Raw genomic sequence first — 55,531 nt, 5'->3', positions numbered from 1 at the left:
CTCATCAGACGAGCCTACCCATAGCCCCACCACCCTAAGCACTGTCATTCCTGCGCAGGCAGGAATCCAGTATTCTTAGCATGTTAGGCTGTCTTATGCGTGTAGCAAGTGGAAATGGGTAAAAGCAAAAAACACAATACTGGCCCTCTGCCTGCGCAGGGGCGACGGTGCCAACTATTTTCTATTGTGCTGCAATATGTAAGTGGCATCGTGCCTTTTTATACTTAATGTACATTCTCTCCCCTCCCTCACTACAAGCCGATTCCCTTAAGCGGCAAAGCCTTTGAGTTTCCTCTTCTCTCATCAGACGAGCCTACCCATAGCCCCACCATCCAACGTGCGCTTTGTTGCGCCCGCTCACTCATGCGGAGTGCGGTTGTTTGGTTGCCACTTTCTGTCTGTGAGGAAATTTCTCTTTGTGGCACAAGTGATTAGTGCGCAAGGCTAACGGCAAGTTACCTCTCTCACACCCTACACGGCGTCCTCCCGCGCGAATATATTTGTGCAGCGTACGAGTCTTCGAGTGAGCGGAACAAATCTACTGAGCGCGTGCCGCAGCCTAGCGGGGACACGGGGTGCAACCCCGTGAGCCTGGGGTTGTTAGGGGGCCGGGCGAGGGCCCCCTAACCCTAGCGGAGCGGATGAATGAAGAGAAAAGAGGAATGGTGTGGCGCTTGCGCCGCAATGTTCTCTCTCTTTTTTCACAAACAAAAAAAATGGCGACACCTGCCGCCATTCATCCCCTCACGAACCTCGTCACTCTCCTCTCCATTACTTGCCCCACCCCACTCAATACTAAGCACATCACCAAATAGCACCCAGCCACCGCCAGCCACACTTCCCCCATCAGTCCACTGGACGTCATGTATTCCGTGCCCTGGAAGGTCAACTCCTGCACGGAAATAACGCTCACAATGGCGGAATCTTTAATAAGAGACGCCCCTTGGGCTGTCAGTGGGGGCATAATAAACCGCAATGCCTGGGGAAAAATAATCAACCGCATGCGCTGGAAGCGTGAAAAACCCAAGCTTGCGGCCGCTTCCCACTGCCCTGCGGGCACGCTGTTAATGCCTGCGCGAATTATTTCCCCCACATAGGCCCCTTCATACAAGCTTAAGGTGATCACAGCGGAGAAGAACACAGGCATACGGCTGGCCGGGGGCAGCAGGTATTCTGCCAAGGGCAGGCGAGTAATGGCCTCCCAGGGAATGTGGGCTGAAAGCGTGTCGCCCAAAAAGAAGTGCACAATAAACACCAGTACCAGGGGGGGCATGTTGCGGGTTAGGTTTACCCACACCATGCCCACCATGCGGGCCAGCCGCACGCGGGAAGAACGCAGCAGCCCCAGAATATGCCCCACAATGCCCGCAGTAATAATGGTCACGCAAGCCAGGCGCAGGGTGTTTATAAGCCCAAGCCCCAACGGCCCAGGCACCAGGCCGCCGTGCTCCGGGCTGGTGTGGAAAAAAGCACGCCATAAGGCCTGCCATTCCCAGGGGGAGGTGACATTCTCTGCACTATGGGCCACAAGGTGTAAAACCAGGCCGCCCAGAACAAGCAGGATAAGTGCGTCAAAAAACAGCGAGGTGCGCCGTGAAAATACCATCATGAGGGCGTTCACAGGCTGCCGTAGGAATGGCGCAATGGGGCGGTAGCCCACTGCGCACGGCAGCCTGTGGTACTCCTTTAAGGCATTGTTACAGCCTTACTTTATATTCTTTTCCCACTCAACACCTTGAAACCAGTAGGTGTTGCGTTGCTTTAGCCAGCCATTTTTGGTGTTTTCTTCAATCCAGGCGTTGAGGCGTTTTACTGTTTCGGGGTTGCCCTTTTTTACCGCAAAGCCAATGGGTTCTTTGGTAAAGGGTTCAGCCAGGGGGCGGAACAGCTTTTCCGGGTTGCGGGCAGCCTGCAGGGCAGGCAGGGGCGCGCTGGAAACAAAGGCATGGGCCTTGCCCACAAGTACTTCGCGCAGGGCTTGCCCTTCTTCGTCGAAATACCGCACCGTGGCTTTGGGCAGGTGGGCTTCAATGGCAGCCTTGGCAGAACCGCCTGTGCGGGCGGTAAGAATAACATCCTGGCTGTTAAACTGGGCAAGGGTGGTTAGCCCGGCAGCTTTTGTTTTGCTGGCCACCAGGTCCATGCCGGAAAAGTCGTAGGGAATGGTGAAGTCGGCTTTTTCCTGACGTTCCGGGGTAATGGTCATGCCGGCAATAATAATGTCGAATTGCCCGGTGAGCAGGGCGGGAATGATGCCAGACCATTTTGTGGGAATGAATTCTACTTTCAGGCCCATGTCCGTGGCCAGTTTTCGGGCTACGTCAATTTCAAAGCCAATGAAACCGCCGTTTTTATCTTGCATGGCCCAGGGCACAAAGGTGGAAAAGCCCACCCGTAATGTACCGCGCTGTATGGCGGCATCCAGCATTTCCGGCTGGGCGGCAGCACGGGCGTAGTTGGGGGTGGCAAACAGGGCAAATAGGGTGAGTGTAGCAAAAAGCAGGCGCATGGTGCCTCCTTGGTGAACGCCCCCTAATGGGGCGGTATGTGATAGGGGAAAAAGAACGAGACAGAGAAGAATGAGAAAGGGAAGTAATTCCCACATTGTGACATGAAACACAATTGTTCCACGGAATAGGGAATAAAGCAAGTGGAGGAGGGATTTGCCAGATGGGGGGCTTGAAAAGACCAACGGAAAACTCAGCGTTTCCCTAAATAGCCCGTGCCTTGGCAGTGCGTGCCATATGCCCTTTGGAAAGGGACACTTCCAGGCGCTTGGCAAGGCCAGCCAGGCACAGGGCCAGTAACAGGTAAATACCTGCCACAGGCAGCCATATTTCAAAGGGGAGGAAGGTGTCGGAAGCAATGATGCCGCTTTGCTGGCTTAGCTCGCTCACGGCAATAATACTGGCAAGGGAGCTGTCCTTCACCAGGCTCACACTTTGGCTGACAATGGGGGGCAAAGACTGGCGCGCAGCCTGGGGCAGGGCCACCAGCCGCCATGCCTGCCAAGGAGAAAGGCCAAGGCACATGGCAGCTTCCCACTGGCCTGTGGGCACACCCAAAATACCGGCCCGGAAAATTTCCGCCATGTAGGCCCCTTCAAACAGGCCAAGGACGAGAATGGCAATGGCCTCGGCTGAAAGGTTCCAACTGGCAGGTACAAACATGTACACCCCCAGCAAAAGCACCATAAGGGGCATGTTGCGCACCGTTTGTACCGTGCCCAGGGCGAAGTTGCGCGAAACAGGCCCTCCTGCCAAACGCAGCACGGCCAGTACCAGCCCGGTGAGCAGGGCAAGGGCAAGGGAGCAGGCACTTATGCGCAAGGTGGTAACAAGGCCGTTGGCCAGCAAGGGGCCAAGGTGGAAGCCGAATACGGATTGGGGGGCAGGGGTAAAAAAGAAGGGCAGGGCCCGTTCCCATTGCCAGTGGTAGCCGCTGCCCATGGCACCACGTACCACAAGCAGGGCTACCGCTGCAAAAAACAGGCAGCAGAAAAATGCATCTTTCAGCCAGCTACGCATTGCGCGCTTCCTTGGGGCACAGGGGGCAGTTGCCCTTGCTGTGCAGGTAACGCAGGGCATTATCAGCCGCCAAGGTAGGCCTTTTTCACTTCTGGGTTATGCAGCAATTCCTGCCCGGTGCCTTCCAGCACCACGGTGCCAGTTTCCAGAATATAGGCCTTGTGGGCAATGGAAAGAGCCGCAAAGGCGTTTTGCTCAATCAGCAAAATGGTTTTACCCAGGGAGTTGATGTGCTTGATGATGGCAAAAATCTCGTTCACCAGCTTGGGGGCAAGCCCCAGGGAAGGTTCATCCAGCATTACAATATCCGGGTTGCTCATAAGGGCACGGCCTACGGCCAGCATTTGCTGTTCGCCGCCGGAAAGGGTGCCACCAGCTTGCCAGGCCCGCTCTTTCAGGCGGGGGAACAGGCTGTAAACCCATTCTTTGTCTTTGGCTATGCCTTGGGTGTCGTTACGAATATAGGCACCCAGTTGCAGGTTTTCTTCCACAGTCAGGTGGGGCAGAATGCGCCTGCCTTCCGGGCTAAGGGCAATGCCAGTACGTACAATTTCTTCCGGGGCTTTGCCCAGAATGTTGCCGTGCCCTTCATAGGTTATGCTGCCCGTGCACGACTTGACCAGGCCGGAAACGGCCCGCACCGTGCTGCTTTTGCCAGCCCCGTTGGCACCCACCAGGGTGACAATTTGGCCCTTGGCAATGTCCAGGCTAATGCCTTTTACGGCATGAATGCCGCCGTAATACACGTGCAGGTCGGCAATGCTAAGCATATTGCAAATACTCCTCGCCAAGGTAGGCTTCAATAACCTTGGGGTTATTGCGTATGGCATCGGCGTCGCCTTCCGCTATACACTGCCCATATTCCACCACCCAAATATGGGAACAAATGCCCATAACCACCTTCATGTCATGCTCAATCAGCAGAATGGTCAGGTCAAAGTCTGCCCGGATGTTTTTGATAAACTCCATGAGGTCTGAACTTTCGTGGGGGTTCATGCCCGCAGCGGGTTCGTCCAGCAGCAAAAAGCGGGGGTTGGTGGCCAGGGCGCGGGCAATTTCAAGGCGGCGCTGTGCCCCGTATGGCAGGGAACCTGCCGGGGCGTTTGCTACATCGGCAAGGCCAAGGCGTTCCAGCAGGGTGTGGGCACGGTCGTGCACCATTTTTTCTTCTTTATCTGCCAAAAAAGGTACAATGGGAAACCACCAGGGGTTTTTTTGGCGTAAATGCGCCCCCACCATGACGTTTTGCAGGGAAGAAGCCGAACTGAACAGACGAATGTTCTGGAACGTGCGGGCAATGCCCTTGCGGCACACAATGTGGGGCGGGTTGCCGGTAATGTCTTCCCCTTCAAACAGAATTTTCCCGGAAGTGGGGGTGTAGAACCCGCTAATCAGGTTGAACACTGTGGTCTTTCCGGCACCGTTGGGGCCAATAAGGCCGCATATAGTGCCCTGGGGCACCTTGAAGGAAAGGTCGTTTACCGCAACAATGCCGCCAAAACGCCGGGTGGCGTTGACAAGCTCAAGGGAAGTGGTTGGCTGGTTCATGGCTATTTTCCTGATGCGCCGGAAGTTGAGCGCGAAGCGCGGCTGAAAAAGCGCACCGGGTTTTTTACAAAACGGGCCAGTGCGTCCCACGAAAATTCGCGCATGCCCAAAAGGCCTTCACGCCGGAACAGAATAATGCACATGAGCATGACGGAGAAAATAACCATGCGCATGCCGGGAATACCGGGAATTTCAAAGTCCCCAAGGGAAATGGGGTTTTCCACAATGCGCAGCCATTCCAGCATAAAAGTAATGATAATGCTGCCCACAATGCTGCCGGTAATGCTGCCAAGGCCCCCTGCCACAACAATCATGAGAATGTTGAAGGTGAGCATGAAGGTGAACATTTTCGGGTCAATGGTGGAAATGAGCGCTGCTGTAAGGGCCCCGCCCACGCCAGCAAAAAATGCCCCGACGCAAAAGGAAAGCACCCGGTAATAAAACGTGTTTACACCCATGGTGCGTGCGGCTATTTCGTCGTCGCGTATGGCCTTGAACACGTTGCCCACGTTGCTGCGCAGCAAGCGAACAATGACATACACGGTAACCACCAGCCAGCCATAGTTGCACCACAGGTTGGCATACTGCGGAATGCCCTTGATGCCAAGGGAGCCGTTGGTAAAGGGGGCTGCGTTGGTAATGACCACGCGAATAATTTCGGCAAAGCCAAGGGTGGCAATGCCCAGGTAGTCGCCGCCAAGGCGCAGCACAGGTATGGCAATAATCAGCCCCACCAGGGAAGCAGCAATGCCCCCTACCACAACAGCCAGCAGGAAGGGCAGGGAAAGGTTGGCAAGCCAGGGGTGGATGGCTTCCAGAATCCACATGCTTTCCTTTTGTTCCGGGGTAAGAATGAGCACGGTGCATACATAGGCACCAATGGCCATAAACCCGGCATGTCCCAAAGAAAACATGCCCGTGAACCCGTAAATAAGGTTCAAAGAAACGGCAAGAATGGCGTTAATGGCCACAAGGTTCAAAATTTGGATGCTGTAGGTGTCCAGGTTATTTTCCGCATAAAATAATATGGCAAATAGCAGGACAACAGCACACAGGGTGTAGGCGCGGTGCATGGCGGAGTTGTTCATATTTTTTCCTCCGTTCTGGCACCCATAATGCCTGTGGGCTTCCATAGCAGAATCACAATAAGCAGTACGAAGGCGAAGGCGTCGCGGTAGCCGGAAAGGGCAGGGAATGTGGCGGTAATGAATACTTCAATGAAGCCCAGAATAAGGCCCCCCAGCATGGCCCCGTGAATGGAGCCAATGCCGCCGAACACAGCCGCAATGAACGCCTTGAAACCGGGGAGCACGCCCATGTAAGGGTGAATTTGCGGGTAACGCAAGGCCCACATAATGCCGGAAGCGGCCGCCAGGGCCGAACCCAGGGCAAAGGTAAGGGCAATTACCTTGTTCACAGAAACACCCATGAGGCGGGTTGTTTCAATGTCTTTGGAAATGGAGCGCATGGCAAGGCCGGGCTTGGTGCGGTAGATAATCCAGAGCAGGCCGGAAACCAGCAGCAGGGAAACGCTGGGCACAATAAGGGCCATGGGGGAAATGCGTACCACACTGTCTGCGTTGCCTGTTATGGCTGAAATATTGGCAATGATGGGCTTAACCAGCATGTCTGGCTGGCGCACGGCCCGTGGCAGCCCGCTGAACACTACCACGCCCAGGTTTTCAATAAGAAAGGAAATACCAATGGCGCTGATAAGGGCGGAAATGCGCGGGGCGTCGCGCAGGGGCTGGTAGGCAACCCTGTCTACCACAATGCCACAGGCGCTGGTTACCGCAATGGCAAAAAATACAGCCAGCACCCAGGGGGGCTGGAATTCCACCGGGGAAATAAACCCGTAATAGCCAGCAAGGCCAAGCAGCAGTGCTTGCGCCCCCCAGTACCATGCGGGGGTAGCCTTGCTTTTATCCCTGAATGTAGTGAACATAATCAGCAGGGCAATGGCCACCAACAGGGCTGCCAGCCAGGCAGGCATGAAGGCAATGGTGGAGAAAAACACAAAATACGCACCCAGCATGAAAATATCGCCATGGGCGAAGTTGATGAGGCGTAAAATGCCATACACCATCGTGTAGCCAATGGCGATAAGGCCATACAGCGAGCCAAGCGCCAGGGCATTAAAAAAATGCTGTATGAACAGCTCTGGGGTTAACATCATAATTGTGTAGCCTTCATAAACGGGGTTGTGCCTTACAAAAGCCCATGCGGTTACCCCGTGGGGTGGCTTTGGGCTTGCAATGGGGTGGCATGCGTTGCACCAGCAAGCGGCGGCAGCCATGCCCCAAGAAGAATTGGTTTAAATCAAGCCAGAAAGCCCGCCAAGTTTGGGAAAACCTGGCGGGCTGGAAGGCTGTTACATCTTGGGCGTAATTTCGCCTTTGTACACGCGCTTACCGTCTTTAATTTCGATAATGCCGATGGGCATTTCAGCGTCGTGGGTGGCGTTAATGGTGAGTGTGCCAGTAACGGCGGGGAAGTCTTTCAGTTCCGCAAGGGCCTTGGTTACGGCTTCACGGTCGGTGCTGTTGGCTTTTTTAATGGCTTCCATGAACATCATGTAGCTGGTGTAGCCAAGGGCGGCGTTTACGTTGGGGTCTTTGCCAGGGAAGGCAACTTTCCAGTTCTCAGTAAACTTCTTGGCAGCTGGGTTCATGTTGGGCATGGACATGTCGTAAGGGAAGGTGGTGTGCAGGAAGCCTTCAACAGCCTGTCCACCAATCTTTACGGTTTCCGGGTTATCCATGGCGTCGCCACCAATAATACGGAAGGTTGCGCCCAGTTCACGTGCCTGCTTCATGATAATAGCGCCTTCAGCAAAGTAGGCGGGAATGAACAGGACGTCGGGTTTTTGGGAAATAATCTGGGTAAGCTGGGGGGTAAAGTCCTGGTCGCCGGAGTTGTAGTTCAGGTTCACTACAATTTCGCCGCCCTGCTTTTTGAAGGAAGAGGCAAAGAAGTTGGCAAGGCCTACGGCGTAGTCGTTGGCAACGTCTTTCAGCACGGCAGCGCGCTTGAAGCCAAGGTTCTGCATTACATAAGTAGCAGCGCCAGCGCCCTGGTAGGGGTCAATGAAGCAGGCACGGAAGTAGTATTTTTTGTCTTTGGTTACCAGGGGGTTGGTGGCGGAAGTCGCAATAACAGGGGTTTTGGCTTTTTCAGCCACTTCACCACCAGACATGGCAAGGGAAGAGCCGTATGTACCAATAATGCCTGTTACCTTGTCTTTTGCGGTAAGGCGGGTAACGGCGTTGGCTGCTTCCACCTTGTCAGACTTGTTGTCTACAATGACCAGCTCCACAGGGCGGCCCAGCACTTGGGACATTTCCTTGTGGGCAAGCTGTACGCCTTCCAGTTCAAGCTGGCCGCCAAATGCGTTCTGGCCGGTCAGGGGAAGGTACACACCAATTTTAATGGGCTCTGCAGCTTGGGCAGCAATGCCCATGCACAGCAGCATGCCAGTGGCTGCCAACAGTTTCTTGAAAGACATCAGATTCGCCTCCTCAGTAATAGTGGATTGACCTGTGCGTTACGCAGTAAAACATTTTACTGGCGCAGAACATGAAAACAAAAATGGGTAATGCTTCATAGTAATGCTGGGGGGAGCAAGCTAAGGCTGTAGTGTTGTTGCTTTGCAAAGGTATTACATGAAAAACCTTGCTAAGAAACACGTGTAAGCCTGCTTGTTGCCGTGGAGCAAATGCTTCAATCTCTATCTTGTTTATTAGTAAACTGAAACGGGCCTACGCGCAAGAGGGTGGTATGTACCTCTATTCTGGCTGCTTGGGCTGGGCTGAGAAGTGCGTAAGGGTAAGCCTGCCTGAGAACATTTCTCAAGGGTGGCCTTGCTGCATTAGGTGCAGCACCGGGGCAATGTCTTCCTCTGTGTCTACCCCGCGGCTTGGCTGGGGGGTTATGGCAACGCGCAGGGCAATGCCATTTTCCAGCAGCCGAAGCTGTTCCAGCTTTTCCGTGCGTTCCAGGGGGGAAGGGGGCAGGCTGACAAACTGTTGCAACGTTGCCATGGTGAAGGCGTAAAGCCCGATGTGCCCAAGGCAGGGGGCAGGGCTTTCCTGCGGGTCACGGGCAAAAGGGATGCCCGCGCGGGAAAAGTACAGGGCGTTACCGTTTGCCGCCACCACCACCTTTACTTTGTCTGGCCCGGTGGCCTGGCCCTGGGGCATGGGGTGGGCAAGGGTGGCGGCGCACACCGTGGGGTCTGCAAAGGTATGCAATAAAGTGGTGAGCATACTGGGGTCAAGGGCGGGTTCATCGCCCTGAATATTAACCACAATGGCCTGGGGGGGCAGGCCAAGGGTGGTGGCCGCTTCAAACACACGGTCTGTGCCACTTGGGTGGCGGTCGTGGGTCATCACGCAGGGCACGCCCAGTGCTTTGGCCGCTTCTGCAATGCGGGTGTCGTCTGTGGCAAGGGTAACGGACGTAAGCTGTGGGCAGCGGCTTGCCCGTTGCCACACATGCCAGAACATGGGTTTGCCGTGCAGGGAAAGCAGGGGCTTGCCCGGCAGGCGTGAAGACGCAAACCGGGCAGGAATGATGCCATGGGCAACCCGTGGCTGTGTGTGGGGGGGGCCGCTACGTTCTGTTGTGCCGGGGTTACCCATTGGCGCCTTCCGCTGTTTCTGCCAGATAGTTTTTAAAGCATTCTTCCACAGCCGTAATGTGGCGTAACGCAAAAGAGCGCATGTCGTCCATGAGTGTGGTCACAGCTTCACTATCATTGGCTGCTGCGGCACGCTGTACGCAAGAAGCCATTTTCTCCAGTTTCTCCAGTTGGAACACCGCTGCCTTCTGGCGGATGGTTTCCATGGCTTCCTGCATGGCGGGCATGGCATTGTCCTGGGCAGCTTTTTCGCACATGCTCAGGGCGTCGCGCAGGGAAAGGATAAGCCCTGGCACCAGGGGCAGCATCTGGGCGTTCATGGTGGCCCCTTCAATGCCCGGCAGGGGAATTGCCGCGCTTTTCGGCTGGACTGGTGTGGTGTTGCGTTGCACGCGCACAGCCCCTGGGCGCGGTGTGCTGTGTTCCGGGGAATTGGTTTTTTGTACTACCGTAATTTTACGCACTGCCGGGCTGTTGCTTTTGGTGCGGCCCTTGTGCAACGCTTCCAGCTTTTTTTCCCTTTGCTGGGCTATTTTACTGGCTGTCATTGCCGCTGCCGCTGCCGCTGTTTCCGCATGGCCAGAACCGGGTGAAATAGCACCTGTCCGTTCCAGCACACCGGCAATGGCAGCACGGGTGCTTAAGCCTTTTGCTGTTTCCTTGGCTGGTTCATGGGTGCTGTTGGGGTGGGCTTCGGCCATGCCGCCAGCAAGCAGGCGCTGTATGTACGGTTCAGTAGAGTGGGTGGGCATGTCTGGCCCAGGGGTGGCCGTGGATTGTGGCGCTGTGGATGTATTTTTGTTCACGGTACCATTATGCAAGGTTGGAACAGCCTTGTGTACCATGTTTACAAATTCATCCTTGCCAAACGGCTTTTGCAAAATGTGGTTGCAGCCTATGGCGCGCATGCGTTCTTCTTGCCCCTGGTGGCTGATAAGGGCAAGCACGGCGGCGGGGGGCCAGTTGTTGTCGGCTTCCACGCTGTGCACCTTGTGCAGCATTTTTTGCAGGTCGTCTTCCGGCATGTCTGCATCGACAATTATGAGGTTTGCCGGTTCATTGGTGCAGGCGTTCACAAGGGCCTGCACGCCTTTGCATTCCGTGTGCGGCAAACTGTGCTGGTTCAGGTAATGGGAAATAAGGCGCAGGTTACTTGTGGTCATATCCGAAACAAGAATCTGTACCTGTACGGTAGCTGTTGCCTCCACATTACCAGTCGCTGTTCCGTCTGGGGGTGCGCTGTGCTGTGCCCCATTGCTGGCAGCCGCTTGTGCTTCTTGCCCGGCCTTAACGCTGGCAAGTTGCACCACCCGTGCCGTTGCGGGATGTTGTAGTGGCTCCTGCGCCAGTGCAACAGGGGAAGCTGGCTGCACTACAACCTGCGCAGAGGCCTGTGGTGCAGGCTGTGCGTCGTCTACCGTCTCTGTCTCGCTTGTTGGCTTCTGCTGTGCCGTTGTCCGGGGCGTTACCGCTTTTTGTGGCATGGCCTTTTGTTCGGGCTTGGGCGCTGCCCCTTTCTTGGGTTTGGGTTCAGTTTCCGGCTCAACTGTTGCCTTTGTTATTGCTTCAGGCTGTGCAACAGGGGGTGCCTTGTGTGGCGTGGCTTCCGGGGCTGCCTTGGCCTCTGCCTGTGGCTCTGCCTTGGTATTTTCTGGCGCAGGGGTGTTTGCTTCCGCCTGTGCTGTTGCGGAAGGTGTGGTTTCCGAGGCAGCCTGCCTGGCCTGGGCAGCATTGGCCAGCCGCTTTGAAAGAGGCACTTTGCCCACACTTGGTGCAGGCCCTTGTGCTGCGGTTTTTTCCCGAGCTTGCGCTGCGGCAGGTACTGGTGTTTCTTTGGTGTCTGCTTTCATTGATACCGCGTTATTCCCCGGCGTTTCCACCAGGGCTGTGGGCAGTTCAAACTGGGCTGTCATGGTAATAAGGGGGCCGTGGGTGGGGCTGTATTCCACGGTAAAGCTGCCGCCATTGGCTGTGGCAAAGTGTTGCCCCTGGCCTTGGTGGGCAAGCTGCCGCTTTTCCGTGCCTGTGTCGGTAATGCTGAAGGAAAGAATGAGCGGGCCGTTGCTTTCGGTATGTATGTGGCGCACCGCAAGCTGCACAAAGCCTGCGTCTGTGGCGTCAATGGAGTCGGAAAGCAGGCCGGAAAGGGTGGAGTAGAGCCCAAAGGCGTCACCTTTGAGCAATGTTGGCAGGCGCGGGTCCAGCACCCAGGAAAAGATGACGCCTTTTTGCTTGATGCGTGGCTCAAGGGAATGGTCTACCCGCCTGATAATGTTGGTAAGGTTAAAAATACTCAAGGCAGGGGTATGCTGGGGGGCAGCTTCTTTGCTTGGCTGCTGGGCCACAGGGGCGTTGGCAGGGGCTGGCACTGGTGCTGCCCCTTGCGCCTTTGCAGCACCAGTGGCGGCAGGCTTGTGGGCCTGCGCGGGTGGGGGTGCCTTGGGGGTTAGCAGGGCACCAACGCTGCCAAAGCCAGGGGAAAGGGTGTCTTCCTGCAGGCCGCTGGGAGTGTACTCCTTGGGGGTCAAGCCTTTGGCCTGCATCAAACGTTCCGTTGTGGTGGAACCTGCCGCACTGCGGGAAGCTCCTGCGGGTGGCAGGTCCAGGGCTGGAAGTTCCAGGGGAGGCTTTTTCTGTCCAGATTTTTCTGCATCTGGGGTATTTGTAGCAGGCTTATGCGGGGCAGCCATTTCCAAGGGGGGCAATGCGTGTGTTGGCAGTGCCTCTTTCCTGGCGTGGTCGGCATTTTGGGAAAGTGGTGTGCTGGTGGCCACAACTGCGGGTGGGGTTTTGCGCAGCGGCTGGTTACTGGGGGCAAGGTGCAGCCCTTGCTGCCCCGCAGCGGGTTGGGCAGGCGATTTTTTGGCTGTGCGGGTATTGGTGGAGGCTGGCATGGAAAGGGACGAGCCCAGTAACCCCAAGGCTGGGGAAGCTTCAGGCGATGCTTCATGTGTGGCCGCGCCCATGCTTAAGGGTTCGTCCCCCAAAAGGCTGCCAAGGCTGGCATGGCTTGCCGCCTGGGCCAGGGTAAGGGTGTTGTCTTCATGCCTGTTGGCCTGGGCGGGCTGTTTGGGGGTTGCCGCAACAGGCCGGGGCTGCACGGCGCTGGTGTCCCCCAGGGGTGTGGAAGCAGGCAGGGCGCTTGCCTGTGTTGTTGCGCTGGGCGCAGCAGAAGCCATGGCAGCGGTAGGTGTTGAGGCAACCTTGGGGGCAAAAGTACCCGTTTCTTCGGGTGCTGCGGGCACGTCTTCCGGCAGGGGAAAAAGAATGGTTTCCTGGGTAGCGCCTGCGCTGGCAGAAGCCTCTGCACTGGGTGCAGGGGCATTGCCTGTGTTGTGGCCAGGGGTGGTTTGTTCTTGTGGTGTGTTTGCGCGGGCAAGGGCAGCCTGCTGTTCCGCAAGGGTTGCGGAAAATGCCGCTTCAAGGGAGGCACCGGGCATGTGGTCGGCATCTTCCTGGTCTTCCTGGCTAGTGTTGTCAGCAGGGCTTTGGCCTGGCTGGGCAGGGGCATTTTGGTTGTTTGCCGTGGGCAGCAAGGGGAATGGGTTGTTTTGCGGCAACAGGGAAGGGGCACCACTTGCGCCTTCTTCCACTTCCTGCAACAGGGGGAAGGACGAGCCAAGGGTGTGCTGGGCCGCGGAACGTGCTGTATGCGGACCGCGCACAAGGGCTAGGCTCAGGCCACCAATGGCAAGCCCCCACATGCTGCCTTGCACTGCCATGGGGCTTGGCAGGGTTGCTTCCATTGCCCAAAAAGAAAGGACTGCGCCAATAAAGGGCATTATGCAAATACCGGTAAAGGCAAGGGCACCACGGCGTTTGTCTTGCAGTGCCCAAAAACACACGGGCAACAAGGGGAAAAGCAGCAGGGGCCACAGGGGAAACAGCCGGGTAAGCCACTGGTAGCCAGGCACCAGGGGCATAAGGGCTGCTGCAATGCCCACTAGGGAAAATCCTGAAAGGAGTATGTCTTGCACCGGGGCTGATTTATTGGTGCCCAGCATGGCACGCCCCAGGTGTGGGAGCAGTAGCAGGGAAAGGCCGGGGGCCAGCATGGCGGGCAGTTGGGCGTATGATAATGTTTCATGCAGCAGGGGCAGGGGCAGCATGATGTCTGCCAGGACAAACCCAAGAAAAACCGCTGCCCAGAAGCGCCATGCGGAGCGCTCCTTCAAGGCACGCAGCAGGCACACAAGGCAGGCCAGCACCACCAGCCCTGGCAAAAGCTGGTCTGGCGGCAACAGGGGGGCGGTTACGTTTTCTTGCGGTTGTACCGTGGGTTGAAACCACAGGCCGGGCACTTCGGGCAGGCGCATAAAAATGGTTTGGGGCGTTGCGCCAAAGGCAGGAATAACAAGGTTTTCACTGGGGCCAACGTCTGTACGTGTCCAGCGGGTGTGGGCCACCACGCCTTCACCTGTTTCACGCAGGAAAACCTGGGCATTGCCCCCGTTAAACCTGCCAAGGTTAATGCTAACAAGCGGGGTGCCCCCCTGGGGGGCGGGGGTTAAGGCGGAACGCTGGGCCTTAAGCAAGGAAAGCTTGAGCCACACCGGGCCTGTGGCGCGCAATGGAAAGCCGTTACGCAAAGAGGCAAAGCCTGCTTGCGCTTCCGGGGTGCTTATGCTTTCAATGGTTTGCTGCCCATCCGGGTCTGCCTGCCACAGCAGTTCAGGCAGCAGGGGCTGCATGCTGGTTACATTATCTACTACCAGCGGAATGGCAAAAGCACTGGTGCTTGCACACACCCAGAAAAAGCATAATACCAGGGCACGCTTTAACATAAGGCTACCTCGTTTACAGCGTCTTCAAAATGTCGGAAACAAGCGCACCACTGGGTGCTTTTGCCCCTGGATTTATGGAAAGAAGTTTTTGCCAAACGGCTTTGCCTTCTTCTTTTTTGTCCAAGTCATTGTAAAGCACCACGCCTGTATTGAACATGGCCACTTCGTGCTTTGGGTCAATGCTCAAAGCTTTGGTGAACAGTTCCAGGGCCTTGTCGTAATTCTTCACTTCACGGTACATAACGCCGCAATCCACCAGCACACTGAGGTTATTGGGGTTCAGCGCCAGGTGTTTTTCGTAGGCTTTAATGGCTTTGGCCGGTTCATTATTGTCATAATACAGGTTGCCAAGGTGTTCCCAGTTGGAAGCATCCATGGGGTCTTTTTGGGCTTGCTGTTCATGTTCCAGAATGGCGGCTATCCGGTCTGCATTCATTGTGTTGGCGGAAATGCTTGGGGCGTTTTGCCCCAGGGGCTGCTGCTGTTCCCCGCTGGCAAAGCCGCCGGAAGAACCTGACCCCCCTGCAAAGTAGCCCACCATAACTCCCAGGGCCACGGCCAGGGCAATGCTCAGAAAAAATGTGGTGCGGGCAACAAACTTGCCCTCTGCCACTTGTTTTCCCAAAAATTCATAATCTTTTGTTGTGTATGACATGTTGTCCTCGTTTCAGTGCTGTCCGGCTCATAAGCCGGGAAGTATTGGTGTAATTTTGCTGGCAAAATTGCACCGCGTAGCGTGTCGTTTGCCTTTACAATACCTCTTCTTCTCTCTTTGCTTCATTGCAATGCGTGGCAGAGGACAAAAAGAGAGCCGGACACTATTGTCCACGTTAGTTTGGGCCCAGACGCTGGGGAAGGTATTCGCCGTGGTTCCCTTAGGCCGGGAAAGCGCTGTTGTAGCGTTTTTTAAATGTGCCCTGGGTGAATACGTGGGCCTGGGGGCCGGAAACTTCAATACAAAACGCGGCACATACCGCACCAAGGCGGGCGGCTTCAAGCAAGGTGCTGCCCTGGGTAAGGCCCTTGAGCAGGCCTGCGCGGTAGGCGTCGCCTGCGCCTGTTGGGTCGCGCACTTCAGCCACAGGCACAGCCTCCACATGGGTTTGGCTGCCGTCTTTGTGGTACAGCACAGAACCCTTTTCCCCCATGGTGGCAATAATGCCCTGGGTTGTCAGTTGCAGCAGTTCTGCCAGGGTGCGCCCAGTTTTTTCCATAACCAGCTTAATTTCATAGTCGTTGCCCATAAGCAGCAGGGCACCCTCTACACTGGCAAGCACATCTTCCCTGCTCAGAATAGGCAATTGCTGGGCGGGGTCGTAAATATAGGCAACCCCCTGCTCTTTGTATTCCCTTGGGTGGGTGGTCATGTCGTTGGGGTTGGAAGGGCAAATAATGCCAATGTCTGTGGCCGCGTTCATGGCCGGGAACACAAACGTGCTTGGTTCCATCAGGGCTGCCGCATGGAAGGCGGCTATTTGGTTGTTCACAAGGTCGGTAGTAATGTAACAGCCCGCTGTGAGCTGGTTTTCATGCACGGTAATGCCGTGTGTGGGCAGGCCCCATTCTTCCAGCATACTTTTGTAGGGGCCAAAATCTTTCCCTGCGGAAGCCACAATAATGGGTTTTTCCCCCAGCAGGTACAAAGAATATGCGATATTTCCTGCATTACCCCCAAGCTTTTCTTCAAAGTGGTCGATAAAGAAGGAGACGCTGAGTGACTCTATTTGTTCAGGCAAAATGGAATCCGCAAATTTACCGGAAAAACGCATGAGCCTGTCGTATGCCAGTGAGCCTGTAAGGTAAATGGACAAGAGGCACTCCTTATTCCTGATGTGGTTGTGTTTCGTGGGCCACCCACTGCAAAAACGGGGCAAACCCGGCAGTTATGGGCAGGGCAGTAATGCAGGGTGTTTCATAAGGATGAAGCTGGCGTACCCGTGCTTCAAGTGCCGGGTAGCGGTGCTGTGTTGTTTTGCCCACAAGTACAGCTTCATTGCTTTCTTCCATTTTTCCCTGCCACCAGTAAATGGAATGGATGGCGGGAATTATGTTGGCACAAGCAAGGAGACGTTCCTGCACTAACGTGCGGGCCAGGGTTCCTGCTTCCGGGGCTGAGCCGATGGTAACATACACAAAAAGCGTTTGCTGGGGGTGCACGGTAGCCTCCCACGCGCAGTAGCGCGGTATATTGGCAAAGAAAACGGCTAAAGGCAATGGCAAGGCCTGCCTTCTTGCCTTGGTTTGCGTACTTTTTAATTTTTTGCGAATACAGAATTCTTGGCCCCGTGGGGGGGCGCCTTTGGTGGCGCAGTGTGGTGACAGTTGCTATTACCCACTATAAGGCATAATAGCCTGCTCTGACAAATAAAAAAAGTCGGGCAGGCTTATTCTTGTGTAAGGGGCTTGTGTAATAGACCCATGCCGACTTTTCCCAGGTAAAACGCCCTCTGTTCCCGCAACACAACGTGTTCTCCTTGCCCTTGGGAAGAAAGCCGCACAAATATAAAATCCGTTGAATATAGGGCACTTTTGAGAATGACTCAGCGTGCTTGAAAGGTACCCCATGCCAACCAATACGAAAGTGAAAAACATCCCCTCATGCCCAGCCACTCATAAAGCCGCTGTGCAGGAATTGGCCCGCCAGGTGGTGGCTTTGCTCGCCCGGCGTTATCCTACCCCGGAAACGCACTTGTATGCCAACTCCCCCTGGGAACTACTGGTTGCGGTTATTCTTTCCGCCCAATGTACGGATGAACGTGTGAACAAGGTTACGCCAGAATTGTTCCGGCGCTGGCCCACCCCGGCCCATTTGGCTGGGGCCCCCCTGGAAGAAGTGGAAGCGTGCATTCGTTCCACGGGCTTTTTCCGCAACAAGGCCAAGAACATTGTGGCATCGGCCCAGCGGGTAAGCGGCGTGTTCGGTGGGGAGGTGCCCGCCACCATGCAAGACTTGCTTTCATTGCCCGGTGTGGCCCGCAAAACAGCCAATGTGGTGCTGTGGACAGCCTATGGCAAGAATGAGGGCATTGCGGTGGACACCCATGTTTCGCGCATAACCCAGCGCCTTGGGCTTTGCGTGGGGCCAGAGCCGGAAAAAGTGGAAAAGGAACTGATGGCCCTGTTCCCCCAGGAAGAGTGGGGTAATGTGAACCATAGGCTGGTGTGGTTTGGCCGCCATGTGTGCGAAGCCCGCAAGCCCCTGTGCACGGCCTGCGAATTTTCCCCCTGGTGCCCGCGGGTTGGGGTGGGGGTGGCAAAGTCAGCGAAGAAATAGAGGAAAGGTTTGCGGCGTGCCGCCGCGCCAGCTTTGTAAGAGTGGTGTAGCATTGTCTTTTGCGGCGCTCTGCGCCACACCAGTTTGTGGTTTTTTTTTATTTCATCCGCTCCGCTTGGGTCAGGGGGCCTTCGCCCGGCCCCCTAACAACCCCAGGCGCTTGGGGCTCCGCCCCAAGACCCCGTTTAGGTTACGGCCCGCGCTTGGGCTATTTGTTTCCTACCTCGCTGCGCTCGGGGCGCAAACAAATAGAATCGCGCGGGGAAATCACCGTGGCAAGTGCGGGTGAAGGGGCTTATCGTTGGCTTATCGGAATAATATGCTGTTCCACAGAAGTGAATTGCCTCCCCTCAAACAAGCGTCAACATAATTACCGCACTCCGCATGAGTGGCCGGGCGCAGCAAAGCGCGCGTTGGCTGGGGGAAACGCTGAGAATTACCTGTACGGTGCGGCGAAGACGCCGAAGAGTTCTTTTCACACACGTTCCCGGATATGGGGTTTTCTCTTTCACTTCCACTTCTCGCCAGTGAAGCATTCATCTTCTGTGGCACATATTGATAATTACAGACTCCCCGAATCATACGAGTTTACCCATAGCCCCACCAGCATACATGCGCTTTGCTGCGCCCGCTTACTCAACCAAAGTGCGGTGGTTTCGCCGCCGCTTCCCTACAGTAAGTCACTTACTTTATGAGGCACAGCTTCCATTTACTGCTCCCCGCCTCAGACGAAATTACCCACAGTCTCACCAGCGTGTGTGCGCTTTGTTGCGCCCGCTTACTCAATCGAAGTGCGTTTTTTGGTTGCCGCTTCCCTACTGTAAGTGAATTACTTTATGAGGCACAGCTTATTAATGCAGCAAGCAACCGGTAAGTGCCCCTTGCTCATGTTTTGCACGGTGTATCTCCCGCGCGAATATATTTGTGTAGCGCCACGAGCGCAGCGAGTTAGCGGAACAAATCTACTGAGCGCGGACCACAGGCTTAGCGGGGTCACGGGGTGCAACCCCGTGGGTGTGGGGTTGTTAGGGGGCCGCACAAGGGCCCCCTAACCCAAGCGGAGCGGATGAATAAAAAGAACCCACAAGCTGGGGCGGCGGCACGCCGCACAGCTCTTCTCATTTCCTCAAAACTCAGCGGTTTCCTACTACGGCATTCCTTTCCCCATGGCACGCAACGCCCCACCGGGGGTGAAGCACCTGCCGCGCACCAGGCGCAGGGAAATGAAGGAACTGAGGGCTGCGGCGGCGGTGACCATAAGCAGTACCACCACCTGGTAGCGCACGGCCTGAATAGGAGAGACCCCCGCCAGAATCTGGCCTGTCATCATGCCGGGCAGGGAAACAATGCCCACGCCCATCATGGCATTAATGGGGTTAATCATGCCTGCGCGCATGGCAACGCGGAACATGTCTGCCGTTGCTTCCGCAGGGGAGGCCCCCAGGCACAGCAGGGCTTCTGTTTCGCCTTTACGCAGGTGCAGCTCATTAAAAAACCGTTCCAGGGCAATGGCTACGGCGTTCATGGCATTGCCTGCCACCATGCCGCCAATGGGAATAAAGTATTGGGGCTTCCACCAGGGGGTGGCCTGCAAAATGACAATGGCCACCACAAGGGTAACGCCAAAACAGGTACAGAACAACGCGGCAAAGGTGGGCAACAGCACGGGAATGCCGCGCCCGCGCACCCGGCGTGCCGCAAGGGAAGCCGCTACCCAGGCTGTTATGGTGTACATGCCAAGCACCAGCCACAAGGACTGCATGGCAAACACAATGTGCAAGACGTAGCCCACGGCAAGGAGCTGGGTAAAAAGGCGGATAGTGCCGAAAAACAGGTCGCGCTCAAGGCGCAGGTGGTACATGCGGGAAAATGCGCCAGCCAGTAGCACAAAACCCAGGGCCAGGGCCAGTTGCCACAGGTCTATGGCAATGTAGTCTGCCCCTTGCGGCGTAGCGGTGGTTTGCACTTCTGCCATTAGTTGCTGGAAAAATGCCTGTACATTATGCCACATGGGTTTGCTCCATGTGCCCGCCACGTAAGGCCAGCACGGCGTGAGGGAAGGTGGGGCTATACCCGGAGTGGTCAATTTGCACCACCGTCAGCCCTTCACTGCGCCACAACTCTTCCACCAGGGCAAGCAGGGTGCCCCGGCTTTCAGCGTCCAGGGCGCTTGTGGGTTCATCAAGCAGCAGCACCTTGGGGCGCAGAAGCAAAAGGCGAATAAGGCACAGGCGTTGGCGTTGGCCCACGCTAAGGGCGCTTGCTTCCTGGGTAAGGGGCACGGTGCCAAGGCCAAGGCGCAATAGCCATGTGTGCAGTTCCTGCTCGGAAGGAAGTGGGCGCGCGCGGTGCGCCGCAAAGGAAAATGGCAAGAGCAGGTTCTCTTTCACTGTGCCGGGCACAAGGGCCGGGGTTTGCCCCAAAAGCCCCACTTGGCGGCGCAGTTCCGCCGGGGCAAGGGCGGCAATGGGTTGCCCCTGAAACAAAATGTCGCCACTGGTAGGTTCTTCAAGGCGCACCAGCAGCCGGAACAGGCTGGATTTCCCTTCGCCGGAAGGCCCCACAAGCAGTGAATAGCTCCCTTCTTCCAGCCCAAGGCTAAGGGAGCGCACCACGGGCTTTTCGGGCTCATAGCCAAATGTGACAGCATTACAAAACAGAATTGGTGTGGTCATAGTGCTAAAAAGTCGCAAAAAGTGAATGAAAAAACGCCTCTTGTGAGGCGTAGCAAAAAAAGCAGGCAAGGCCGTGGCAAACAAAAGAGATGTCAGGCCGCAAGGAAAAGAAACAATAAACCGCCGCATACCTTACAATAAAAGCATGCGGCGGATATGGAAAACGAAGGTTACTTTTTCTTGGCTTTGGGGGCTGCTTCCGGGGCAGACTTGCTCAGTGCATCCAGAGCTTCCTTGGCGGCAGGTACGCCGGCTGCGGCAGCTTTGGTGAACCATTCTTTAGCCTGTTTCAGGTCTTTGCCCACGCCTTTGCCTTCAGCATACAGGCGGCCCATGGTAAACTGGGCACCAGGGTGCTTCATGTTGGCGGCTTCGCGGAAGCGTTTAACGGCTCCTGCTTCATCTTTGGGGCCGCCTTCGCCTTCAAACATCAGAATGCCAAGGTTGTAAATGGCATCTGCATGCTTCATGCCCGCAGCTTTTGTCCACCACTGGCGGGTTTTGGTCAGGTCGCGGGGGCCAAGGTCGTCGCCGGCATACAGCACGCCAAGGTAGAACTGGGCCTGGGGGTTGCCTGCATTGGCAGACTTAATCCACCAGCTTTCCGCTTCCTTCATGTTTTTTTCGCCGCCTTCACCGCGGGCAGCCATAAGGCCCATGGCATAGGTAGCCATGATGTCGCCTTTTTCTGCAAGGGGTTTCAGCAACTTCTTGGCCCCTTCAAAATCTTTTGCTTCAAAAGCATCTGCTGCTTTTTTCAGCGTTTCCTGGGTGGCCGGGTCAATTTGTTGTGGGGCCTGGGCGGGTGTGCTTTTTGCTGCTGCTGCATGCGCTGTAGCAAGGGGGGCAACGGCTAAGGCACCGCACAGAACCAGGGAATAAACGAACATGCCGAATTTCATGCAAAGCTCCTTCGTGGAAACATCAAAAGTAAAGTGTGTATCCTTCATTATATACCGTATTATTAACGCATAGCAACCTTTTTTATCTCTGTTGTGCGGCAAAAATGCCGGGTAGCAGTTGGGCGATATTGCTTGCAAAATTGCCCCTTGCCACCTTGGGCCTGAGTTGCTAAGAAAATGGCATGCCAAGCGATTTGCACAGGGAGCAAATTGAGACTATTGTGCAATAGTCTTACAGTAGCACCCCACAAGGATAACGTTCCCATACGCAGTTTTGCAGTGGTCTTCATTTTTGGCACTCCTGTTCTCCATAATTTTTCTTCACCTTTTAGCCCAACCGAGAACGCCATGGATTGCTTTGCGCCGGAAGAAGCCTGGAGCCAGGATGCCATTGCCGCAGCCCAAACAACGCGCTTGCGCATGACCATTGAGCAGGCCTTGCGTTCCCCATTTTATAAGGAACGCCTGGGCCGCCTGGGCATTACCCCAGGGACTATTGCCGGGCCGGAAGATGTACAGAAACTTCCGTTTACCACTAAAGACGACCTGCGCGGGGCGTACCCCACAGGGTTTGTGGCCGTGCCCCAGTCAGAACTGGTGCGCCTGCACGCTTCCAGTGGTACCACAGGTTCCCCTGTTATTGTGTGCCACACCCAGGACGACATTAACGCCTGGGCAGACCTTATGGCCCGGTGCATGCACATGGTGGGCATACGCAAAAGCGATGTGTTTCAAAATATGTCCGGGTACGGCCTGTTCACTGGGGGGCTTGGCATTCACTACGGGGCAGAACGCCTTGGCTGCCTCACCATTCCTGCCGGGGCAGGCAATACCCGCCGCCAGCTCAAGCTTATACGCGACCTGAGTGTGACTGCCGTGCACATTCTGCCTTCCTATGCCCTGTACCTTGGCAATATGCTTATTGATGAAGGGGTTGACCCGCGTTCCTTGCCCCCGCGCATTGCCCTTATTGGGGCAGAACCGCATTCCGAAGAAATACGCCAACGCATTGAATATCTTTTGGGTGTGAAGGCCTATAACTCGTACGGCCTTTCCGAAATGAACGGGCCGGGCGTGGCTTTTGAATGCCTTGCTCAAAATGGCCTGCACGTGTGGGAAGATGCCTTTATTGCTGAAATTGTGGACCCGGAAACAGGGGCACCCGTGCCGGAAGGGGAGTTTGGCGAACTGGTAATGACCACTCTTACCCGCCGGGGTATGCCCATTATTCGCTACCGCACGCGGGACATTACACGCTTCTTGCCGGGGGAATGCCTGTGCGGCAGAAAGCACCGCCGCATTGACCGCATTAGTGGGCGTTCCGACGACCTGTTCATTGTGAAGGGGTGCAACATTTACCCCATGCAAATTGAGCAGGCCCTTATGGCCTTCCCGGAAGTGGGGGATAACTACCTGATTATTCTTGAGCATGTAGACAACATGGAGCAGCTTCGGGTGCAAGTGGAAATTAGGCCCGATTATTTTGTGGAAGACATGCGCGCGCTGGTGGGTCTGCAAAAAGCCATTGCCCACCGCCTGCGTGATGAAATTCTGGTAACCCCCAAAATAGACCTGGTACAAATGAACTCCCTTCCTGTGACCGAAGGCAAGGCCAAGCGCGTGGAAGACAGGCGCCAAAACTCATGATAAATTTGCTTGACCTGACTTATGCCGAGCTTGCCGAATTTGTTAGCGGCCTTGGCGAAAATGCCTACCGTACCAGCCAGATATGGCAGTGGCTGTGGCGCAAGCGCGCCCGCAGCATTGAAGAAATGACCAATATTTCCAAAACCACCCGTACCCGCCTTGCGGAAGCGGCCCACATTGTGTGGCCTGAAGTGGTGGAACGCCAGGAAAGCAAAGACGGCACCCGCAAGCTATTATTGCAATTGCACGATGGTGCCCTTGTGGAAACCGTGCTTATTCCTTCCCACTCGCGTGAGGGCAGGCTGCGCCTGACCCAGTGCCTTTCATGCCAGGTGGGGTGTGCCATGGGCTGTACTTTTTGCAGCACAGGGGCTTTGGGCTTTCAGCGTAACATGACCATGTCGGAAATTCTGGGGCAGGTGCTTATTGCCAGGGAAGAAGTGAAGGACGACCTGCACGACCCGCTGCTGCGCAACCTTGTGTTTATGGGCATGGGGGAACCGTTGCTCAATTTGAAGCACATGCTGCGCAGCCTGGAAACATTGAACAATGACCAGGGGCTCGGGTTTTCCCCCCGGCGCATTACCGTTTCCACCTGCGGCATTGCCGAAGGGCTGCAAACCCTGGGGGATTCCGGGCTGGCCTTTTTGGCGGTTTCCCTGCATGCGCCCAACCAGGAACTGCGTGCCCGCATAATGCCCAAAGCCGCCCGCTGGCCCCTGGAAGACATGATGCGGGTGCTGAAAACCTACCCCCTGAAAACGCGGGAACGGGTGACGTTTGAATACCTGCTCCTTGGCGGGGTGAACGATACGTTGCAACATGCCAAAGAACTGGCCCGTCTGCTTTCCAATGTGAAAAGCAAGCTCAATATTATTGTGTATAACCCGGCTGACGGGGCAGAATACCAGGCCCCGGCCCCGCACACTGTGCAGGCCTTTGTGGATTTTCTGGTGGAGCGGCACATCACGGTGATTATTCGCAAAAGTAAGGGGCAGGATATTGATGCGGCGTGTGGGCAGTTGGCGGCCAAGTCTCGGGGGTAATGCTGGGTGGAATGCTGATTTATTCCGTTTGGCGTCCTTTCTCCGCTCGGGCGTCGTTACTATGTGCGGGTCAGCAAAGCTGCCCGCACCCTCCGCCCTCGCTCCACGGCTCGCTACGCTCGCGACTGCCGTCGGCTTTAGGGAAGGTTTTTGGGTAGGGGTAAAGACCCCCCTTTAAAAAAACTTCGCGCCTAGCCAAACGAAATTCTCAGCATTCCCCCAACGGCTCGCTACGCTCGCGACTGCCGCCAACATAGCATGCGCGAAAAAGGCTAGTTTTACCAACGTGCCGCGCCCAAAACAAAACACAAAGCATGCCGCATCTCCACGTTAAGAACTCAAGCAAGAGTTACCGCTTATACAACGGGCCAAAAGCGAGTTACCCACCAGAACCCGGAGACCAGTACCATTATGATGCGCACATCAAAGAAAAAAGTATCAGGGTGTTGGCATATTTTTTGTGCGGCGGTGCTTCTGTGTTGTCTGTTGTTGCCCTTGGGGCACAAAGGGCTAGCGGCGCCCTTGCAGCTTGCAGACCAATCCACCAGCGTGCCGGAAATGTTGGGCGTTCTGCTGGAGGACCTTTCCCGGCAGCAAGGCCAGGTTATTGGCTTGCAGCGGGAACTGGTGGCCTTTGCTGCCCTTAACCCCGAGCACGGGGGCCAGGGGGAAGCTAAAAAATCCCGTTGGATAGCAAACTGGTTGCGTGAACGGGGTATCTTATCTCTGGAAGAGATGGATTATCTGGATAAACGGGTGGAAAGCAATGTACGCCCTACTCTTGTAGTGCAATACCCCCACAAGCGAACCCATGAAAAAAAGCCTATGCTGTGGCTTTTTGCCCGACTGGATGTGCCCCCGGCCGGGCCAGATTTATTTTGGGCAAGCCCACCATTTACCCTGCGCGTGTGCAACGACACGCTGTATGGCCGGGGGGTGGAAGATAACAACCAGGCAATTGTTACGGGCCTGTTGCTGTTGGATGCCATGCACCGCCATACCATAGAGCCGCCCATGGGCTTTGGCTTGGTGCTGGTTCCTGGTGCATTGGTTGATTTTTCCGTAGGAATTGAACGAATTTTAGAAGATAGGGCTGATTTATTTCATGAAAAAGATATGTTTTTATTGTTGCACTACGGTAAGCCAGATGGCAGCGTTATTGAGGTGGCAGAAAAAGTAAACCAGTGGCTGAAAATTACCGTAATAGGCAAGCAGGGGTATGCAGGTTACCCGGAAATGGCAACCAATGCCCTTGCCGCTGGCATGGAACTGGCCCAGGGGCTGCCCGGCTTGCAGGAACGTTTTCCCGATACCAGCCCCATGTTTCATGGCACGGCGTTATTTGCCCCCACAAGAGTGGAAGACAATACGGTAGATGGCAACCATATTCCAGGCATATTCAGCTTTTATGTGGATGTGCGCATTGACCCGGCCTACCCCAAGGATGCCCCCAAAAATGCGGTGCTGGCCCTTGCCACTACCATAGAAGCAAAGCACGGTGTGCATGTTGCGGTGGAACAGATGGTTGCCACAGCTCCTGCCCCGCCCACCTCGGAAAAGACCCCGGTAGTGGTTGCCCTGCAACGGGCGGTGATGCAGCAATGTGGCTTGTGGCCTACCGTAACAGGTATTGATGGCGCTAGCCTGGCCACCGCCATTCGGGCCAAGGGCTACCCCGTAGCCGTGTGGGGCATGTTGCACAACCTGCGTAACCAGAGTGATGAATATATGACTGTGAGCGCACACCTGGAACAGGCCAAGGTGCTTGCCCGTATGCTGTTTGGGCCGCAGTTGCCCCCCAGGGTGCCGGGGCCAAAGCCCTGAGGTAGACAGTGATGAATTTATTATTTTTGGGCAGGGCCTTCCCCAAAAGTTTCTTATGTATTATGTGCTATTTTCTACTTGGGTATTCTGGTAGATTCCGTCGTGAGCAATTCCAGGCTGGTGCGTGCCTCCGCCGGGTTCAGTCCCAGTTTTTGGGCAATGCCTTCCAGGTTTTCTTCTGCGTCGCTCGGGCGCACATACACAGGGTCAATATCTTGTCGGCCATAGCTGGCCTCTTGGGCCGCGTGTAGCAAGTCGGCTTCTTCCGGGTGGTCAAACCAGGGGGGCAGCAGGCACACCCCGGGGGTGGCGGCGCATACTTCTTCCCAAAATAATTTGTTGCGCGTCAGGCCACTGCCAAGCACCGCCATATACTGTGGAAGGGTGTGCCCGGTGGGGCTAGTGGTTGAGGCTTGCGTCGTTGTGGCGGCCATTGCACTTGCAGTGGCTGCTTTTGCTGCGTTGGCGGCAGCTTCTAAAGAAAGGGCCTGCACCGGGCCGCAGGGCGTGGTTGTGTTGCCTGCCACCTGAAATAACCGGGCATGCACAAGGCCCCGCCGGGCATGGGTGGCCACCAGCAGGGAAGTGGGCACGGTGCTGCCCACACTCAGGCGGCGCAGGGCTGCCTGCGCCAGAAGAACGGTGTAATCAAGGCCAGCCAGGGTTGCCCCGGTTGCCCGGGCAAGGCCAGCCGCTGTGCCAAGGGCAAGGCGAATGCCCGTGAAACTGCCGGGCCCCTGCACGCAGGCAATGCGCTGTACTGAAGGCACAGGAACACGCAGCAGGGCCAGTGCGTTTTCCAGGGCAGGGCACAGCAGTTCGGCCCCCTGGCCCTGGGCGTGCCACCCCTGAAAACACCGGGGGGTAAGGTGCTGGGCGCTGCCTTGTTCTGGCGCTTCCTGCCGGGCCAGCAAAAACTGGATAATGCCTTCGGCCGCGTTAAGCACCAGGGTGTGGGTGGGTTCTTGTGCAGTATGCATGGGCTAGCTGAATATGCGCAAGAGATCGTTGAAGGTGGCAAACAGCATAAGGCCCAGCAGCAGGGCAAGGCCGACCATGGTGGCCTTGTGTTGTACCAGCAGGGGCACGGCTTTGCCCGTAATCATTTCAAAGGAAAGAAACATCAGGTGCCCGCCGTCCAGCACAGGAATGGGCAGCAGGTTAAGCATGCCAAGGTTGACGCTGATGAGGGCTGCCAGCAAAATAACATCTGTTGCGCCGTGTTCCGCCTGTTTGTAAATGATTTGGGCAATGCCAATGGGGCCACCCATGGAACTTGCCGGAATGGAGCGGGTAATAAGCCCTTTCAGGCCGTCCCAGGTAAGGCGCAGCATGTGCCCGGCCTTTTCAATGCCGGCAGCGCCCGCTTCCATAAACCCAAGGGGGGTGTGTATGGGTTTGCCGGAGGTAATGCCCAGCACCCAGGAGGTAATTTTCTCGCCGGAAGGAAGGGTTTGTTCCATTTGGGCCGGGGCAACCTGCACAGTGCTGGTGCCAAGGTCCGCGCGTTCAAAGGTTACGGCAATGGGGGCGCTCTGGTTCAGTTGCATGAACTGGGGAATTTGCTCCCACCGGGTAATGGTGGTTTCGTTTATTTTCACAATGCGGTCGCCAGGGGCAAGGCCTGCCAAGGCCGCCGGGGCTTCCGCCCGTACAGAACCCACCACCGGGGGCAGTTCAACTTTGCCTGTGGCAAACAGCAGCCCCCAGCATAAAAACCAGGCCAGGGCCAGGTTGAACACAGGGCCTGCCACAATAACCACAAAACGCTGCCAGGCAGGGCGCAAGGCAAAGCTTTCTTCTTGGGTAAAGGGCTCGGGAATGTCGGCATCCGGGGTTTCACCCACCAGGGCAACATAGCCGCCCAAAGGGATGGCTGCAATTTGGCAGCGGGTTTTGCCAAAGGTGCGGGCCACAAGCACAGGCCCAAAGCCAAGGGAAAAGGTTTTTACCCCAATGGAAAACAGCCGGGCCCCCAGAAAGTGACCCAGCTCATGAAAAAAAATCAGGCCGCCAAACACGGCAACAACGAGAATCGATTGGAAAAAAGAATCAAACATGCGTTGCTCGTTTGTGTGGAGAATACCACGAAGTTATAAATGAATATTGTTGTTTTTTATTTGGGGAGGTTCTGCCTCCCCAAACCCTTCCGCCAAGGGCATGATTGACTCGGCCCGTCCTGGGCCTCGACCTTCGGCTCCCGCCCTGCGGGCGGTTCCCAATTGTGCTTCCTGCACAATTGTCCTCTTGGAACCCCTCATTAGCGTTCAGCCTTCCACTTTGCGAAATGCTCAACGCTAATGGGGGTCAAGGGGAATCATTCCCCTTGCAGGGGGCTAGGGGACAGCGTCCCCCAAGAAAAGTAAAGAAAAACCATATCCAGGGCAGCTCTGGCGCTATGCCGTGGCCACTGCTTTGGTGGCCGCGGTGCGGCACAGGGCGTCAAGGGCGAGCACATCGTCTATGCTGTGCACGCCGCCTTGCGGGGCAAGCCGGGGCAGGGCGTCCAGGGTTTTGGCCACTACGGCAGCAATGCCGGGGAAGGAAAGACGCTCTTGTAAAAACGCTTCCACCGCCACTTCATTGGCGGCATTCAGGGCCACGCAGGCTTCTGCTCCGTCTAAAAGAGCCTGGCGGGCAAGGCTAAGGCAGGGGAAGGCTTCTTCCCTTGGGGGGGTAAAGTGCAGGCTGCCGCACTGGGGTAAAGTAAGCCTTGGTACCCCGGTGTCAAGGCGTAAGGGATAGGCCAGGGCATAGGCTATGGCTGTGCGCATATCAGGCGTGCCGAGTTGGGCAAGTTGGGAGCCGTCGTGAAATTCCACCAGGGAATGCACAATGGATTCAGCATGTACAACTACGTCGATATGTTCCAGGGCAACGCCAAAAAGATGATGCGCCTCAATCAGCTCCAGCCCCTTGTTCATGAGTGTGGCGGAATCAATGCTGATTTTGGCCCCCATGCTCCAGTTTGGGTGTTTCAAGGCCTGGGCAGGGGTGACTTTTGCCAGAGCCGCCGGGGTAAATTCCCGGAATGGCCCGCCGGAAGCGGTAAGAATAAGGCCGCGCACACTTTCCGGGGCTTGCCCGCACAGACACTGGAACAGGGCGTTGTGTTCGGAATCCACAGGCAGCATAACGGCCTTGGTGCGGGCTGCGGCGGCCCGCATAAGCCCGCCCGCCAGCACAAGAGATTCTTTATTGGCAAGGGCCACCACCTTTCCTGCCTGTACGGCAGCCCATGTGCCCCGCAGGCCAGCGGCACCCACCTGGGCGGAAAGAACCACCTGGGCGTTTTCCAGGGCGGCAACCGTTTCATACCCTTTCTGGCCCACTAAAATCTCCGGGCTATACCCTGCGGGCAGCAAGGCCCGCAAGGCGGGTGCTGCCGCTTCTTCCAGCACTGCCAGCACCGGGGGCCGAAATTCTGCGGCCTGGGCAGCCAGTAAAGCTATGTTGCGTGCCCCGGCCAGGGCTGCCACCTGAAAACGCTGGGGGTGCAGGCGCAAAAAAGTCAGGGCAGAGCAGCCAATGGAACCTGTGCTGCCCAGCACTGCCACCTGACGGGGCCACGTATTTTGCCATGCAGCAGTTGGAAGGGACGTAATGTAGTTGCTCATAAGGCCTTGCAGTAGTGGCTAGGGAAACAGTGAGTAAAGGATATTATGGGGACGCGGGGGTAATTAGCGTTTCCCTAGGCAGTACCTACACGAGATGGATTTTTGTTCTTTGCCAAGGAAGTTGCGCCTGCTTTGAAGGAGCATACTCTTACGGTATTCGACTGAAAAAGCAGGCGATAATTGACGTAAGCAGGGGCAAAAAGACACTCGTGTAGGTGGTGCCTAAGCACCCGGTGTGGGAAGCGGGGCACTAAGCAGGGCCACCGCAGTATACAGGGCCCGGAAGACAAAATACAGGGGCAGCAAAAACAGCAGGCTGTCTATGCGGTCCAGCACCCCGCCGTGCCCCGGCAAAATGGTGCCGCTGTCTTTTACATTCAAGGAACGCTTGAGGGCAGATTCAAAAAAATCGCCCAGTTGGGCTGCGGCGTTAAGTAAAATACCCATGGTCAGCCACAGCCAGAACGACATAACAGGCAGGCCCAGGGATGCATTGCGCGAAGCAAGGTGCCCGGCCACCAGGCACACGGCAATGCTGGCGACCATGCCCCCGGCAGCGCCTTGCCACGTTTTTTTGGGGCTCACGCTGGGCCACATTTTATGGCGGCCAAACAGCATGCCTGCGTAATAGCCACCACAGTCTGTGGCGGTGCTCACCAGCACCACAAAAATCTGTTCTGCCGGGTGCATGTGCAGGGCAAGGGAAAGGGGCAACGCAATGTACAAAAGACCAAAAGGCAGTACGGTGTAGTCGGTTATGCGCGTTTCCGGGTGGTGGGAACCGAACCGGGCAAGAAACATAAGGGCACTGGCGCACAGGGCAAGGGACACGAACAAAATGGGCCATTCAGGGGTAAGGGACGTGCTGAGCACAAACCCCCCGGCCAGAATAAACCCCAAGCATTTTTGCACCAGTTGGCTATTGCCCGGCCAGAAAAGACAGTAAAATTCCCACAGGCCTAAAAGCACCGCACCAAGCACCAGCACATGCAAAAACCATCCACCAAGGAGTACAGCCACAAGCAGAATGCCCGCCAGGGCAAAACCGGTGATAAGGCGCTGGCGTGAAGGGGGAAGAGTTATCATAAAATACATCCTTATTGGTGGGTTATGGGCTTATTACTGGGTAAAAAGCCGTCGGGAAACACGTAATTAGTGTTTCCCTTGCTCCGCCAGCCCCCCAAAACGGCGCTGGCGGTGGGCAAAGGCACCCAAGGCTTCGTGCAGGTGCGCCGGGGTAAAGTCCGGCCACAGGGTTTCCGTAAAATACAGTTCACTGTAGGCACTTTGATACGGTAAAAAATTGCTCAGGCGCAGTTCGCCGCTGGTACGCAGCACCATGTCCGGGTCTGGCTGGCCTGCGGTATACAGGTAATTGGCCAGTGTTTCCGGAGTAAGGCCTTTCATGCTGCCGTGGGCCGCATGGTAGGCGGTGCAGGCATCTACAATTTCCTGCCGGCCCGAATAGTTCAGGGCCAGGTTCAGGGTCATGGCAGTACCATGGGCGGTACGTTCCATGGCGTGTTGCAGCACCTTGCGGGTGGTAAAGGGCAGCTCGGCAAAATGGCCCAGCACGGCAAGGCGAACCCCGCGTTTTTCCAGAACTGGCAGCTCACGCGTAATAAAGTCCACCAAAAGATCAAACAGAAAAGCCACTTCCGATTTCGGGCGCTTCCAGTTTTCTTGGGAAAAGGTATATAATGTGAGGAAGCCAATGCCAAGGCGCTGGCATTCTTCCACCACCAAACGGGCACTTGCCACCCCGGCCTTGTGCCCTTCCGTGCGGGGCAGCCCTTTTTGGGTGGCCCAGCGGCCATTGCCGTCCATAATAACCGCAAGGTGTTGGGGCAGCAGTTCCGGGGCAATAAGAGGCAGGGTCGTGATGTGTGGCATGGTGGTTTTCCGAACAGCAGGTTTGTGGGAAACGTGCGTTGCCTGACCGCATGGGGGCATTAACAAACGTTTCAACGTGTGGTGCCGCTTTGCGCACAGATGGAAAAAACATAAACACGGGCAACAGCGTGTTAGTTTGGGTGGCAATGCTGTGCGGCTTAAAAAATGGGGAAGCATTGGGGCAATTGTGCGAGCAAAATGGCTGCGGGGAGCGTGTTGTTTGCTTGTACAATTACCTCTGTTTGACTCTCATTGTTGACGAAATATTTGCCAGAAACTCAAGAGAGAACCGGACACTGGGTAAAAAACCGATTACATGCTGCCCTTGACTTTTTACGCAGTAAAAAAACATCATCCACCCATACAGAAAGTTCACTATTTCTGTGAAAAGAGTGGGTTAAGTGATTTTTCAAGTAGGCAATTGTGCGCGTGTCAGGGCATGGAGCTGGTTATTGCCAATTCATCTGTGGTCCCTGGAAATGCTTGGGAAGTGTATCCGTTCAGTGGGGTACGGTCAAGAATGATTGCACAAACCCGGCATTTGGTTGCAGGTGGGGGGGGCAGGCGTGCGGGTTTGTGTGGCAAACACATGGGCTGGTGCGGAAAAGCCTTGACGCGGGGGGGCAGACACGCTAAACAATGCCGTTCAGATTCTTGATAAGGAGAACAAAGATGAGTAAACGTACTTACCAGCCCAGCAATACCCGCCGCAAGCGTGTACACGGTTTCCGTGCCCGCATGGCAACCCCCTCAGGTCGCCTTATTTTGGCCCGCAGACGTGCCAAAGGACGGAAGAGATTAGCGGCCTAACATTCCCCCCTTCTCACCGGCTTCTTGTGCGGTCGGATTTTGTGCAGTGCTATGACCACGGCAAAAAACGATTCACTAATCAATTTATTGTATTCGTCAAAAGGCGCGAAGAAGCCGGCGCGCCCTGGCGGCTTGGGGTGGCGGTTACCAAAAAAATTGGTACGGCAGTGCGCCGTAACCGCGTCAAGCGGCTTGTTCGGGAATGCTTTCGCCTGCACCAGCGGGTTATTACCCCTGGGCACGACTTTGTTGTGGTGCCCAAGCGGGGCATTGCCCCGGAAACCCTGAAGCTTGTCCATCTAGAGCAGCAAATGCTGCCTTTGTTTCAGGCACTTGGCAGGCAATCAGAAAAACACGGCGAGGTGTAACATGCCTGTGTTGCGCACAATAGCCGTTGCGCCCATCCGATTTTATCAGCTCTGCATCTCACCGCTTATGCCGGCGCGGTGCCGGTTTTATCCTTCTTGCTCCGCTTATGCCATTCTGGCCATTCAGCGCCACGGTATTCTTAAAGGCGGGGCTCTTGCTTTATGGCGTATATTGCGTTGTCACCCGTTTACCCCTGGTGGCTATGATCCTGTTCCCCCTCATGCCAAGCCCCTTCACGCGAAGGATGACTGAGACTTTCTATGGAAAACAAACGACTTTTCCTGGCCATTGCCCTTTCGGTAGCCATCTTTCTCGGCTGGAACTGGCTTGCCCTGAAAATGGGCTGGATAACTCCTGCCCCGCCTGTTGCTGTTACCCAAACCGTCCCTGCGGCCAACGCCACAGCCGGTGCCCAGCCTGAAGGCAGCTTTGCTGCACCCCAGAAAGTAGCCCCGGAATTTGTGCCCACCCAAGGGCAGGAAGTGCGGGTGGATACGCCCTTGTACACTGCGGTGTTCCACAGCCAGGGCGGCGTGCTGCGCAAATTCTCCATTAAGGGTTACCAGCGCAATCTGTATGCCCCGGAAACAGTGACCCTTGTGAACGGCGGCGCAGCAGATAAAACCCCCATGGCGCTTATGCTGGCAGGGTATAACACCGCCACCCAGGGCCAGTGGTCTTTTGACGGTGGCGACGTGCAGCTTGAGCCGGGTAAAACAGGCACCCTGCGCTTTGTGGGGCTTGTGGACGGCATGCGCGTAACCCGCGAATTTACCTTTTCCGGCGACACCTATGTGATTGCGGAAAAAACAGAAGTGCAGTCTGACGCCAGCCGTGAACTGCGCCCCGCTTTCACCATGGCTGCTGCCGCCCTTACGGAAGATTCTCCACCTTCCTTTATTGCCACGGCAAAGCATGCCGTGTTTGGCGGGGAAAAGCCCAAACCCGGTGAAAGCCAGTATAACACTACCCGCGTAGCCTGGTTCCAAGACGGTTCTTTCCACGAAGAAGGTTCCCTTTCCACCCTGGATGAAGGCAAAAAGGTGCAGGGCCTGGTTGCCTGGGGCGCCGTTATGAACAACTACTTTGTAGCTGCCGTAAGCATGAAGCCTTCCAAGGAAACTTCCCTGTTCAGCCGCCACGGCAATGGCGTGTTCCAGGTAAGCCTTGGCAACCCCGAATTGACAGTGGCCCCTGGCCAGACCCAAATTCTGGAAGCCGACTATTACCTTGGTCCCAAATCTACCAGTGCTTTGGCTGCTGCCCCCAACGACCTTGGCAAAACACTGCACTACGGCATGTTCACCATTATTGCCAAGCCCCTGGTGGCCTTGTTGCAATTCCTGTATGGGTATGTGGGCAACTATGGTGTTGCCATTATCCTCATGACTGTGCTCATCAAGCTTCTCTTTTGGCCGCTTTCCCAGAAAAGCTACAAGTCTATGGAAGAAATGAAGCGTTTACAGCCTGAAATTGTAAAAATTCGGGAACGCTACGCAGACGACAAAGAAGCCATGAACAAAGAGATCATGCAGCTTTACCGCAGCCATAAGGTAAACCCTGCTGGCGGGTGTTTGCCCATTGTGATCCAAATTCCTGTGTTCTTCGGCTTGTATCAGGCGCTGCTCAACTCCATAGAACTGCGCCACGCCGTGTTCATTGAATATCTGCCGTTCACCAACCTGCCCTGGTTGAACGACCTTTCCGCACCCGATCCGTACATGATAACTCCGCTTATTATGGGTGCCACCATGTTCTTGCAGCAAAAAATGGCCCCCCCGGCAGGCGACCCCACCCAGCAGAAAATAATGCTGTTTATGCCGCTTATTTTCACAGTGCTGTTCCTTGGGTTCCCTTCCGGCCTGGTGGTGTACTGGCTGGTGAACAACGTTATCTCTATCTTCCAGCAGTGGACCCAGCGCCGTAAAACTACGGCCCAACCCAAATAGTCTGCCACAGGGGCAAGCATGCAGGGGTGCGGAACGTGTTCCGTACCCCATGTGCCTTCTTGTCCCTACAAGCGGCGCACCTGCGCCGCTTTCGTATATGAGGAACGCATGACAAACTTTAAAGAATTTCAAGGGAAAAACCTTGATGAGGCCATTTCGGAAGCCTGCTCCTATTATGGTGTTGGCCGTGACAAACTGGAAATTGACATTGTTAATGATGCAAAAACTGGAATTTTCGGGCTGGTGGGTGCCAAAAAGGCCACTGTACGTGCCTGCCGGGTAAATACCCCTGCCCTGATGGAATCGCTGGAAGAAACAGCCGCTCCTGCCACCCCCGCAAGAGATGCCGGGGGCCGCAAACCCGCTGCCCCGCAGCGCCCCATAAAAGGCCCTGCCCCATCTTCCCGCGGGGAACACCCCCGCCAGCAGCCCCATGAGCCTGCCCCTGCCCCGGCGGAGCCAGAGCGGTACACGCCCCCTGTTGCCGCTGCCCCTGATCAGCCCGCTGCCCAGCCCCAGGCACAGGGTCAGGGTAGGCCATATGCCCAAAGTAAGGAACGCCCAGGGCGTGGGCCACGTGGGCAAAATGGGCAGCCAGAGCAACGCCATGCCCCCCGCCCCCGCAGGCAAGAACCGGCCGATTTTACCCCGCGCGTGCAAGGTTCTGCACGGCCTGAAGGGTTCGAGGAAGGAGAGCGCGAAAGCAATTTTGTGGTTCTTGAAGGGGAAATGGCCCAAAAAGCATGCACGGTTGCCTGCAATGTTGTGCTGCAACTGGTGCAGCCCATAGTAGGTGAGGTGCCCTGCGAGGCAGAAGTGCAGGACGAACGCTTGCGCCTTATGCTGGATTGTGGCGAATCGGTAGGTATTCTTGTGGGCCGTGAAGGCCAGACCCTGGCTTCCATCCAGTACCTTGCCTCCCGCCTGGTGGCCAAGCAGCTTGGCGGTGCCGTGCGCCTGCAAATTGATGTGGGGAACTACCGGGAGCGCCAGGACGAACGCCTGCGTGAAATGGCACTTTTCCTTGGGGATAAAGCCAAAAAAACACGCCGAGTGCAGGTAACACGCCCCTTGAGCGCCTACCAGCGACGCATTATTCACCTTGCCCTGGAAGGCGACACCGACCTGCAAACCCACAGCAAAGGCGAAGGCCCGCACCGCCGAGTGGTGATTCAAGCCCGGCGCGGTGCCAAGCCCGATGCCACCGCCCAGGCAGATGAAGGCTTCGACGAAGCCGACGAACAGTTTGACGTGGAAGGCGAAGAATAGCCCCTGGTTGCTTACCAGCCAGAGAATTACGTTGCGGCAAGCCTTTGCACAAGAGGGCTTGCCGCGTTGTTTTTTCTATTACTATATATTTATTGGTGAGGCTCTGCCTCCCCAAACCCCTCCGCCAAGGGCATGATGCCCTTGGAACCCCTATCAGCGCTTGCTTTCCCGCTTTGCGAGAAGGCAAGCGCGAATATGGGGGTCAAGGGGCGTCACGTCCCTTGCAGGGGGCTGGGGGACAGCGTCCCCCAAGCAAAAACTCTATTACTATTACTACTATTCTACTCCAGGAGCATGCCATGCTGGCACAGAGTGATGAAACCATAGCGGCCATAGCCACCCCGGCCGGGCATGGGGGCATAGCCATAATTCGGGTAAGCGGGCCACGGGCGCGGCAGGTGTTGCTTGCGTTGTTCCGCTCGCCTGTGGCGGGTTTTGAGCCCAAGCCGCGGTATATGCATTATGGGCATTTGCTGGATGCCAGCGGGCATGTGCTGGATGAAGGTCTTGCCGTGTATATGCCTGGGCCGCATTCTGCCACTGGGGAAGATGTGGCGGAACTGCATTGCCACGGTGGGCCGGGGGTTGCCATGGCAGTGCTGGAAGCGGCTTGCGGCCAGGGCGTGCGCCTTGCCACAGCGGGTGAATTTACGAGACGGGCATTTTTGAATGGCCGCATGAACCTGACCCAGGCTGAAGCGGTGGCTGAAATGATTGGCGCCCCCACGGCAGAAGGAGCCCGCCTTGCCGCAGCGAAGCTTTCCGGCGTGTTTGGGGATAAGATTGCTGCCATTCGGGCCGGGCTGGATGCTTTGCGCATTCAGTTGACGCTTGCTGTGGACTTTCCGGATGATGAAGCAGAACTCCTGGACCCGGCCATGTTCCAGCGCACGGTGGCTGACGCTTTGGAGGCCATGCAGGGCTTGCTGCTGGCTTATGAGCGGGCAAGGCTGTGGCGGGAAGGGGCCAGCGTGGTGCTGGCCGGGTGCGTGAACGCAGGGAAATCGAGCCTGTTTAACAGCCTGCTTGGCAGGCACAGGGCCATTGTTTCCGCCATGCCCGGTACTACCCGCGACTATATTGAGGAGTCCATTAATTTGGGTGGTCTGCCTGTGCGTTTGCTGGACACCGCAGGCTTGCGCGCCGGGGAAGATGTAGTAGAAATGGAGGGCATTGCCCTTTCCCGCTCTTTGGCGGAACAGGCAGATGTTATTGTGCTGGTGGCAGATGCCAGCAAGCATGACTTTACGGAAGAAAAGGGGTTTGTGCAGCAATATGCCCAGCAAGCGAAAGCAGGGAGCCTATTGGTGGTGCTGAATAAACAGGAATTGGCCCACACCTTGCCAGACCCCATTCTGTGGCAGGGGTGCCCGGTGTTTGGTGTTTCCGCCAAAACAGGCCAAGGCCTGGACGCTTTGGCCCAGGGCATTGCCCTGGCAGCCCGTTGCAGGGGGGGCGCTGGGCCGGGGGAACTGGCAGAAGGGGACATTGCCCCTAACTTGCGCCAATCTGCCCTGCTACGTGAAGCCAGGGAAGGTTTGCTGGCGTTCCAGCGCGACCTGCCCACGGGGTTGCCGCCGGACATATTGAGCGTGCATCTGGACGGCGTAATTCATGCCCTGGACGATGTAACGGGCAATGCTTCGCAAGATGAGTTACTGGACAGGATATTTTCTTCGTTTTGCATAGGAAAATAAGCAAAGGGGGCCGCACTGTGTGTGGCCCCCTTTGGTATTGTGAATAATGGATTGAGATTTACAGGGTCTAGCCACAAGAATTTATTGGGATAGCCGGGTAAAGCCCATGCCTTTTTCCCGCAGTTTGGGCAGGGCTTGCATAAGCCCTTCACGGGTGCCGCTTTGCGGTCTGTTCATATGCAGCAGTAGAATGTCGCCATCTTGTGCGCCAAGTACCTTGGCTTCCACCTGGCTGGCATTGAGGGTGGCCCCTTCATCGCCTGCAATGCTGTAGCCTGCAATGCCAATGCCCAATTGCCGGATAACAGCAGCGGCAATGTCGTCATAATACGCCGTGCCGGAACGGTACCAGCGGGGGCGCTTACCGGTAACTGCCTCAATGTCGCGGGCATTGCCTTCCACTTCTTTTACCAGGGCCGCAAGGTTTGCAGTGCCTTTGATTCCGTAAACAGATCGACCATTGATGGAAGCAGGCTTGTGGGCTGTTCCGTGGGCAGCCACTTCAAACAGGGGGTCTGCTGCCAGTTGCCGGGCCACCAGCGGGTTTTTATGAATCCAGGAAGAGGTCAGGAACAGGGTGGCAGGAATGTGCTGCTCACGGAGAAAATCAATAAGTTCTTCATCGTAGCCAGACCCTTTTGGCCCACCGCATGCGTCCAGGGTAAGGGCCACGGTGCCTTTGCTTTGGGGCACTGGTCCGGCTGTTTTTTGCGGGGTAAGGGTATAGTTGCCTGCGGCCGGGTGCTGGCGGCTTTCCCACACATGGCTGAGCATGTTTGTGGTGCCGGCAATGTGTTCACCCCATGTTTCAGGGGAATTGCCAATGAATTTGTGGGTGGCAAGTTCAGCCGTTACTATGCGCAAGTCTTTACCCGCATACAGGTTGCTGGCTGTGGGCTGGGCCTGCTTTGCCGCAGGGGGCTGGCTTGCGCCTTGGTTCGTGGGCTGGTTTCCCTGGGTGGCGTTGCCAGCGCGGGCAGCGTTCAGGGCGGCGTCACGCTCTTGCACGGCTTTGGCTAAAAGAGGGTCTGCCGGGGCTGAAGGGGGGGCTTTGTCTACAAAAATATCGCCAGGCAGGGTTTTGTTGCCCCCGGGCTGTGGGTTGGCTGTTTGCACGGCAGAAGCGGCAGGAGGGCTTGCCTCCGGGGCGGCTGGTTCACGCAGGGCAATAAGCCATACACCTGCGCTGCAAAGGGAAATAAGGGAAAAAGCCATAAGTATTCTGCCCCAGCGTAAGTGCAATTTGGGGCGGCGAATTTTTTTGCTGCGGGAGCTGCGAGGCTGTTCTTTTGTTCTTTTCAGTGCCATGGAATGCCATTTGGTGGTGGGCAACGCCTTGCAGGGGCAAGGCGTTGCCCCTGGGCTATGCCAGAACCTTGTTGAGGGGGTATTCAATAATGCCTTCTGCCCCGGCTTGCACCAGTTTAGGCAGCAGGTCGCGTACAATGCTAGTGCTTACTACAATTTCAAGGGAAATCCAGCGGCTGTCTTGCAAATGGGCAATGGTGGGGGAATTCAGGGCAGGCACAAGGGCCAGCACGGCGTCCAGGTTGCTGGAGGGCACGTTCATTTTCAGGCCTACAAGTGATTCTGCCTTCAAAGCTCCTTGCAGGAGCAGGTTAATCTGTTCGATTTTGGCCCGCTTCCAGGGGTCTGCCCAGGCAGCCTTGCTGGCAATAAGCTGGGTGTTGGTAAGCAGTACTTCATCAATAATGCGCAGGCCGTGGGCCTTTATGGTGGTGCCCGTTTCGGTCACTTCCACAATGGCGTCTGCCAGGCCTTCCACCACTTTTGCTTCCGTGGCACCCCAAGAGTACTCCACTTTAACAGGAATGCCCAGCTTTTCAAAATAGCGCTGGGTAAGGCCCATAATTTCCGTGGCAACCCGCTTGCCTGCAAGGTCTTGCGGCTTATGGAAGGGGGAGTCGCCTGCGACGGCAAGCACCCACCGGGCAGGGCGGTTGCTGCTTTTGGAGTACACAAGGTCGGAAACTACATGAACATCTTTCTGGCTTTCCAGAATCCAGTCTTTGCCTGTAAGGCCCACGTCCAGCACGCCATCGCCCACGTAGTGGGGCACTTCCTGGGGGCGGCACAGGCGCACGGTGAGTTCGTCATCGTTTACTTCAGGAAAATAGTTTCTGTGGCGCATACTAATTTTCCAGCCAGACTTGGCGAACAGTGCCAGGGTGGGTTCTTCAAGCGAACCCTTGGGTATGCCAACCTTCAATATATCAGCCATTACTTATATACCTCCTGAGGGTCAAAAACGAATGGGGCGCACACGCTCACTGTGCCATTCTTCAGTTCTTTATAAAAACACGTGCGGTAGCCTGTGTGGCAGGCTGCGCCGCCCACCTGGTCGATGAGCAGAACCAGGGCGTCGTTGTCGCAGTCCAGGCGCATGGCGTGCACTTTTTGCACGTGGCCGGAAGTGCCCCCCTTGTGCCACAAGCTGTTGCGGCTGCGGCTATAGTAATGGGCTTCTCCTGTGCGCAGGGTTGCGGCAAACGCTTCTTCATTCATGTAGGCAAGCATGAGCACTTCGCCTGTGTGCGCGCATTGGGCAACTACAGGCAGCAGTCCCCCTGCTTTGGCAAAGTTTGGCTCAAAGGATAGTGTTTCCGGCATGGGCTTCTCTTTTACGGCGGTTGGGCGGTTGGCCATTCGGGGTTTTTCCGAGGTGGTCAGCCTAACGCTTCCGGCTTGTTCTGGCAAGAGAGTAGAAACGCTGATTTATTCCGTTTGGCGGCGTTATTTCACTTTTTTTGAAACAGTCGAGGACGGAAGAGTCCACTCCTGTTTCAAAAAAAGTTCGTGCCTTGCCAAACGAAATAACTGAGCGTTTCCTAAATGCGATTTAATGAGCGTTTAGCTAGAAAACGTACCAGGCATAACCAGCCGTCACCACAGCCAAACTCACGGCACGCAAGGCTTGGTTGGCAATAACCAGTTGCAGGGCCAGGCCAGGGGCAAAGAACCCGGCGTAGGAAGGAAACTGGTGGCGAAAGGCCCGCATGGGGGATGAAATGATATTACCCACCATAAGTGCCAGAATAATTTCCGGGGAGCTGAGGGCCCCGGTGTGGGCAAGGGAAGCCGCCGCAGACATGGCTGCGCCAGATTCCGCAGCAAGGTACAAGGCCACAATGCCAAATGCTTCCGGCCGGATAACAGGTAAAAAGGAGGTGTGGCTGGCCATGAATTGCTCGGCAAGGGTAAACCACCCGGCTTTTTGCATGGCATACACTGCCAGATAACAGGGTACGGTGAAAAAGATGAGCTTCATAATGCGTCTGCGGAAGCGCTTGATGCTGGTTTCAAAAGCTTTTTTCCAGGAAAAGGGCGTTTTTTCCAGCAAGGCAGCATCCACTTCCTGTGCGGGCAGGGGCAGCAGCAGGCGGGCGCACAGCATGGTGCCTGTGCTGCGCAGCAGGGCCGCAAGCAGGGTTAACCCCACATACACAAAGGCCGTTGCCCCCAAAAAGGCGAACACCAGGGAAAACAGGGTGGGCAGGTGCACAAGGTACGTGGGGGTACTGTTGAACAGATTGGCCAGCACCAGTTCACGGCGGCTGATTTTTTGGGACTCGTAGGCATCTGCCAGCAGGGCGTTGGCAGCCGCAGGGGAAACAAAGGCCATGGAAAAAGAGGCCCCGGCTTCCCCCCGCAGGTGGCCCCAGCGCACAAATGGGGCGGCAAGGCGGGCCATGGTGTGTGTCCAGTTCAACGCTTCCAGCATGTTGGCAGCAAACAGCGCCACCATCATGGAAAGAATAAGGCGGCACAGGGGCCACAGCACCTGGGGCACGGCGTGCCAAAATTCGGCTGAAAAAAAAGTGGTGGTGAAAAATTCCATCATGAACGGGAAAAGCCGGTGTCTTGCGGCAACCCTGGGCGTGTTGCCGCGAGGCGGGCAAGGGTGTCAACCTCTTCATTTTCCTGGTGGCCGGCGTGGCCTTCAACCCAATGAAAACGCACCTTGTGGCGGGCAAGCTCTTTCAGGAGCAGTTCCCACATGTCCTGGTTCAGCACGGGCTTGCCGTCGGCCTTTCTCCAGTTTTTGCGCTGCCAGTTGGCAAGCCAGCGTTTTTCCACCGCGTCGCACACATAGCGTGAATCAGTATGCAGGCTCACGGTGCAGGGGCTGGTAAGTGCCTCAAGGGCCATGACAGCGGCGTAAATTTCCATGCGGTTATTGGTGGTCAGGGCAAAGCCCCCGGAAAGGGTTTTGACGGTGCCATTGCAGGCAAGGCGGGCAGCCCAGCCGCCAGGGCCGGGGTTGCCAAGGCAAGAGCCATCTGTATGGATGACAACGGAATGTACAGACACGGGGTGCTCGTTGGGTATTAGTTAGAGGGTGCAAGACCTGATTTTTTGGGCTGGGGCGCAAGGGCAGCGTCCAAGCGCGTTGTTATTGTGCGCAGTGCCGCAGCCAAACCTTCCGGCCAGGTGCCACCGGCAAGATAAGGGGGAAAGTGGGTATATTGCAAGTCATTCACTGCATCTTTGCCCAGCAGGGAAAGTACAAGGGGCGGGGCGTGAAAATCGCTTTGCCCCTTGTACGGGAAAAGACGAATGCATACGGAATCAGGTATGCAGGGGGCAGGGGTGCCGTGCTTGTAAATATGAACCATGAGAGGAATGCCATAGGTTGTGTGAAATTCCTTGGCAAATTGTTCAAGTTTCTCGGCGTGATATTTTTCAAGCAAGCCCGTTTGGTCCAAAATGGCCTGCGTTTGTGAAGCACTGTTTTGGGTGGGTTGTTCACCGCTTTGCCAATACCACCAAAATACAAACGCCATAAGGGTAAACCCAAGGGTGCGGCGCAAGGCCTTTTGCCGGGGGCTTTCGTTTGAAGGCGGGGCAGGGGGAAGTTTTAAAAAATTCTTTAATATCATATAATTAGTTGCACCGTTCCGCAATAACGCTTGACCTGTTGCAGGCTATGCCGTAGAATTGTTTCTATGAACTGGGACTGGGAAAAATTACAAGAAAAACGGCAGAGGCAAGAGGGCACACCTCCCCCCAAAGAGGGTCCTGAAAGTGGAAAACCATTTAACTTTGATCCGGGTTCCTTTTTTGCAAAAGGAATGCGCACAGGGTTTCCTGTGTGGCCTGTGTTTGCCATTGGCGCTTTGCTATGGCTAGCCTCTGGCATTTTCATTGTCAACCCCGGTGAAGAAGCGGTTGTTTTACGTTTCGGGCAATACACCCGCACTGTGGGTGGCGGCCCGCACTACCGCATGCCTTTCCCCTTTGAAACGCACATTGTGGAAAATACCCAAATGTTGCGCCTTGTGGATGTGGGCGTTGCTGAGGCAAACCTGCGTGCTGCGCAGCCTATTAAGGTGGCGCAGTCCAGCATGTTTACTGGCGACGAAAACATAGTGCACATGCACTTTTCTGTACAGTACAGCATTAGCAATCTTTCCAAATTTTTGTTTAAGGTCAAGAACCCTGCTGCTGTGATTGAAAATGCTGCCGAAGCCGCCATGCGTGAAGTGGTGGGCAACAAGAAGGTGGAGTCCATTCTTACCCAAGGCCGGGAAGAAGTGCAAGTGAGGGCGTTGGCCATTCTTGAAGCACTTCTTGTTTCCTATGACATGGGCGTGCGCCTGCACGCTGTGCAACTGGGCGACGTGTACCCCCCGGCAGAAGTGCGCCAAGCCTTTATTGACGTAGCAAGCGCCCGTGAAGCCAAGGTAACCATTGAAAACCAGGCCGAAGCGTACCGGGCGGAAATTGTGCCCGTGGCCACAGGTACTGCTACCAGCATTGTAAACGGGGCAAAAGCCTACCAGCAAACGGTGACCAAACGGGCTGAAGGGGAAGCCGCGCGCTTTACCGTGTTGGCGGAAACCTTCCATAAGGAAGAAGACGCAACACGCAAGCAGCTTTACCTGCAAGCCATGGAAGAAATTTTTGCATCGCAAGGGCTGGAAAAAGTTATTTTCTCTAAAAAAGTGCAAGGCAGTGTGTTGCCCCTGTTCCAGGTAAACCCTGGTGGGGTGAAGGCAGTGCAAGAACCAGCTATTTCTGCTTCACCCAAAACGCCTTCCGGGAAGTGAGCCTGCCATGAATAACAAAATGGTTACATTGCTCATTGTGGCTGTTCTTGGGTTGTTTGCCCTGAGCCAGAGTGTGTTTTTTGTTCCAGAATCTAGCCGGGCCGTGGTGCTGCAACTGGGTGAACCCCAGAACATGGTGCGCAGCCCAGGCATGCATTTTCGTATTCCCTTTATTCAAAGTGTGGTCTTGCTTGATAACAGACTGATGATGTTTACCATCGACAAGCACGCATCATTTACTTCGGATATCAAAAGTTTTGATATTGACAATTATGTGTGTTGGCGTATATCGAACCCCCTTGCATTTATTCGTACCCTGAGAACTGAAAGCGAAGCGACTGAACGCTTGCGCGTTATTGTCTTTTCACAGCTCAGGGCGGCTATTGGCGGCAAAACGTTAGGAGAAATAGTTGGCAGTTCTCGTAACGTAATCATGGAAGATGTACTGCGTGAATCTAACAAGCAGGCTTCCGGCTATGGTGTGACCTTTGTGGACATACGAATTAAGCGGGCAGACCTGCCCAACAGGCAGGCCATTTTTGACCGCATGAATGCAGAACGCAAGCGTATGGCCAATGAATATCGATTTGGTGGAGAGTCTGTTGCCCGTGATATTCGGTCCAAGGCAGAGCTTGATCGTGATACAATTCTTGCTGAGGCAGAACGCGAAGCCCTGACTATTCGGGGCCAGGCAGATGCCCAGGCGCTGCAAACATTTTCTCGGGCAATTTCACAGGCCCCTGAGTTTTTTATGTTTTCAAAAAGTCTTGAAATATATCGAAAGGCTTTTGGCGCAAACAGCAAGATTATTTTATCTACGGATGATCCTTTGCTGCGTTATTTCCAATAAATATCCGCTTGGTATTATAGATTACGCAAAAACAGACGATTCATCTTGCATTTTTCTGGATAGAGCTTAAATGTTATTCAGATAAAACGAGTACGAATTACTTCATAGTAGTCGACTTGCAGAACACATTAATGAGGAGTAGTGAGAGTGATCAATTTTGACGAAGTTTTTGAGAGAATTAAGGCCGCAACGGGTACAAGAACTCAGGTAGAACTTGCTGAGGTTCTTGATATCAGGCAATCCAGTATTTCAGATGCCAAAAGAAGAAATTCTGTTCCTTCCGACTGGTATATGAAGCTTTTTGAACAGTTTGGGTTGAACCCTGACTGGCTGAAAAAAGGCTCTGGACCTATGTACCTGCGTACCGAGCAAGGCTATGCCCCTGTGGATGCCCCTGCTATGGGCGCAGTGATGGAAGAACCCGGCAAATATAATGGCGCAGACTCCAAAAGCGCTGTTGTGAATGTGCACAGCACCTATGCAGGCCAGGAACAAGCCGGCCAGCAAGGGGCCATGGTGGGGCGTTTAAGCCTGCCACAGTCTTTTGCTACCCCTGGTATTCATGTGGTTCGCATTGATACTGCCAATATGGAACCCTACATTCTGAAAGGGGCCTTTGTTGGCATTGACACCACCCAGCGCCGTGTCGCTTCTGGCGAACTGTATGGCGTGCAACTGCCCTATGAAGGTATTGTGCTGAAGCGTACCTTTGTGGATGCTCAGTCCGGTTCCCTTATCCTTAAATCTGCTAACCCCGCTCACCCGGAGTTTACTGTGCCTTTGGAACAACATGAAGAGCACATTATCGGGCGCGTGGCCTGGGTTTTACAACGGTACTAGGCATACCGTTTTTTGGGTTAGAAAAAAGCACTGGGTGAGCAGTGCTTTTTTGGTTTTAGCATTCACAACATTTTGGTAGATGAAGCGCTATGGTTTGTCGTTTCCGTGGGCTTCAGGAATAAACCGGCGCATGGGGCCGCGTGCTGCCTTGGCTTTTTGCTTAATGGAATGAATAGTGCGGAAGAAAGGCAGGTGCGTTTTCCACTTGGCAAAAAGAATGCGCAGGGTAATGTAGAGTAGTAAAAAAACAAATGGGTAGCCAAGTTCTGTGCCAAGCACGGGTACAGTAAGCAGGGGAATGCCAGTGAAGCGCAGTGAAAGCCAGGCCAGGGCAAAGGGCACGGGCAAGATAGAGGCCATGCCCACCGTGGCTTCGGAAAAAAATGTTTTGCCAAAGGCTTCCTGTGCCAGGTTGTTGGCTGCCAGGTAACTTTCTTTGTCACTTTGGTGCAGGGCGTCCACAGAAACATTGTGCATGTGAATCATTTTATCCTGTAATTCCAAATAATAGCTTTTATGGGTCATGAACAGCAAGCCCGCCACAATTTCGCCCATAAGGGTTGCATAGGCAGCCAGCAGGGCAGAGCCAAGCCAGAAGGAAGCCAGGGGAGATGCCAGCCAGGTAAACGGGGCAAGAAGGAATGCATCAAGCCATACGGGAAGGTAGTGTGCCATGGGTAGTGAGGGGTGGTAGGTTACGCTATGCGGGTGGTAATACACGCCGTTTGGGGCACAGGAGGAAGAGTATGCGTTGGTCAAGCTCTGGTGCAATGAAGGGGCATATGCAGGTAGTCCTGCCTATGCCCCTTTGCTTGTGCAAGCATCAGGAGCAAGGTGTCCTTGTCCTGACCGAATAACCCGGGGTTTCTACAACATTTTAATGTGGAAGAACCCTTGCAGTACGTAATCAATGCCCACATACAGGGCAAGAATAATGAAAATACGCTTCAGCCACTTGTCTGAAAGGTATTTGGCTGTCATGGGGCCAACCCAGGAGCCAATAACAATACCCACCAGTTCAAGGCCTACCAAAGACCAGTCAACAGGAGTGCCGCCCATCATGAAGGTAGAGATGGACGTAATCATGCCAATGAGCACAGCCAGGGCAGAGGTGCCCGCAGCCAGGTACATGGGAAGCTGGGAAATGCTGGTAAGGAAGGGCACCAACAGGAAGCCGCCGCCCACACCGAGGAAGGCCGCAACAGAGGCGATGATAAAACCGCCGATAATGGGTAGCAGGGTGGAAAATGCAAATTCCACACCGCAGAAGGTAAACACAACGCGGCTTGCGCTGATGCTGATAACCTTCACGCCGGTCTGTGCTTGGCTGCCGCCAGATTTCACGGCTGCTTCAAAGGCTTTAACAGCCTCGCCTGCTTTCTTCTTTTTGGACTGGCCTGCGGGGGTTGTTTCATAAAACAGGTAGCAACCAAGGGCCAACACGAACAAGCCGAAAAAGCCCTGGTATTCTTTAAAGGAAATTTTGCCCTGTGTCAGGGTGGGCACGAGCCATGAACCCACAATGGAACCAATGCCAAGGGCAATGGCCAGGGGGAATACAATGCGGCCGAGCTTTGCATACTTGAAGGAAGAAACCGCGCCTGAGCAACCCACCAGCCACTGGTTGGAAACGCGCAGGGAGTCGGTAACAACTTTGTTCAGGGGGGCCCCTTTGCCAAAAGAGCTGGCATAATGCCCAAGGCCGAACACAGACATGTGGCCCACGCCTGCCATAACGCCGCCAAATGCACCTACAGTGGAGAATATCCAGCCTACCCACAAGGCCCAGGCAAATGCCAGAACAGGGTTCACATGGGGGGCACCGGGAATACCAAGAAAGCCGGGTTCGGCTGTCATGTCCAGTTTGCCCTCTTTGGCAGCGGCAGCAATAGCTGCACCCAGCCTGTCGGCGGGCTGTTCTTTGGCTGCAACGGGTTGGGCCGTAGCAGGTTGTGCCGTAGCCTGGGGTGCTGCGGCTTCAGTCATGGGTGCAGTCGCCTCAGGTTGTGTGCCATTTTGCGCAAGCGCAGCCACACTTGTAAGTGAAAGCACAAGGGTAAGGGCTATGGCCGCGAGTTTCCGGTGCTTGCCTAAAAAAAAGGTCATGTGTCGTTCTCCTGTTCAAGCGGGGAGTATGGTAATGAACCAAACCCCGGCTTGGTACTCCAAACCGGGGTTAAACCAAATATTTCACTAGCGGGATGATGCAAGAAAAATCGGAATTTGTAAATCATTGTTTGGTACAGCCAGCGCATTCCTCAGGGGTATCGCCTTCTTTCTTGAAGATGATAATGGGGCAGTTTTTGCAAATGTCTGCGCCGGGGAATGGGTCGCCAGGTCGTGTAATGGAGCTGGAGCCGCTGTTGTGAATGCGCTGTAGCAAGCGCTTAACCGTGGCTTCAATATGTGGGCCAGGAATGAATACGTTCACTTCACCGCGCTCTGTTTTGCCTGCATTGTAGCTGCCAGAGCAAGCCGGGCACATGTTGAACGTTTGTTCCAGGTGGCTAAATACAGAACCGCCGCACGCCGAAGAGCTCATGGTTACCATGGGGCGCAGGGGGTGGGTGTCTGTTCCGGCCATGTAGTCTACAGCCAGGTGGTACGACTGTAAGTTGTCGCAATAAAAATGTACCACATCAGGCTGCATGGGGGCTGTACCCAGGGGGCCAATGGCCACTGCCTTCACGCTATTCAAAGGCATTTTGGGCTTGGAACGCAAAAAACGCTCGGCCTGTGCCTGGTCAACACAGTATTTGCTTTGAGATTTTACTTCCTTATCATCAATTTCACGCCAGCCAAAACTCACTTGACCGTTTGTGCAGCCCAGGTGTTCCTTGGTGCCAAGAATGGTTTTTGCCTGCATACGGGCAGCAATTTCCCACTGGCAGTATGTGAGGGGTTTTACGGGAATGGAGTAGTCTGTGTTCTTTTTAAATTGCTCGACCATTTCGTCAGAAGTCAGGAAGTACACGGCAATGGGGTGATGGTATAACCGTAATTCACGCATAAGGGTTTCTTGCATAGAAGAGTAAGTTAACTGCATATCTTCCTCCTTAGATGTTAGGTGCCGTATAATACATGATGGCATTCAATATGACAAGCTTATGTTAAAAAAATCACAATAAAGTTGAGTCGGCAATATAATCTATGATTGATGGTCATATTTAATGCTTTGAGATGAATAGGTGCGATGGCTCGTAAAATACTTTGTGAAATTTAGTGGATAACTACATGGCCGCATGGTTGCTGTACCATGCTTTACAAGAATTGAGGTGTTGTACAGTGCGAAAATTGAGTAAAACAGTCTTGTTAAATGTCATAACAGGCCCAGGTCTGGCGCTGTGCAAAAGAGCTAGCCTATGCGCTTATGGATTCATGCCAGTCAAGCGAGGCAAGCAAAACGGTTTGTTGTAAAAAAAACGGCAGGGTCGGGGTGTCGCCTGGAGCGGCCAAACCCAAGGACTGGTAAATGGGAAAGGTGTGGGCAAGGGCGGAAAGGTAATGGGCAGGAGATGCCTGGAAAATATCATCTGGGCGTGTGTGTTCTGGGTGTTCTCCGGGGGCACAGGGCTGGGAAAAAACAAGGTAGCGGCGGCACACCATAGGCCTTATCGTATAAATGCTACACCCCCCCAGGTGCAGGAAGGGGCAAGTGCCTTCGGGAACGTGGTTCAAATTGTTGCGCAATGTATGGCGTAGTTCCGCAGGTATACCATGGTTCAGGTAAAAGCGAATGCCCAGAATTTCTGCAGGGAGGGCAGGAATAAGGTGGGTGCAACAGGCGGTGCAGCCTTTATGGCAGGCGGGGGTGCGTGGTGTTTGGGCCAGTTGCTGTTCCTGGGCAGCCTCCAGCGTGGCATACGCATCAAAGAGTGGGTGCAGCCAGGCTGGGGAGTGGGCTGGTAAGCAATACGTGGCGCGCTTTTGTTGTGCCAGGGGGGAAAGAGTGAGTTGTTGCATTAGCGCCCCTTGCGCTGCTGTGTGCCCCAAGTATGGGCCATGTGCACAAAATTGGGCGCCCAGCAGGGCACTGCCGGGGCATAAATATGGGTATAGCCTGCATGCGTTTGCCAGCGGCACAGGCCATCAGCCCCGGCGGGGTGCCCACCCGTCATGCCTTTGCCTTTGTGCAGGGTAACGATATGGGCAGGTGCTTCTTGTGCTGCGGGGGTGTAACTGGAAAAGTGGAATTCATGGCCCTTGAAAGAAAGTCCTGCCGGAAAGAAGGGGGTGTAGCCAGAAACGGTTGCTTCCACATAGCCAAGGCCGTTGGGGCGCGGACTCATTGTTACGGAGCCGGGGAAAACTCCAGCCATGGGGAAGGCCCCTTCTTGGGTGTGCAAGGTGCTGCACAGGTACATGAACCCACCGCATTCTGCGTATATGGGCATTCCCTGGCTGGCCAGGGTATATACATGGGCACGAATGCTCTTGGCCTGGGCCAGTTGGGCCGCATATTGTTCCGGCACGCCACCACCAAGGTACAGCCCGTCAAGGCTGGGCCACGGGGTTTCGTCCAGAATGCTCAAGGGAACGAGCTGTGCCCCTGCTGCCTTGAGGGCATCAAAATTTTCCTGGTAGTAGAACCACAGGGCAGAATCATGCACATAGCCAATGCGTGGCTGCATGACGGAGAATGCTTTTGAAGCAACGGTAATTGTCTGCTGTGGTTCGGCCCCACTCTGGGCAGCTTCTTTTGGTTCCCAAGCAGGGCAAAGGGCAGGGGCGTTACGGGCAATTTCCAGCAGTTGCGGCATGTTCACATGGGTTGCCAGCAACTCTGCCAAGGCGTCCAGGCGCACGGCAGCGGCTTCTTCTTCCATATAGGCCAGGCCCATGTGGCGCTCTTCAATGTGAAACAGGGTATGCCGGGGCAAGGCCCCCAGTACGGGCACACCTGTAAGGGTTTCCACGGCCTGGGTGATGAGGGTGCGCTGCCTTTCCGTGCCTGTGCGGTTCAGAATTACCCCTGCCAAATGCAGTTCTGGCTCCAGCATTGTACAGCCAAGAACAATGGCGGCTGCCGTGCGGGTCATTTTTGTGCAGTCCATTACCAGCACCACCGGGGCCCCCAGGGAGCGGGCCAGGGCAGAGGTGGAAGCGGTGCCTGCTGTATCCACACCGTCGAACAGGCCACGGTTGCCTTCAATCAGGCTTATGTCGTGCCCCTGTGCCCCGGCCATGAACAGGGCCACAAGCTGCTCTGGCGGGCAAAAGTAGGGGTCCAGGTTGCCCTGGGCTGTGCCTGCGGCGCTGGCAAGCCATGCGGAATCAATATAATCCGGGCCTTTCTTAAACGTTTTAACACGGTGCCCGGTTTGGCAAAGGGCACGGGTTACCCCAAGGCTGACAAGGGTTTTGCCAGAACCGCCCGAAAGGCCAGCTATAACAAGGCGCGGAAAAGACATGGAAACCTTCAGTGTGTGCTAGAGCAATTTCACTTTGAAATTGCTCGGTGGACGCAACGCGGACACCCGCGGAGCGTGTCGTTTAATGATAGTAGAACAGTTTGGTACTTTGAAAAACTCATGTGCTGCATGGAAATTCAATGTAGATTTTTAAAGTGAAGCTGCTGTAGTGTGTGATGTGATAAAGCGAAAAAAAAAGCGCACAGATGGTAACCACTGTGCGCTGCAAGCCAAAGGCAAAGCCTGGCTTAAGCGTCCGTATCCGGCTTGCCAGCACCTTTCAAACCATACATGGTGGTGCTGCCAGAAGACCAGAATTCAAGTTTTTCTGCATTCACCAGAGATGTGAGAATTTTCTTCACATCGCGGGGGCCTTTTCCGGGGAAAAGGGGCAGAAAGTCGTTAAAGTAGAATTTGCTTTTGCCGGTTTTCCCTGTGAGAAAATCGACAACAATTTGTTGTTCTTCATTCATGATAAATCCCCTTTGCGCAGGCCCCCCGGGCGCATGGCACCCGGGGGAATTACTGTATGCGCCTAGAACTTGAACTGGGTGCTTTGACGCCAGGTGTAGTACGCGGGTTCGCGGAAGTCGTCGATGAGGTGGTGGGTAAACGTAAGGCCGGTAAGGGAGAAGAAACGCTCCCAACCAATGCGTTCTGCCCATTCGCCCAGGCGTTCATACTTGTTGGCGTTGGCAGCGTACACTTCAACAATGTGCTTCACGGTCTTGGTCAGTGTAGGCCAGCGTGGAGTTTCGTTGGGAATGTATGCCACAACAACCTTGGAGAACTTGGGCATGCTGATGCGGTTGGAAACCTTGCCGCCTACCATGATAGCAACGCCGTCGCCTTCGCCATCGGAAATGGGCAGGGCTGGGCACATGGTGTAGCAGTTACCGCAGTACATGCAGCGTTCGTTTTTAATAGCAATGGAGTTGTGCTTTTCGCCTTTGTAATCCACTTTTGTGGGGCGTACTGCTGCGGTGGGGCAAGCAGAAACAGCCAGCGGAATTTCACACAGGCGGTCAGCCCACTCGTGGTCGATCATGGGGGGCTTTCTGTGAATGCCCACCAGGCCGATGTCAGAGCAGTGCACAGCACCACACATGTTAATGCAGCAAGCCAGGGAAATGCGCAGGGGGGCAGGCATGCGGTGTGCCTGGAAGTCTGCGAACACTTCGTCCATCACAGCCTTAACCGGGCCGGAAGCGTCGGTTGCGGGGGTGTGGCAGTGTACCCAGCCCTGGGTGTGAATGATGTTGGTAATACCGGCGCCGGTACCACCCACGGGGAACTTGTTGGAACCCGCGCTGAATTTGCGTCCAGCTAGGTCGGCCTTCAGGGCCTTCAAGGTGTCTGCATTGTCAGTCATGAATTCAACGTTGCTGCGGGTAGTAAAGCGCAGGAAGCCCTGGCAATACTTGTCTGCAATGTCGCACATTTCGCGAATCAGGGAAACGCTCATGAGGCGTGCAGTACCGCAACGCACGGTGTATACTTTGTCGCCGCTTTCTGCCACGTGCATAAGCACGCCGGGCTCAAGGATTTCGTGGTACAGCCACTTGCCCTTGTTTTTGGCAATAAAGGGCGGGTAGAACTGATCATATTTGCGAGGACCGATGTCAGTAATGCGGTTCTCCATGGGCTTGTCGGGATTGTACCCGGAAGATACGAATGCCATAGTTCTCCTCCCCCCTTATCTCTGGTGTCTTGTGCGGTAAGCTTCGATGTCACGGTCAAAGCCGCCAGGAACCTCTTCTTCTTTCCAGAAGATGTAGGGGTTGTGGCGGGGTTCTTTCACGTGTACAGCCTGTGGCGCTATTTCTGTCACTTCAAGCAAACGCTGGAAGGAGAGGCGGCGAATGGTTTCACCCAGGCGCTCACGGTTTTTGCCGTCTTCCATCCACCAGTCCCAAATCTTTTCGATGACTTCTTTGATTTCATCATAGGGCTGGTTTACTTCAATGAAAGGCACAAGCAGGGAACCCATTTGTGCGCCGTCAAGTACGGGGGCTTTTGCGCCTACCAGAATGGAAGCACCGCGTTCGTCACCAATGTGCAGGGCGCGGGGCATGGTGTTAATACAGTGCATGCAACGTGTGCATTCTCTGTTGTTAATGGAAAGCTTGGAGCCGTCCCACTTCATGCACTTTGTTGGGCACAGGTCAACAACTTCTGCCTGAATGTCAAACTTGCCCCAGTCGCGGCCGGAGTGTGCACCTGCGTTAGGAGCAAACTCGCCGCCCACGTAGCCTTTTACAGCTGCCTGGTCAATTTTGATGTCGTCTTTCCAGGTGCCAATAACGGAAAAGTCGGAGCGTGCAATGGCAGCTACGCAACCGTTGGGGCAACCGTCAAACTTGAACTTGAACTTGTAGGGGAACGCAGGGCGGTGCAGTTCATCCTGGTAGTCCAGGGTAAGTTGGTAGCACACGTCCTGGGTGTCGTAGCATGCGTATTCGCAACGGGAAGTGCCAAGGCAGCTTTCCGGTGTACGCAAGTTGGAGCCGGAGCCACCAAGGTCAGTGTTATACTTGTGGGTCAGTTCAAAGAAGATTTCTTCAAGCTGGGCGGTTTGGGTACCAAGCAGCACGATGTCGCCGGTGGAGCCGTGCATGTTGGTCAGGCCGGAGCCGCGCATGTCCCAAAGGTCACAAATCTGGCGCAGAAATTCGGAGGAATAGTACTTCGCAGCAGGTTGGTTCACGCGAACCGTGTGGAAGTGAGCAACACCGGGGAAAGCTTGGGGCTGGTCACAGTAACGGCCAATAACACCGCCGCCGTAACCGAACACACCAACGATACCGCCGTGTTTCCAGTGGGTTTCCCCGTCGTTGTAGGAAAGTTCAAGTACACCAAGCAAGTCTGCTGGGCAGTCTACAGGAATCTGGTAATTTACCTTGTCTGCATTCTTAGCCCGGTTTTCAGCCTCCCACTTGATGTCAGACACAAAGCTGGGCCACGGCCCAGACTCAAGCTGGTCGAGCTTGGGAGTTGCGTGTTTCGCCATTGGGTTACCTCCACTATGGTTTTACGTTCCAACCCTGGGCGGCGCATGCATGCCCAAGGGTGCTTCAGCCGATAATGAAAAATGAAAAATCGCAGAATATTCGCGGAGTAAAGTCCGCAGTCAATAGGCTAGAAGCAAATGATGATTTTGTCAAGGTATGAGTTGCTTTGGTGGGGAAGCTACGCAACTAAACTATGGGCTGCGCAGGCGTTGACCTGTTGCCCCTTTCAAGCCTATGTTGCGGGAACAAAAAATTATTTACGCAATAACTCAAGCAAGGTATGGCCATGAAAGACGCAAATGGACTGTATTATCACCCAGACCCCACAGACCTGCAAACCCGTGTTTATGTGCGGGAAGGCACAAATGGCATAGAGTTCCGCCTGTGGCGCAGCACCCATCCGGAAGTGTGGGAAAAGCACGGCTGGCTTTCTTTTGCCATTATTGAAGCAGCCGCAGGATTGTATAAGGAAGAAAAAGGGCATAGCACCCCCCTTGATTTGTACGATGCAAACGTTGCCCGCGCTCTCCTTAAAGATGAAGCCCGGAAAAACAGCAAGCAGTAGGGTGAGCTAGGCTACCAGGCAATGTGTTCATACTCTTCGCGGGGCGTACCCGCACGCTGTGCCTGTATGCAAAGCAACAAAACCCCTTGCAGGGAGATATCCTTGCAAGGGGTTTTTCTGTGGAAGGAAGAAGAGGAGAAAACTGAAGCTGTGTTCGTTTGCTTATGGAAGTAAAGGAGGCGAACGATTCTTAAATTTTGGCTTCTGCCCCCATAAAGCGAACCCTTGCGGGCTTGCCTTCAATTCCCGTAAAGGTGAAGCGAGCCCGTGTTTTTGACTGTGGCAGAACCACCACGTCTTCTGCCAGTGAAGGTTCGCTCAGAGGGTAAGCAAAGCTGTCGCTATCAAGCAGAATGACTGCGCCCAGTTGGGAAAGGTTGGTGATGCGAATGGGTGCGTCTGTTTCATTGGCAATGGCAAGGGTTGCCGTTACTTGCCCGCGTGTGGGTTCTTCCACTTTGAGCACAGAAACTTTGGCGACCTTGGCAAACTCTTCATTGGTGGCCACCACTGTCATGTTGTCTGGGGCTGGGGGGTCTTGCTTGGTATTGCCAAGGTTCTTGTCTAATTCAGAAAGGATGCCCTTTCCGGTGTTCAAAAGGTCACCCATGACTGCTTTCATGGAACCGTCATCAAGCTTTGTGGTGGGTTCAGCGGCCAATGCGGCAGAACACATAAGGCAAAGAAAAAGGGTAAGGCTGGCTGTTGTTTTCATGAAAGCTCCTTTGTGTGCTATGTAAAAGGGCAGTGCGCAAGTGCCCAGGTGCCGTGCAGGCATGTATTACAATATCCAGGCAAGGCAGGGCAAGGGCACAGATGTATCATTATATTGTTTCACTGTAAATTTTGTGGGCCTCTTCTTTTACGGGCTCTCCAGCGAGCAGCCCAGGGCAACGCTCAATGGGAGTATACGGTATGAAGCCACTGTTGGGTATCCCTTAAGGTACAGGAGGAATGCCGGGCTGTGGTGCGGAAGCTGTTCTGCCAGTGTACAGGCAAAAAAGTAATTTGAAAAACAGTGATTTTCTCGTTAAAATCAGTTGACTCTGGGTAGGAAAGGGTGCATAAACCCCCTTCGCCATTTGGAAGCAGGTGGCGGGCCAGGACGGGGTCCGGCGGGGTGTTAAAACTTTTTTAAAAAAGTGATTGACACCGGGAGTGAAAAGAGACATAACTCCCCTTCGCCGCACGGAAACGGGTGGCGGGCCGGGAGTGATTCCAGCAGGTTGTCGAAAAAGTTTTTTAAGAAATTAAAAAAAAGATGTTGACAACAAGGCCGAGTGGGTGCATATTCCCGCTTCGCCGCAAGAAAC

Annotated in this window: 52 protein-coding genes; 14 read left to right on the top strand and 38 right to left on the bottom strand. The window is 55.1% G+C overall.

Annotation, left to right across the window (positions count from 1 at the left end; all coding sequences use genetic code 11):
* Positions 1-736 precede the first annotated feature (736 nt).
* The 13 genes from G497_RS0107515 to cutA all read right to left on the bottom strand — a co-directional run bounded on the left by G497_RS0107515 (position 737) and on the right by cutA (position 16,655).
* The gene (locus G497_RS0107515) at positions 737-1,609 is read right to left on the bottom strand and encodes an amino acid ABC transporter permease (protein ID WP_027187688.1); all 873 of its coding nucleotides are present in this window, start codon (positions 1,607-1,609) and stop codon (positions 737-739) included.
* A gap of 96 nt (positions 1,610-1,705) precedes the next feature.
* Complete coding sequence (locus G497_RS0107510) at positions 1,706-2,509, bottom strand: transporter substrate-binding domain-containing protein (RefSeq protein ID WP_027187687.1); 804 nt, start codon at positions 2,507-2,509, stop codon at positions 1,706-1,708.
* Between the two features lie 202 nt (positions 2,510-2,711).
* Positions 2,712-3,527, bottom strand: a complete 816-nt coding sequence (locus G497_RS17250) for an amino acid ABC transporter permease (protein WP_051257945.1) — start codon at positions 3,525-3,527, stop codon at positions 2,712-2,714.
* A 62-nt stretch (positions 3,528-3,589) separates the two neighbouring features.
* Complete coding sequence (locus G497_RS0107500; RefSeq protein WP_027187686.1) at positions 3,590-4,297, bottom strand: ABC transporter ATP-binding protein; 708 nt, start codon at positions 4,295-4,297, stop codon at positions 3,590-3,592.
* Positions 4,290-5,075 carry an ABC transporter ATP-binding protein gene (locus G497_RS0107495; RefSeq protein WP_027187685.1) on the bottom strand — a complete coding sequence of 262 codons (786 nt, stop codon included), beginning with the start codon at positions 5,073-5,075 and terminating at the stop codon, positions 4,290-4,292. Before G497_RS0107495 ends, G497_RS0107500 begins: the two co-directional genes overlap by 8 nt.
* 2 nt (positions 5,076-5,077) lie before the next feature.
* The gene (locus tag G497_RS17245) at positions 5,078-6,163 is read right to left on the bottom strand and encodes a branched-chain amino acid ABC transporter permease (protein WP_051257944.1); all 1,086 of its coding nucleotides are present in this window, start codon (positions 6,161-6,163) and stop codon (positions 5,078-5,080) included.
* On the bottom strand, positions 6,160-7,251 hold the full coding sequence (locus tag G497_RS0107485; protein ID WP_245576366.1) for a branched-chain amino acid ABC transporter permease: 1,092 nt from the start codon (positions 7,249-7,251) through the stop codon (positions 6,160-6,162). Before G497_RS0107485 ends, G497_RS17245 begins: the two co-directional genes overlap by 4 nt.
* 195 nt (positions 7,252-7,446) lie before the next feature.
* A complete protein-coding gene (locus G497_RS0107475; RefSeq protein ID WP_027187683.1) occupies positions 7,447-8,580 on the bottom strand; it encodes an ABC transporter substrate-binding protein in 1,134 nt (377 codons plus the stop codon).
* A 343-nt stretch (positions 8,581-8,923) separates the two neighbouring features.
* Positions 8,924-9,715: a 3-deoxy-manno-octulosonate cytidylyltransferase gene (gene kdsB, locus G497_RS0107470; protein WP_051257943.1), complete on the bottom strand. Its 792-nt coding sequence runs from the start codon at positions 9,713-9,715 to the stop codon at positions 8,924-8,926.
* Positions 9,708-14,498 (bottom strand): response regulator, encoded by a 4,791-nt coding sequence (locus tag G497_RS0107465; protein ID WP_027187681.1) that lies wholly within the window; start codon positions 14,496-14,498, stop codon positions 9,708-9,710. The genes kdsB and G497_RS0107465 overlap by 8 nt, the downstream gene beginning before the upstream one ends.
* A 13-nt stretch (positions 14,499-14,511) precedes the next feature.
* Positions 14,512-15,153, bottom strand: a complete 642-nt coding sequence (locus G497_RS0107460; RefSeq protein ID WP_051257942.1) for a tetratricopeptide repeat protein — start codon at positions 15,151-15,153, stop codon at positions 14,512-14,514.
* A 220-nt stretch (positions 15,154-15,373) separates the two neighbouring features.
* Positions 15,374-16,309 (bottom strand): carbohydrate kinase family protein, encoded by a 936-nt coding sequence (locus G497_RS0107455; protein ID WP_027187679.1) that lies wholly within the window; start codon positions 16,307-16,309, stop codon positions 15,374-15,376.
* Between the two features lie 10 nt (positions 16,310-16,319).
* A complete protein-coding gene (cutA, locus tag G497_RS0107450; RefSeq protein ID WP_027187678.1) occupies positions 16,320-16,655 on the bottom strand; it encodes a divalent-cation tolerance protein CutA in 336 nt (111 codons plus the stop codon).
* A gap of 406 nt (positions 16,656-17,061) precedes the next feature.
* On the opposite strand from cutA, the gene nth reads away from it, so the two are divergent.
* On the top strand, positions 17,062-17,772 hold the full coding sequence (nth, locus tag G497_RS0107440; protein ID WP_084516101.1) for an endonuclease III: 711 nt from the start codon (positions 17,062-17,064) through the stop codon (positions 17,770-17,772).
* Between the two features lie 1,147 nt (positions 17,773-18,919).
* On the opposite strand, the gene G497_RS0107435 is transcribed toward nth, so the two are convergent.
* The 4 genes from G497_RS0107435 to G497_RS0107420 form a co-directional block, all read right to left on the bottom strand.
* Complete coding sequence (locus G497_RS0107435) at positions 18,920-19,783, bottom strand: ABC transporter permease (RefSeq protein ID WP_342663660.1); 864 nt, start codon at positions 19,781-19,783, stop codon at positions 18,920-18,922.
* On the bottom strand, positions 19,773-20,447 hold the full coding sequence (locus G497_RS0107430; RefSeq protein ID WP_034637150.1) for an ABC transporter ATP-binding protein: 675 nt from the start codon (positions 20,445-20,447) through the stop codon (positions 19,773-19,775). The genes G497_RS0107435 and G497_RS0107430 overlap by 11 nt, the downstream gene beginning before the upstream one ends.
* A 170-nt stretch (positions 20,448-20,617) precedes the next feature.
* Positions 20,618-21,349, bottom strand: coding sequence for a tetratricopeptide repeat protein (locus G497_RS17240; RefSeq protein ID WP_051257941.1), 732 nt, complete (start codon positions 21,347-21,349; stop codon positions 20,618-20,620).
* Between the two features lie 62 nt (positions 21,350-21,411).
* Positions 21,412-21,639, bottom strand: coding sequence for a hypothetical protein (locus tag G497_RS0107420; RefSeq protein WP_027187674.1), 228 nt, complete (start codon positions 21,637-21,639; stop codon positions 21,412-21,414).
* 58 nt (positions 21,640-21,697) lie between these two features.
* Between G497_RS0107420 and G497_RS0107415 the strand changes: the two genes are divergently transcribed.
* The 3 genes from G497_RS0107415 to G497_RS0107405 all read left to right on the top strand — a co-directional run bounded on the left by G497_RS0107415 (position 21,698) and on the right by G497_RS0107405 (position 25,866).
* A complete protein-coding gene (locus G497_RS0107415) occupies positions 21,698-22,996 on the top strand; it encodes a phenylacetate--CoA ligase family protein (RefSeq protein WP_027187673.1) in 1,299 nt (432 codons plus the stop codon).
* Entirely contained in the window at positions 22,993-24,042 is a 1,050-nt protein-coding gene (gene rlmN, locus G497_RS0107410; protein WP_027187672.1) for a dual-specificity RNA methyltransferase RlmN, read from the top strand. Before G497_RS0107415 ends, rlmN begins: the two co-directional genes overlap by 4 nt.
* 522 nt (positions 24,043-24,564) lie before the next feature.
* Complete coding sequence (locus G497_RS0107405) at positions 24,565-25,866, top strand: M20/M25/M40 family metallo-hydrolase (RefSeq protein ID WP_169726983.1); 1,302 nt, start codon at positions 24,565-24,567, stop codon at positions 25,864-25,866.
* Positions 25,867-25,940: 74 nt separating this feature from the next.
* Here G497_RS0107405 and tsaB read toward each other — a convergent pair whose 3' ends face one another.
* From tsaB to uppS, 5 genes are all read right to left on the bottom strand, one after another.
* Positions 25,941-26,846 carry a tRNA (adenosine(37)-N6)-threonylcarbamoyltransferase complex dimerization subunit type 1 TsaB gene (gene tsaB, locus G497_RS17235; RefSeq protein ID WP_051257940.1) on the bottom strand — a complete coding sequence of 302 codons (906 nt, stop codon included), beginning with the start codon at positions 26,844-26,846 and terminating at the stop codon, positions 25,941-25,943.
* Between the two features lie 3 nt (positions 26,847-26,849).
* On the bottom strand, positions 26,850-27,926 hold the full coding sequence (gene rseP, locus G497_RS0107395) for an RIP metalloprotease RseP (RefSeq protein WP_027187670.1): 1,077 nt from the start codon (positions 27,924-27,926) through the stop codon (positions 26,850-26,852).
* Positions 27,927-28,262: 336 nt separating this feature from the next.
* On the bottom strand, positions 28,263-29,483 hold the full coding sequence (gene dxr / locus G497_RS17230; RefSeq protein ID WP_034637124.1) for a 1-deoxy-D-xylulose-5-phosphate reductoisomerase: 1,221 nt from the start codon (positions 29,481-29,483) through the stop codon (positions 28,263-28,265).
* Between the two features lie 222 nt (positions 29,484-29,705).
* Entirely contained in the window at positions 29,706-30,569 is an 864-nt protein-coding gene (locus G497_RS17225) for a phosphatidate cytidylyltransferase (RefSeq protein WP_051257939.1), read from the bottom strand.
* 66 nt (positions 30,570-30,635) lie between these two features.
* Positions 30,636-31,376, bottom strand: a complete 741-nt coding sequence (gene uppS / locus G497_RS0107375) for a polyprenyl diphosphate synthase (protein ID WP_034637122.1) — start codon at positions 31,374-31,376, stop codon at positions 30,636-30,638.
* A 672-nt stretch (positions 31,377-32,048) separates the two neighbouring features.
* On the opposite strand from uppS, the gene rpmH reads away from it, so the two are divergent.
* The 6 genes from rpmH (at position 32,049) to mnmE (ending at position 37,470) form a co-directional block, all read left to right on the top strand.
* Positions 32,049-32,186: a 50S ribosomal protein L34 gene (gene rpmH, locus G497_RS0107370; RefSeq protein ID WP_027187668.1), complete on the top strand. Its 138-nt coding sequence runs from the start codon at positions 32,049-32,051 to the stop codon at positions 32,184-32,186.
* Positions 32,174-32,554 (top strand): ribonuclease P protein component, encoded by a 381-nt coding sequence (gene rnpA, locus G497_RS0107365; protein WP_027187667.1) that lies wholly within the window; start codon positions 32,174-32,176, stop codon positions 32,552-32,554. Before rpmH ends, rnpA begins: the two co-directional genes overlap by 13 nt.
* A 1-nt stretch (position 32,555) precedes the next feature.
* Complete coding sequence (gene yidD / locus G497_RS19815; protein WP_084516095.1) at positions 32,556-32,807, top strand: membrane protein insertion efficiency factor YidD; 252 nt, start codon at positions 32,556-32,558, stop codon at positions 32,805-32,807.
* An 8-nt stretch (positions 32,808-32,815) separates the two neighbouring features.
* Complete coding sequence (gene yidC / locus G497_RS0107360) at positions 32,816-34,504, top strand: membrane protein insertase YidC (RefSeq protein WP_027187666.1); 1,689 nt, start codon at positions 32,816-32,818, stop codon at positions 34,502-34,504.
* A gap of 108 nt (positions 34,505-34,612) precedes the next feature.
* Positions 34,613-35,773, top strand: coding sequence for an RNA-binding cell elongation regulator Jag/EloR (gene jag, locus G497_RS0107355; RefSeq protein WP_027187665.1), 1,161 nt, complete (start codon positions 34,613-34,615; stop codon positions 35,771-35,773).
* 299 nt (positions 35,774-36,072) lie between these two features.
* Entirely contained in the window at positions 36,073-37,470 is a 1,398-nt protein-coding gene (mnmE, locus tag G497_RS0107350; RefSeq protein ID WP_034637120.1) for a tRNA uridine-5-carboxymethylaminomethyl(34) synthesis GTPase MnmE, read from the top strand.
* Positions 37,471-37,551: 81 nt separating this feature from the next.
* Here the strand turns inward: mnmE and G497_RS19110 are convergent, their stop codons facing one another.
* The 6 genes from G497_RS19110 to G497_RS0107320 all read right to left on the bottom strand — a co-directional run bounded on the left by G497_RS19110 (position 37,552) and on the right by G497_RS0107320 (position 42,371).
* Entirely contained in the window at positions 37,552-38,778 is a 1,227-nt protein-coding gene (locus G497_RS19110; RefSeq protein WP_051257938.1) for a polysaccharide deacetylase family protein, read from the bottom strand.
* Positions 38,779-38,833: 55 nt separating this feature from the next.
* The gene (hisG, locus tag G497_RS0107340) at positions 38,834-39,712 is read right to left on the bottom strand and encodes an ATP phosphoribosyltransferase (protein WP_027187663.1); all 879 of its coding nucleotides are present in this window, start codon (positions 39,710-39,712) and stop codon (positions 38,834-38,836) included.
* The gene (hisI, locus tag G497_RS0107335) at positions 39,712-40,101 is read right to left on the bottom strand and encodes a phosphoribosyl-AMP cyclohydrolase (RefSeq protein WP_027187662.1); all 390 of its coding nucleotides are present in this window, start codon (positions 40,099-40,101) and stop codon (positions 39,712-39,714) included. Before hisI ends, hisG begins: the two co-directional genes overlap by 1 nt.
* 244 nt (positions 40,102-40,345) lie before the next feature.
* Positions 40,346-41,332, bottom strand: a complete 987-nt coding sequence (locus G497_RS0107330; protein WP_034637117.1) for a membrane protein — start codon at positions 41,330-41,332, stop codon at positions 40,346-40,348.
* The gene (gene rnhA, locus G497_RS0107325; RefSeq protein WP_027187660.1) at positions 41,329-41,802 is read right to left on the bottom strand and encodes a ribonuclease HI; all 474 of its coding nucleotides are present in this window, start codon (positions 41,800-41,802) and stop codon (positions 41,329-41,331) included. Before rnhA ends, G497_RS0107330 begins: the two co-directional genes overlap by 4 nt.
* A 17-nt stretch (positions 41,803-41,819) precedes the next feature.
* Entirely contained in the window at positions 41,820-42,371 is a 552-nt protein-coding gene (locus tag G497_RS0107320; RefSeq protein WP_027187659.1) for a hypothetical protein, read from the bottom strand.
* Between the two features lie 192 nt (positions 42,372-42,563).
* On the opposite strand from G497_RS0107320, the gene hflK reads away from it, so the two are divergent.
* The 3 genes from hflK to G497_RS0107305 all read left to right on the top strand — a co-directional run bounded on the left by hflK (position 42,564) and on the right by G497_RS0107305 (position 45,231).
* On the top strand, positions 42,564-43,541 hold the full coding sequence (gene hflK, locus G497_RS17215; protein ID WP_169726982.1) for an FtsH protease activity modulator HflK: 978 nt from the start codon (positions 42,564-42,566) through the stop codon (positions 43,539-43,541).
* A 7-nt stretch (positions 43,542-43,548) separates the two neighbouring features.
* On the top strand, positions 43,549-44,391 hold the full coding sequence (gene hflC, locus G497_RS0107310) for a protease modulator HflC (RefSeq protein ID WP_027187658.1): 843 nt from the start codon (positions 43,549-43,551) through the stop codon (positions 44,389-44,391).
* A gap of 147 nt (positions 44,392-44,538) precedes the next feature.
* Positions 44,539-45,231: a LexA family transcriptional regulator gene (locus tag G497_RS0107305; RefSeq protein WP_027187657.1), complete on the top strand. Its 693-nt coding sequence runs from the start codon at positions 44,539-44,541 to the stop codon at positions 45,229-45,231.
* Between the two features lie 87 nt (positions 45,232-45,318).
* On the opposite strand, the gene G497_RS17210 is transcribed toward G497_RS0107305, so the two are convergent.
* The 8 genes from G497_RS17210 to dsrA form a co-directional block, all read right to left on the bottom strand.
* Positions 45,319-45,990: a hypothetical protein gene (locus tag G497_RS17210; RefSeq protein WP_156907984.1), complete on the bottom strand. Its 672-nt coding sequence runs from the start codon at positions 45,988-45,990 to the stop codon at positions 45,319-45,321.
* A gap of 108 nt (positions 45,991-46,098) precedes the next feature.
* Positions 46,099-47,337: a sulfite exporter TauE/SafE family protein gene (locus G497_RS0107290; RefSeq protein WP_027187656.1), complete on the bottom strand. Its 1,239-nt coding sequence runs from the start codon at positions 47,335-47,337 to the stop codon at positions 46,099-46,101.
* Between the two features lie 124 nt (positions 47,338-47,461).
* On the bottom strand, positions 47,462-48,277 hold the full coding sequence (locus G497_RS17205) for a DUF169 domain-containing protein (protein ID WP_051257935.1): 816 nt from the start codon (positions 48,275-48,277) through the stop codon (positions 47,462-47,464).
* A 314-nt stretch (positions 48,278-48,591) separates the two neighbouring features.
* Positions 48,592-49,194 (bottom strand): YkgJ family cysteine cluster protein, encoded by a 603-nt coding sequence (locus G497_RS19105; protein ID WP_051257934.1) that lies wholly within the window; start codon positions 49,192-49,194, stop codon positions 48,592-48,594.
* Positions 49,194-50,642, bottom strand: a complete 1,449-nt coding sequence (locus G497_RS17195) for a cobyrinic acid a,c-diamide synthase CobB (RefSeq protein ID WP_034637114.1) — start codon at positions 50,640-50,642, stop codon at positions 49,194-49,196. The genes G497_RS19105 and G497_RS17195 overlap by 1 nt, the downstream gene beginning before the upstream one ends.
* A gap of 248 nt (positions 50,643-50,890) precedes the next feature.
* Positions 50,891-51,115, bottom strand: a complete 225-nt coding sequence (locus G497_RS0107270) for a dissimilatory sulfite reductase D family protein (protein ID WP_027187655.1) — start codon at positions 51,113-51,115, stop codon at positions 50,891-50,893.
* 62 nt (positions 51,116-51,177) lie between these two features.
* A complete protein-coding gene (gene dsrB / locus G497_RS0107265; protein ID WP_027187654.1) occupies positions 51,178-52,323 on the bottom strand; it encodes a dissimilatory-type sulfite reductase subunit beta in 1,146 nt (381 codons plus the stop codon).
* 15 nt (positions 52,324-52,338) lie between these two features.
* A complete protein-coding gene (gene dsrA / locus G497_RS0107260) occupies positions 52,339-53,652 on the bottom strand; it encodes a dissimilatory-type sulfite reductase subunit alpha (protein ID WP_027187653.1) in 1,314 nt (437 codons plus the stop codon).
* A 287-nt stretch (positions 53,653-53,939) separates the two neighbouring features.
* On the opposite strand from dsrA, the gene G497_RS0107255 reads away from it, so the two are divergent.
* Positions 53,940-54,218, top strand: a complete 279-nt coding sequence (locus G497_RS0107255; RefSeq protein ID WP_027187652.1) for a hypothetical protein — start codon at positions 53,940-53,942, stop codon at positions 54,216-54,218.
* A 190-nt stretch (positions 54,219-54,408) separates the two neighbouring features.
* Here the strand turns inward: G497_RS0107255 and G497_RS0107250 are convergent, their stop codons facing one another.
* Both G497_RS0107250 and G497_RS20450 read right to left on the bottom strand, forming a co-directional pair.
* Positions 54,409-54,933 carry a hypothetical protein gene (locus G497_RS0107250; RefSeq protein ID WP_027187651.1) on the bottom strand — a complete coding sequence of 175 codons (525 nt, stop codon included), beginning with the start codon at positions 54,931-54,933 and terminating at the stop codon, positions 54,409-54,411.
* A gap of 408 nt (positions 54,934-55,341) precedes the next feature.
* On the bottom strand, positions 55,342-55,531 hold a 190-nt coding region (locus G497_RS20450), incomplete at its 5' end, for a hypothetical protein (protein ID WP_211228749.1).

Origin of the sequence: Desulfovibrio cuneatus DSM 11391 (assembly GCF_000430005.1) — a bacterium.
Lineage (GTDB): Bacteria > Desulfobacterota > Desulfovibrionia > Desulfovibrionales > Desulfovibrionaceae > Frigididesulfovibrio > Frigididesulfovibrio cuneatus.
Note: the sequence above shows the minus strand (reverse complement) of the source record. Positions and strands in the feature narration are given on the sequence as shown.

Excerpts from the sequence above, each read along its gene's own strand:
- G497_RS0107515 (WP_027187688.1), bottom strand. The coding sequence starts at position 1,609 with ATGATGGTATTTTCACGGCGCACCTCGCTGTTTTTTGACGCACTTATC.
- G497_RS0107510 (WP_027187687.1), bottom strand. The coding sequence starts at position 2,509 with ATGCGCCTGCTTTTTGCTACACTCACCCTATTTGCCCTGTTTGCCACC.
- G497_RS17250 (WP_051257945.1), bottom strand. The coding sequence starts at position 3,527 with ATGCGTAGCTGGCTGAAAGATGCATTTTTCTGCTGCCTGTTTTTTGCA.
- G497_RS0107500 (WP_027187686.1), bottom strand. The coding sequence starts at position 4,297 with ATGCTTAGCATTGCCGACCTGCACGTGTATTACGGCGGCATTCATGCC.
- G497_RS0107495 (WP_027187685.1), bottom strand. The coding sequence starts at position 5,075 with ATGAACCAGCCAACCACTTCCCTTGAGCTTGTCAACGCCACCCGGCGT.
- G497_RS17245 (WP_051257944.1), bottom strand. The coding sequence starts at position 6,163 with ATGAACAACTCCGCCATGCACCGCGCCTACACCCTGTGTGCTGTTGTC.
- G497_RS0107485 (WP_245576366.1), bottom strand. The coding sequence starts at position 7,251 with ATGATGTTAACCCCAGAGCTGTTCATACAGCATTTTTTTAATGCCCTG.
- G497_RS0107475 (WP_027187683.1), bottom strand. The coding sequence starts at position 8,580 with ATGTCTTTCAAGAAACTGTTGGCAGCCACTGGCATGCTGCTGTGCATG.
- kdsB (WP_051257943.1), bottom strand. The coding sequence starts at position 9,715 with ATGGGTAACCCCGGCACAACAGAACGTAGCGGCCCCCCCCACACACAG.
- G497_RS0107465 (WP_027187681.1), bottom strand. The coding sequence starts at position 14,498 with ATGTTAAAGCGTGCCCTGGTATTATGCTTTTTCTGGGTGTGTGCAAGC.
- G497_RS0107460 (WP_051257942.1), bottom strand. The coding sequence starts at position 15,153 with ATGTCATACACAACAAAAGATTATGAATTTTTGGGAAAACAAGTGGCA.
- nth (WP_084516101.1), top strand. The coding sequence starts at position 17,062 with ATGCCAACCAATACGAAAGTGAAAAACATCCCCTCATGCCCAGCCACT.
- G497_RS0107435 (WP_342663660.1), bottom strand. The coding sequence starts at position 19,783 with ATGTGGCATAATGTACAGGCATTTTTCCAGCAACTAATGGCAGAAGTG.
- G497_RS0107430 (WP_034637150.1), bottom strand. The coding sequence starts at position 20,447 with ATGACCACACCAATTCTGTTTTGTAATGCTGTCACATTTGGCTATGAG.
- G497_RS17240 (WP_051257941.1), bottom strand. The coding sequence starts at position 21,349 with ATGAAATTCGGCATGTTCGTTTATTCCCTGGTTCTGTGCGGTGCCTTA.
- G497_RS0107420 (WP_027187674.1), bottom strand. The coding sequence starts at position 21,639 with ATGAAGACCACTGCAAAACTGCGTATGGGAACGTTATCCTTGTGGGGT.
- G497_RS0107415 (WP_027187673.1), top strand. The coding sequence starts at position 21,698 with ATGGATTGCTTTGCGCCGGAAGAAGCCTGGAGCCAGGATGCCATTGCC.
- rlmN (WP_027187672.1), top strand. The coding sequence starts at position 22,993 with ATGATAAATTTGCTTGACCTGACTTATGCCGAGCTTGCCGAATTTGTT.
- tsaB (WP_051257940.1), bottom strand. The coding sequence starts at position 26,846 with ATGCATACTGCACAAGAACCCACCCACACCCTGGTGCTTAACGCGGCC.
- rseP (WP_027187670.1), bottom strand. The coding sequence starts at position 27,926 with ATGTTTGATTCTTTTTTCCAATCGATTCTCGTTGTTGCCGTGTTTGGC.
- dxr (WP_034637124.1), bottom strand. The coding sequence starts at position 29,483 with ATGAGCAACTACATTACGTCCCTTCCAACTGCTGCATGGCAAAATACG.
- G497_RS17225 (WP_051257939.1), bottom strand. The coding sequence starts at position 30,569 with ATGATAACTCTTCCCCCTTCACGCCAGCGCCTTATCACCGGTTTTGCC.
- uppS (WP_034637122.1), bottom strand. The coding sequence starts at position 31,376 with ATGCCACACATCACGACCCTGCCTCTTATTGCCCCGGAACTGCTGCCC.
- rpmH (WP_027187668.1), top strand. The coding sequence starts at position 32,049 with ATGAGTAAACGTACTTACCAGCCCAGCAATACCCGCCGCAAGCGTGTA.
- yidD (WP_084516095.1), top strand. The coding sequence starts at position 32,556 with ATGCCTGTGTTGCGCACAATAGCCGTTGCGCCCATCCGATTTTATCAG.
- yidC (WP_027187666.1), top strand. The coding sequence starts at position 32,816 with ATGGAAAACAAACGACTTTTCCTGGCCATTGCCCTTTCGGTAGCCATC.
- jag (WP_027187665.1), top strand. The coding sequence starts at position 34,613 with ATGACAAACTTTAAAGAATTTCAAGGGAAAAACCTTGATGAGGCCATT.
- mnmE (WP_034637120.1), top strand. The coding sequence starts at position 36,073 with ATGCTGGCACAGAGTGATGAAACCATAGCGGCCATAGCCACCCCGGCC.
- G497_RS19110 (WP_051257938.1), bottom strand. The coding sequence starts at position 38,778 with ATGGCACTGAAAAGAACAAAAGAACAGCCTCGCAGCTCCCGCAGCAAA.
- hisG (WP_027187663.1), bottom strand. The coding sequence starts at position 39,712 with ATGGCTGATATATTGAAGGTTGGCATACCCAAGGGTTCGCTTGAAGAA.
- hisI (WP_027187662.1), bottom strand. The coding sequence starts at position 40,101 with ATGCCGGAAACACTATCCTTTGAGCCAAACTTTGCCAAAGCAGGGGGA.
- G497_RS0107330 (WP_034637117.1), bottom strand. The coding sequence starts at position 41,332 with ATGATGGAATTTTTCACCACCACTTTTTTTTCAGCCGAATTTTGGCAC.
- G497_RS0107320 (WP_027187659.1), bottom strand. The coding sequence starts at position 42,371 with ATGATATTAAAGAATTTTTTAAAACTTCCCCCTGCCCCGCCTTCAAAC.
- hflK (WP_169726982.1), top strand. The coding sequence starts at position 42,564 with ATGCGCACAGGGTTTCCTGTGTGGCCTGTGTTTGCCATTGGCGCTTTG.
- hflC (WP_027187658.1), top strand. The coding sequence starts at position 43,549 with ATGAATAACAAAATGGTTACATTGCTCATTGTGGCTGTTCTTGGGTTG.
- G497_RS0107290 (WP_027187656.1), bottom strand. The coding sequence starts at position 47,337 with ATGACCTTTTTTTTAGGCAAGCACCGGAAACTCGCGGCCATAGCCCTT.
- G497_RS17205 (WP_051257935.1), bottom strand. The coding sequence starts at position 48,277 with ATGCAGTTAACTTACTCTTCTATGCAAGAAACCCTTATGCGTGAATTA.
- G497_RS19105 (WP_051257934.1), bottom strand. The coding sequence starts at position 49,194 with ATGCAACAACTCACTCTTTCCCCCCTGGCACAACAAAAGCGCGCCACG.
- G497_RS17195 (WP_034637114.1), bottom strand. The coding sequence starts at position 50,642 with ATGTCTTTTCCGCGCCTTGTTATAGCTGGCCTTTCGGGCGGTTCTGGC.
- G497_RS0107270 (WP_027187655.1), bottom strand. The coding sequence starts at position 51,115 with ATGAATGAAGAACAACAAATTGTTGTCGATTTTCTCACAGGGAAAACC.
- dsrB (WP_027187654.1), bottom strand. The coding sequence starts at position 52,323 with ATGGCATTCGTATCTTCCGGGTACAATCCCGACAAGCCCATGGAGAAC.
- dsrA (WP_027187653.1), bottom strand. The coding sequence starts at position 53,652 with ATGGCGAAACACGCAACTCCCAAGCTCGACCAGCTTGAGTCTGGGCCG.
- G497_RS0107255 (WP_027187652.1), top strand. The coding sequence starts at position 53,940 with ATGAAAGACGCAAATGGACTGTATTATCACCCAGACCCCACAGACCTG.
- G497_RS0107250 (WP_027187651.1), bottom strand. The coding sequence starts at position 54,933 with ATGAAAACAACAGCCAGCCTTACCCTTTTTCTTTGCCTTATGTGTTCT.